Source organism: Mesorhizobium sp. YIM 152430, from assembly GCF_029210365.1.
In the GTDB taxonomy this organism is placed as follows: domain Bacteria; phylum Pseudomonadota; class Alphaproteobacteria; order Rhizobiales; family Rhizobiaceae; genus Aliihoeflea.
On sequence record NZ_JARGES010000015.1, the window covers coordinates 223976 to 279555 of the forward strand.

Annotated in this window: 60 protein-coding genes (2 of these 60 running past the window's edge); 34 read left to right on the forward strand and 26 right to left on the reverse strand. The window is 64.2% G+C overall.

Going from position 1 to position 55580, the window contains the following annotated elements; translation table 11 throughout:
* A protein-coding gene (locus PZ895_RS01855) for a hemolysin family protein (RefSeq protein ID WP_275837325.1) crosses the window boundary here: on the forward strand, positions 1 to 482 show its 3' end. Its footprint begins 811 nt before the window's first position; only the last 482 of its 1293 coding nucleotides appear in the window; the start codon falls outside the window, past its left edge; it ends in the stop codon at positions 480 to 482.
* Here PZ895_RS01855 and PZ895_RS01860 read toward each other — a convergent pair.
* Entirely contained in the window at positions 479 to 1075 is a 597-nt protein-coding gene (locus PZ895_RS01860; RefSeq protein WP_275837326.1) for an NAD(P)H-dependent oxidoreductase, read from the reverse strand. The two genes, PZ895_RS01855 and PZ895_RS01860, sit on opposite strands and share 4 nt — an antisense overlap.
* A 90-nt stretch (positions 1076 to 1165) precedes the next feature.
* Between PZ895_RS01860 and PZ895_RS01865 the strand changes: the two genes are divergently transcribed.
* Positions 1166 to 1558 carry a helix-turn-helix domain-containing protein gene (locus PZ895_RS01865; protein ID WP_275837327.1) on the forward strand — a complete coding sequence of 131 codons (393 nt, stop codon included), beginning with the start codon at positions 1166 to 1168 and terminating at the stop codon, positions 1556 to 1558.
* A gap of 31 nt (positions 1559 to 1589) precedes the next feature.
* On the opposite strand, the gene PZ895_RS01870 is transcribed toward PZ895_RS01865, so the two are convergent.
* Entirely contained in the window at positions 1590 to 1979 is a 390-nt protein-coding gene (locus PZ895_RS01870) for an acyl-CoA thioesterase (protein WP_275837328.1), read from the reverse strand.
* Between the two features lie 158 nt (positions 1980 to 2137).
* Between PZ895_RS01870 and PZ895_RS01875 the strand changes: the two genes are divergently transcribed.
* From PZ895_RS01875 to PZ895_RS01885, 3 genes are all read left to right on the forward strand, one after another.
* Entirely contained in the window at positions 2138 to 3748 is a 1611-nt protein-coding gene (locus tag PZ895_RS01875) for a GMC family oxidoreductase N-terminal domain-containing protein (protein WP_275837453.1), read from the forward strand.
* 54 nt (positions 3749 to 3802) lie between these two features.
* Positions 3803 to 5020, forward strand: coding sequence for a mandelate racemase/muconate lactonizing enzyme family protein (locus PZ895_RS01880; RefSeq protein WP_275837329.1), 1218 nt, complete (start codon positions 3803 to 3805; stop codon positions 5018 to 5020).
* A gap of 297 nt (positions 5021 to 5317) precedes the next feature.
* Entirely contained in the window at positions 5318 to 5530 is a 213-nt protein-coding gene (locus tag PZ895_RS01885) for a hypothetical protein (RefSeq protein WP_275837330.1), read from the forward strand.
* Here PZ895_RS01885 and PZ895_RS01890 read toward each other — a convergent pair.
* The 5 genes from PZ895_RS01890 to PZ895_RS01910 all read right to left on the reverse strand — a co-directional run bounded on the left by PZ895_RS01890 (position 5527) and on the right by PZ895_RS01910 (position 10089).
* On the reverse strand, positions 5527 to 6102 hold the full coding sequence (locus PZ895_RS01890) for a transglycosylase SLT domain-containing protein (protein ID WP_275837331.1): 576 nt from the start codon (positions 6100 to 6102) through the stop codon (positions 5527 to 5529). The genes PZ895_RS01885 and PZ895_RS01890 overlap by 4 nt on opposite strands.
* Positions 6103 to 6265: 163 nt before the next feature.
* Positions 6266 to 6481: a hypothetical protein gene (locus PZ895_RS01895; protein WP_275837332.1), complete on the reverse strand. Its 216-nt coding sequence runs from the start codon at positions 6479 to 6481 to the stop codon at positions 6266 to 6268.
* 189 nt (positions 6482 to 6670) lie between these two features.
* Positions 6671 to 7582: a DMT family transporter gene (locus PZ895_RS01900; protein ID WP_275837333.1), complete on the reverse strand. Its 912-nt coding sequence runs from the start codon at positions 7580 to 7582 to the stop codon at positions 6671 to 6673.
* Complete coding sequence (locus PZ895_RS01905; RefSeq protein ID WP_275837334.1) at positions 7579 to 8010, reverse strand: hypothetical protein; 432 nt, start codon at positions 8008 to 8010, stop codon at positions 7579 to 7581. Before PZ895_RS01905 ends, PZ895_RS01900 begins: the two co-directional genes overlap by 4 nt.
* A 408-nt stretch (positions 8011 to 8418) precedes the next feature.
* Positions 8419 to 10089 (reverse strand): site-specific DNA-methyltransferase, encoded by a 1671-nt coding sequence (locus PZ895_RS01910; RefSeq protein WP_275837335.1) that lies wholly within the window; start codon positions 10087 to 10089, stop codon positions 8419 to 8421.
* 87 nt (positions 10090 to 10176) lie between these two features.
* Between PZ895_RS01910 and PZ895_RS01915 the strand changes: the two genes are divergently transcribed.
* The 3 genes from PZ895_RS01915 to PZ895_RS01925 all read left to right on the forward strand — a co-directional run bounded on the left by PZ895_RS01915 (position 10177) and on the right by PZ895_RS01925 (position 12470).
* Positions 10177 to 10395: a hypothetical protein gene (locus tag PZ895_RS01915; protein ID WP_275837336.1), complete on the forward strand. Its 219-nt coding sequence runs from the start codon at positions 10177 to 10179 to the stop codon at positions 10393 to 10395.
* 546 nt (positions 10396 to 10941) lie between these two features.
* Positions 10942 to 11409 (forward strand): preQ(1) synthase, encoded by a 468-nt coding sequence (queF, locus tag PZ895_RS01920; RefSeq protein WP_275837454.1) that lies wholly within the window; start codon positions 10942 to 10944, stop codon positions 11407 to 11409.
* 95 nt (positions 11410 to 11504) lie between these two features.
* Complete coding sequence (locus PZ895_RS01925; RefSeq protein ID WP_275837337.1) at positions 11505 to 12470, forward strand: threonine/serine dehydratase; 966 nt, start codon at positions 11505 to 11507, stop codon at positions 12468 to 12470.
* Between the two features lie 24 nt (positions 12471 to 12494).
* Here the strand turns inward: PZ895_RS01925 and uvrB are convergent, their stop codons facing one another.
* Positions 12495 to 15329 carry an excinuclease ABC subunit UvrB gene (gene uvrB / locus PZ895_RS01930; protein ID WP_275837338.1) on the reverse strand — a complete coding sequence of 945 codons (2835 nt, stop codon included), beginning with the start codon at positions 15327 to 15329 and terminating at the stop codon, positions 12495 to 12497.
* 91 nt (positions 15330 to 15420) lie between these two features.
* The gene (locus PZ895_RS01935) at positions 15421 to 16218 is read right to left on the reverse strand and encodes a DUF2189 domain-containing protein (RefSeq protein WP_275837339.1); all 798 of its coding nucleotides are present in this window, start codon (positions 16216 to 16218) and stop codon (positions 15421 to 15423) included.
* A 179-nt stretch (positions 16219 to 16397) separates the two neighbouring features.
* Between PZ895_RS01935 and PZ895_RS01940 the strand changes: the two genes are divergently transcribed.
* Entirely contained in the window at positions 16398 to 16616 is a 219-nt protein-coding gene (locus PZ895_RS01940; protein WP_275837340.1) for a DUF2945 domain-containing protein, read from the forward strand.
* Positions 16617 to 16816: 200 nt separating this feature from the next.
* Here PZ895_RS01940 and PZ895_RS01945 read toward each other — a convergent pair whose 3' ends face one another.
* The 3 genes from PZ895_RS01945 to PZ895_RS01955 all read right to left on the reverse strand — a co-directional run bounded on the left by PZ895_RS01945 (position 16817) and on the right by PZ895_RS01955 (position 19760).
* A complete protein-coding gene (locus PZ895_RS01945; protein WP_275837341.1) occupies positions 16817 to 17842 on the reverse strand; it encodes a fatty acid desaturase in 1026 nt (341 codons plus the stop codon).
* A gap of 188 nt (positions 17843 to 18030) precedes the next feature.
* Complete coding sequence (locus tag PZ895_RS01950) at positions 18031 to 19041, reverse strand: serine hydrolase (protein WP_275837342.1); 1011 nt, start codon at positions 19039 to 19041, stop codon at positions 18031 to 18033.
* Between the two features lie 59 nt (positions 19042 to 19100).
* Positions 19101 to 19760: a lytic transglycosylase domain-containing protein gene (locus PZ895_RS01955; protein ID WP_275837343.1), complete on the reverse strand. Its 660-nt coding sequence runs from the start codon at positions 19758 to 19760 to the stop codon at positions 19101 to 19103.
* A gap of 351 nt (positions 19761 to 20111) precedes the next feature.
* On the opposite strand from PZ895_RS01955, the gene PZ895_RS01960 reads away from it, so the two are divergent.
* Positions 20112 to 20351 carry a hypothetical protein gene (locus tag PZ895_RS01960; protein WP_275837344.1) on the forward strand — a complete coding sequence of 80 codons (240 nt, stop codon included), beginning with the start codon at positions 20112 to 20114 and terminating at the stop codon, positions 20349 to 20351.
* Positions 20352 to 20389: 38 nt separating this feature from the next.
* Here the strand turns inward: PZ895_RS01960 and PZ895_RS01965 are convergent, their stop codons facing one another.
* From PZ895_RS01965 to PZ895_RS01995, 7 genes are all read right to left on the reverse strand, one after another.
* Positions 20390 to 21478 carry a sn-glycerol-3-phosphate import ATP-binding protein UgpC gene (locus PZ895_RS01965; protein ID WP_275837345.1) on the reverse strand — a complete coding sequence of 363 codons (1089 nt, stop codon included), beginning with the start codon at positions 21476 to 21478 and terminating at the stop codon, positions 20390 to 20392.
* A gap of 13 nt (positions 21479 to 21491) precedes the next feature.
* A complete protein-coding gene (ugpE, locus tag PZ895_RS01970) occupies positions 21492 to 22340 on the reverse strand; it encodes a sn-glycerol-3-phosphate ABC transporter permease UgpE (protein ID WP_275837455.1) in 849 nt (282 codons plus the stop codon).
* A gap of 58 nt (positions 22341 to 22398) precedes the next feature.
* Positions 22399 to 23283 carry a sn-glycerol-3-phosphate ABC transporter permease UgpA gene (gene ugpA / locus PZ895_RS01975; protein WP_275837346.1) on the reverse strand — a complete coding sequence of 295 codons (885 nt, stop codon included), beginning with the start codon at positions 23281 to 23283 and terminating at the stop codon, positions 22399 to 22401.
* Positions 23284 to 23382: 99 nt separating this feature from the next.
* On the reverse strand, positions 23383 to 24693 hold the full coding sequence (ugpB, locus tag PZ895_RS01980; protein WP_275837347.1) for a sn-glycerol-3-phosphate ABC transporter substrate-binding protein UgpB: 1311 nt from the start codon (positions 24691 to 24693) through the stop codon (positions 23383 to 23385).
* Positions 24694 to 24864: 171 nt separating this feature from the next.
* Positions 24865 to 25479 carry a glutathione S-transferase family protein gene (locus PZ895_RS01985; protein ID WP_275837348.1) on the reverse strand — a complete coding sequence of 205 codons (615 nt, stop codon included), beginning with the start codon at positions 25477 to 25479 and terminating at the stop codon, positions 24865 to 24867.
* 99 nt (positions 25480 to 25578) lie between these two features.
* Positions 25579 to 26427 (reverse strand): EAL domain-containing protein, encoded by an 849-nt coding sequence (locus tag PZ895_RS01990; RefSeq protein ID WP_275837349.1) that lies wholly within the window; start codon positions 26425 to 26427, stop codon positions 25579 to 25581.
* Positions 26424 to 27341: an EAL domain-containing protein gene (locus tag PZ895_RS01995; RefSeq protein WP_275837350.1), complete on the reverse strand. Its 918-nt coding sequence runs from the start codon at positions 27339 to 27341 to the stop codon at positions 26424 to 26426. The genes PZ895_RS01990 and PZ895_RS01995 overlap by 4 nt, the downstream gene beginning before the upstream one ends.
* A gap of 175 nt (positions 27342 to 27516) precedes the next feature.
* Between PZ895_RS01995 and PZ895_RS02000 the strand changes: the two genes are divergently transcribed.
* The 5 genes from PZ895_RS02000 to PZ895_RS02020 all read left to right on the forward strand — a co-directional run bounded on the left by PZ895_RS02000 (position 27517) and on the right by PZ895_RS02020 (position 32093).
* Positions 27517 to 28719 (forward strand): pyridoxal phosphate-dependent aminotransferase, encoded by a 1203-nt coding sequence (locus tag PZ895_RS02000; RefSeq protein ID WP_275837351.1) that lies wholly within the window; start codon positions 27517 to 27519, stop codon positions 28717 to 28719.
* A gap of 164 nt (positions 28720 to 28883) precedes the next feature.
* Complete coding sequence (locus tag PZ895_RS02005; RefSeq protein WP_275837352.1) at positions 28884 to 30509, forward strand: BCCT family transporter; 1626 nt, start codon at positions 28884 to 28886, stop codon at positions 30507 to 30509.
* 183 nt (positions 30510 to 30692) lie between these two features.
* On the forward strand, positions 30693 to 30908 hold the full coding sequence (locus PZ895_RS02010; protein WP_024588910.1) for a cold-shock protein: 216 nt from the start codon (positions 30693 to 30695) through the stop codon (positions 30906 to 30908).
* 385 nt (positions 30909 to 31293) lie between these two features.
* Entirely contained in the window at positions 31294 to 31506 is a 213-nt protein-coding gene (locus PZ895_RS02015; RefSeq protein WP_275837353.1) for a cold-shock protein, read from the forward strand.
* Positions 31507 to 31673: 167 nt separating this feature from the next.
* Positions 31674 to 32093, forward strand: coding sequence for a BA14K family protein (locus PZ895_RS02020; protein WP_275837354.1), 420 nt, complete (start codon positions 31674 to 31676; stop codon positions 32091 to 32093).
* 259 nt (positions 32094 to 32352) lie between these two features.
* On the opposite strand, the gene PZ895_RS02025 is transcribed toward PZ895_RS02020, so the two are convergent.
* Together PZ895_RS02025 and PZ895_RS02030 are read right to left on the reverse strand one after the other, a co-directional pair.
* A complete protein-coding gene (locus PZ895_RS02025) occupies positions 32353 to 32991 on the reverse strand; it encodes an MBL fold metallo-hydrolase (RefSeq protein WP_275837355.1) in 639 nt (212 codons plus the stop codon).
* An 82-nt stretch (positions 32992 to 33073) separates the two neighbouring features.
* Positions 33074 to 33967 (reverse strand): branched-chain amino acid aminotransferase, encoded by an 894-nt coding sequence (locus tag PZ895_RS02030; protein ID WP_275837356.1) that lies wholly within the window; start codon positions 33965 to 33967, stop codon positions 33074 to 33076.
* A gap of 228 nt (positions 33968 to 34195) precedes the next feature.
* Between PZ895_RS02030 and PZ895_RS02035 the strand changes: the two genes are divergently transcribed.
* The 4 genes from PZ895_RS02035 to PZ895_RS02050 all read left to right on the forward strand — a co-directional run bounded on the left by PZ895_RS02035 (position 34196) and on the right by PZ895_RS02050 (position 37538).
* Positions 34196 to 34750 (forward strand): MarR family transcriptional regulator, encoded by a 555-nt coding sequence (locus PZ895_RS02035; RefSeq protein ID WP_275837456.1) that lies wholly within the window; start codon positions 34196 to 34198, stop codon positions 34748 to 34750.
* Positions 34751 to 34788: 38 nt separating this feature from the next.
* Entirely contained in the window at positions 34789 to 35493 is a 705-nt protein-coding gene (locus tag PZ895_RS02040) for a response regulator transcription factor (RefSeq protein ID WP_275837357.1), read from the forward strand.
* A 73-nt stretch (positions 35494 to 35566) separates the two neighbouring features.
* Positions 35567 to 36976 carry an ATP-binding protein gene (locus PZ895_RS02045; protein WP_275837358.1) on the forward strand — a complete coding sequence of 470 codons (1410 nt, stop codon included), beginning with the start codon at positions 35567 to 35569 and terminating at the stop codon, positions 36974 to 36976.
* A gap of 145 nt (positions 36977 to 37121) precedes the next feature.
* Complete coding sequence (locus PZ895_RS02050; protein ID WP_275837359.1) at positions 37122 to 37538, forward strand: DUF983 domain-containing protein; 417 nt, start codon at positions 37122 to 37124, stop codon at positions 37536 to 37538.
* On the opposite strand, the gene PZ895_RS02055 is transcribed toward PZ895_RS02050, so the two are convergent.
* From PZ895_RS02055 to PZ895_RS02065, 3 genes are all read right to left on the reverse strand, one after another.
* A complete protein-coding gene (locus PZ895_RS02055; protein ID WP_275837360.1) occupies positions 37535 to 37891 on the reverse strand; it encodes a tRNA-binding protein in 357 nt (118 codons plus the stop codon). The two genes, PZ895_RS02050 and PZ895_RS02055, sit on opposite strands and share 4 nt — an antisense overlap.
* A gap of 143 nt (positions 37892 to 38034) precedes the next feature.
* Positions 38035 to 38535 carry a YbjN domain-containing protein gene (locus tag PZ895_RS02060; RefSeq protein WP_024588921.1) on the reverse strand — a complete coding sequence of 167 codons (501 nt, stop codon included), beginning with the start codon at positions 38533 to 38535 and terminating at the stop codon, positions 38035 to 38037.
* Between the two features lie 359 nt (positions 38536 to 38894).
* On the reverse strand, positions 38895 to 39167 hold the full coding sequence (locus PZ895_RS02065) for an accessory factor UbiK family protein (protein WP_275837361.1): 273 nt from the start codon (positions 39165 to 39167) through the stop codon (positions 38895 to 38897).
* A gap of 139 nt (positions 39168 to 39306) precedes the next feature.
* Here PZ895_RS02065 and lgt point away from each other — a divergent pair, with 139 nt between their 5' ends.
* The 8 genes from lgt to PZ895_RS02105 all read left to right on the forward strand — a co-directional run bounded on the left by lgt (position 39307) and on the right by PZ895_RS02105 (position 45578).
* The gene (gene lgt, locus PZ895_RS02070) at positions 39307 to 40143 is read left to right on the forward strand and encodes a prolipoprotein diacylglyceryl transferase (RefSeq protein WP_275837362.1); all 837 of its coding nucleotides are present in this window, start codon (positions 39307 to 39309) and stop codon (positions 40141 to 40143) included.
* Positions 40140 to 41186 (forward strand): class I SAM-dependent methyltransferase, encoded by a 1047-nt coding sequence (locus PZ895_RS02075; protein ID WP_275837363.1) that lies wholly within the window; start codon positions 40140 to 40142, stop codon positions 41184 to 41186. The genes lgt and PZ895_RS02075 overlap by 4 nt, the downstream gene beginning before the upstream one ends.
* Before the next feature lie 85 nt (positions 41187 to 41271).
* Positions 41272 to 42066, forward strand: a complete 795-nt coding sequence (pgeF, locus tag PZ895_RS02080) for a peptidoglycan editing factor PgeF (protein ID WP_275837364.1) — start codon at positions 41272 to 41274, stop codon at positions 42064 to 42066.
* Between the two features lie 3 nt (positions 42067 to 42069).
* Positions 42070 to 43221, forward strand: coding sequence for a Xaa-Pro peptidase family protein (locus PZ895_RS02085; RefSeq protein ID WP_275837365.1), 1152 nt, complete (start codon positions 42070 to 42072; stop codon positions 43219 to 43221).
* 17 nt (positions 43222 to 43238) lie between these two features.
* The gene (locus PZ895_RS02090; RefSeq protein ID WP_275837366.1) at positions 43239 to 43781 is read left to right on the forward strand and encodes a hypothetical protein; all 543 of its coding nucleotides are present in this window, start codon (positions 43239 to 43241) and stop codon (positions 43779 to 43781) included.
* Positions 43782 to 43900: 119 nt separating this feature from the next.
* Positions 43901 to 44833 carry a ribose-phosphate pyrophosphokinase gene (locus PZ895_RS02095; RefSeq protein WP_275837367.1) on the forward strand — a complete coding sequence of 311 codons (933 nt, stop codon included), beginning with the start codon at positions 43901 to 43903 and terminating at the stop codon, positions 44831 to 44833.
* 62 nt (positions 44834 to 44895) lie between these two features.
* Entirely contained in the window at positions 44896 to 45168 is a 273-nt protein-coding gene (vapB, locus tag PZ895_RS02100; RefSeq protein WP_275837368.1) for a type II toxin-antitoxin system VapB family antitoxin, read from the forward strand.
* Positions 45165 to 45578, forward strand: coding sequence for a type II toxin-antitoxin system VapC family toxin (locus PZ895_RS02105; protein WP_275837369.1), 414 nt, complete (start codon positions 45165 to 45167; stop codon positions 45576 to 45578). Before vapB ends, PZ895_RS02105 begins: the two co-directional genes overlap by 4 nt.
* Here PZ895_RS02105 and chrA read toward each other — a convergent pair.
* Entirely contained in the window at positions 45575 to 46900 is a 1326-nt protein-coding gene (chrA, locus tag PZ895_RS02110) for a chromate efflux transporter (RefSeq protein ID WP_275837370.1), read from the reverse strand. The genes PZ895_RS02105 and chrA overlap by 4 nt on opposite strands.
* Positions 46901 to 47147: 247 nt before the next feature.
* Between chrA and PZ895_RS02115 the strand changes: the two genes are divergently transcribed.
* Complete coding sequence (locus tag PZ895_RS02115) at positions 47148 to 48509, forward strand: dienelactone hydrolase (protein WP_275837371.1); 1362 nt, start codon at positions 47148 to 47150, stop codon at positions 48507 to 48509.
* Here the strand turns inward: PZ895_RS02115 and PZ895_RS02120 are convergent, their stop codons facing one another.
* Positions 48510 to 49625: a helix-turn-helix transcriptional regulator gene (locus PZ895_RS02120; RefSeq protein WP_275837372.1), complete on the reverse strand. Its 1116-nt coding sequence runs from the start codon at positions 49623 to 49625 to the stop codon at positions 48510 to 48512. It lies immediately after the preceding gene.
* A gap of 174 nt (positions 49626 to 49799) precedes the next feature.
* On the opposite strand from PZ895_RS02120, the gene PZ895_RS02125 reads away from it, so the two are divergent.
* The 6 genes from PZ895_RS02125 to ychF form a co-directional block, all read left to right on the forward strand.
* The gene (locus PZ895_RS02125; RefSeq protein WP_275837373.1) at positions 49800 to 51002 is read left to right on the forward strand and encodes an MFS transporter; all 1203 of its coding nucleotides are present in this window, start codon (positions 49800 to 49802) and stop codon (positions 51000 to 51002) included.
* A 10-nt stretch (positions 51003 to 51012) separates the two neighbouring features.
* Positions 51013 to 52236, forward strand: coding sequence for a hypothetical protein (locus PZ895_RS02130; protein ID WP_275837374.1), 1224 nt, complete (start codon positions 51013 to 51015; stop codon positions 52234 to 52236).
* A gap of 121 nt (positions 52237 to 52357) precedes the next feature.
* Entirely contained in the window at positions 52358 to 53050 is a 693-nt protein-coding gene (locus tag PZ895_RS02135; RefSeq protein ID WP_275837375.1) for a 50S ribosomal protein L25/general stress protein Ctc, read from the forward strand.
* A 30-nt stretch (positions 53051 to 53080) separates the two neighbouring features.
* Positions 53081 to 53779 (forward strand): aminoacyl-tRNA hydrolase, encoded by a 699-nt coding sequence (gene pth / locus PZ895_RS02140; protein WP_275837376.1) that lies wholly within the window; start codon positions 53081 to 53083, stop codon positions 53777 to 53779.
* Positions 53780 to 53876: 97 nt separating this feature from the next.
* Complete coding sequence (locus PZ895_RS02145; RefSeq protein ID WP_275837377.1) at positions 53877 to 54464, forward strand: exopolysaccharide biosynthesis protein; 588 nt, start codon at positions 53877 to 53879, stop codon at positions 54462 to 54464.
* A gap of 71 nt (positions 54465 to 54535) precedes the next feature.
* Positions 54536 to 55580, forward strand: the 5' portion of a protein-coding gene (gene ychF, locus PZ895_RS02150) for a redox-regulated ATPase YchF (protein WP_275837378.1). Its footprint extends 59 nt past the window's final position; 1045 of the gene's 1104 nt are visible here — the first part of the coding sequence; the start codon lies at positions 54536 to 54538; the stop codon falls past the right edge of the window.

A 55580-nucleotide genomic window follows, 5' to 3' on the forward strand; every position in this document is an offset into this window, starting at 1 on the left:
TGCTGTCGGGCAGGGAAATCGACCTGCGCGCGGTCGTCAAGGACGTGCCCATCGTCCACGACTATACCGACGCGCTCGATGTGCTCGCTACATTGCGCATGGCGGACATCCCGATGGCGCTGGTCCATGACGAGTATGGAAACTTCGAGGGCCTGGTCACGCCGACCGATATTCTGGAGGCGATCGCGGGCGTTTTCCGCTTCGATTCGGCTGAGGACGAGCCCATGTCCGTCGCCCGCGATGACGGATCATGGCTTTTGTCGGGCTGGATGCCGGCAGACGACATGGCCGAGACACTGGGCTTGAAACTGCCCAATCGCCGCTCCTACGAGACGGTGGCCGGCTTCGTTCTGTCACATCTCAACCGACTGCCCGAAACCGGCGAGAAGGTCGAAGCGCTCGGCTGGCGCTTCGAGGTGGTCGACATGGACGGGCGACGAATCGACAAGGTCATCGCCGCCCGCATCCTGTCGGAGCCTTAAGCCGCCTTCGCCTGCCTTTCGTCGGCGTCACGCGCGGCCTTAAGCGCGCTGGCCAGCCAGGCGAGTTGGTCGAACATGCCCTTGGCTCCGTCATTTAGGAAGCCGAACTCCGCAAGGCTCTTGCCTTCCTTGGCCTCGACCATCACCGGCCACATGATGTGAACGGCGGTCTTGACCGGCACGAGCTGGAGTTCCACCGCGATCAGGCGAAGCTGTTCCACCGCACGCGCGCCGCCGACGCCGCCATAGCCGACGAAGGCCGCAGGCTTGTTGGTCCATCCTGCCGCGGCATAGTCGAGCGCGTTCTTCAGGACGGCGGTCGGCCCGTGATTGTATTCGGCGGCGGTGAAGATGAAGCCGTCGAATTCGGCGATCTTATCCTGCCACTTGCGCGCGACCTCGTTCTTCGAGGGTGCCCAGGCGGGCGAGACTTCCTCGTCGAAGAGCGGCATCGGATAGTCGCGCAGATCGACCACCTCGAAGGTCATGTCCGGGCGCGCATCGCCCAGTTCCTTGATCCATGCGGCCGGTTTGTCGGCAAACCGGCCGGGCCGGGTCGATCCGATGACGATTGCAATCTTGGGGTTGGCCATGAGAAACTCCTGTTTTAAGGAAACTTGGTATCCTTTTGATACTGACACTACATAAGTGACCGATCCTGAGTTTCACAAGGAGGCACTTCATTGACACTCAGTCACCTGCACGAGACCGATACGTGCCGCGCCGTCAGCGGCATCCTGTCGCGCGTCGGCGACAAGTGGACGGTGCTCGTGATCGAAACGCTGGGCGACGGCCCGCACCGCTTTTCCGAACTGCGGCGGACGCTCGGCTCGATTTCGCAGAAGATGCTGACGACCACGTTGCGCGGGCTGGAGCGCGACGGTTTCGTCACCCGCACCATCTACCCGACCATTCCGCCGCGCGTGGATTACGAATTGACGCCGCTTGGCCGCGACCTGCTCGTGCCGGTCCGCGCACTCGGCGAATGGGCGCGCGACAATCGCGGCAAGGTGGAGGCGGCGCGTTCGGCCTTCGATGCCGCCAATCCGGAAATCAGGCGGATTTCAGCGGCTTGAGCCGTTTCGCGGAATCAGCCTGCGAAGAACTTCACTCGGCCGGAACGGCTTTCGGTTTGCCGTCGGTGTCGAGCGCCACCATGACGAAATCGGCATGGGTGACCCGCTCCATCAGATCCGACAGATAGCGCTGCGCCCAGGCTTCGACGCGCAAGGTCATCGACGAGCGGCCGACCTTGGTGATGTCGATATAGATGCACAGCGTATCGCCCACCTTCATCGGCTTGGCGAAGGACATCTCCTTGACCGCCGCCGTGACAACGCGGCCCTTGGCGCGTTCGGCGGCGCGAATGCCGCAGGCCAGATCCATCTGCGCCATCACCCAGCCGCCGAAGATGTCGCCGGCGGCGTTCGCATCGGCGGGCATGGCGAGCGTTCGCAGCGTGAGTTCTCCGACCGGGTTGACGTCGCTGCGATTCATGTCGGCTTCCCCTGCAATCCGAAACTGATGTCGTATTCCCGTAACCCCCGGTCGGAAAATCCACAAGCCATGCCGGATGGGGTTGCGCCCGCCCCGCCCGCTCCGGCTAAGCTTCGGGCTTCATCCGGCGAGGCTCACACATTCCCTCCTCCGCGCACATCTGTGATTTCGTCATCGTCGGCTCCGGCTCGGCCGGTTCGGTCGTCGCCGAGCGCCTGTCCGCTTCCGGCCGGCATTCGGTTCTGGTGCTGGAGGCCGGCGGATCGGACCGGCGCTTCTTCGTCCAGATGCCGCTCGGCTACGGCAAGACCTTCTTCGACCCGCGCGTCAACTGGAACTATCGCGCCGAGCCCGATCCCGGCCTCGCCGGCAATGCCGACCACTGGCCGCGCGGCAGGATTCTCGGCGGATCGAGTTCGATCAACGCCATGGTCTGGATCAGGGGCCATTCGTCCGATTTCGATGAATGGCGCGACGCGGGCAATGCCGGCTGGGGCTATGACGACGTCCTGCCGATCTTCAAAAAGATCGAGGACAACGAGGCGGGCGAGGACGCCTTTCGCGGCCGCGGCGGCCCGATCCACGTCACCGACCTCACCCGTCATGTCCACCCTTTGACCAGAAGCTACCTGGCCGCCGGCCGGGAACTCGGTCTTCCCATCAACCCGGATTTCAACGGCGAGGCCCAGGAAGGCATCGGCATCTACCAGATCACCACGCGCGACGGGCGCCGCATGTCCGCCGCGCGCGCCTTCCTGCGCCCCGCCATGAAGCGCCCGAACCTGCGCGTCGAGACGAACGCGCTCGCGACCCGCATCCTCTTCGAAGGCTCCCGCGCGATCGGCGTCGAATATCTCAAGAACGGCCGCAGGCAGGAGGTCCGCGCCGGTCGCGAGGTCATCGTCGCCGGCGGTTCGGTCAACTCGCCGCAACTGCTGCAACTCTCCGGGATCGGCCCCGCCGATCACCTCCACGCGCTCGGCATCGAAGTAAGGCAGGACTCCCGCCATGTCGGCCGCAACCTTCAGGACCATCAGGGCATCAACTACACGTTCAAGGCACGCGAAAAGACGCTCAACCAGTTGCTGCGGCCATGGTGGGGCAAGATGCTCGCCGGCTCGCGCTATCTGCTGATGCGCGACGGACCGCTGGCGATGTCGATGAACCAGGGCGGCGGCTTCTTCCGCACGCGCCCGGACCTCGACCGGCCGAACATGCAGCTCTATTTCCAGGCGTTCTCCACCGTCCTGCCGCGCCCCGGCGAACGCCCGATCCTTTCGCCCGATCCATGGCCCGGCTTTTCCATCGGCCTGTCCAACTGCCGCCCGACCAGCCGCGGCGAAATCATGATCCGCTCCGCCGACCCGACAGAGCATCCGAAGATCGTCGTCAATGCCTTCTCGACCGACCACGACGTCGAGGAGATGCTGGAAGCGGTCAAATTCCTGCGCCGCCTCGCCGGAACCGAGGCGATGCGCGGGCTGATCGCGGAAGAAGTCCTTCCCGGACCCTTTGTCCGGGACGACGATGCGCTCATCGAGGACTTCCGTCGCCGCTCCGGCACGGTCTATCATCCCGTCTCGACCTGTCGCATGGGCCCCGACCCTTCCACCTCCGTCGTCTCCCCGCGTCTCAAGGTCCACGGCATCGAAGCCCTGCGCGTCATCGACGCCTCGATTTTTCCGAGCGTCGTCGGAGGCAATACGAATGCGGCGGCGATCATGACGGGCTGGAAAGGCGCGGAGATGGTGCTGGAGGGTTTGGGATGACGTCGAGGCTTACCCCACTCCGTCGCCACCGCCTTACCGATCAAAGGACCGACCATGAAAATCACCGACGTCAAGACCTGGGTCGTAGGCAACCCGCCGCCTCACATCGGCGGCCGCTACTTCATCTTCGTCCGCCTCACGACCGATAGCGGCGTCAAGGGCTATGGCGAGGCATACAACGCCACCTTCGGCCCGCACCTCACCGCGAAGATGATCGAGGATGTCGCCGCGCGCTACCTCATCGGCACCGACCCGCACGACATCGAGAATTTCTTCCGCCGCGCCTATTCGTCCGGTTTTTCGCAGCGTCCCGACATTTCGATGATGGGCTGCGTGTCGGCGCTTGAAATGGCCTGCTGGGACATCGTCGGCAAGGAAGCCGGCAAGCCGGTCTACAAGCTCCTCGGCGGGCAGGTCCACGAGCGCCTGCGCTCCTACACCTATCTTTATCCCCAGACCGGCAGCGTCTATCCGAACGAAGCCGACAACGCCGACCGCAACGTCTACAACGACCCCGACCTCGCCGCCGAATGCGCGCTTCAATATGTCAGCCAGGGCTTCAACGCCGTAAAGCTCGACCCCGCCGGCCCCTACACTGCCTTCGACGGCCACCAGCCGCGCCTCGTCGACATCGACCTGTCCGCGCGCATGATGAAGGCGATCCGCGAGGCGGTCGGCACGCGCGCCGACATATTGTTCGGCACGCACGGCCAGTTCACCGCCTCCGGCGCGCGCCGCATGGCCCGCGCGATCGAGCCCTATGATCCGCTCTGGTTCGAGGAGCCAGTCCCGCCCGACATGCCGGAAGTCATGGCCGAGGTCGCGCGCTCGACCTCTATCCCGATCGCGACCGGCGAGCGGCTGACGACCAAGTGGGAGTTCGCGCGCGTCATCGAGCAGCGCGCCGCCTCGATCCTCCAGCCCGACCTCGGCCGCTCCGGCGGCATTCTGGAGACGAAGAAGATCGCGGCGATGGCCGAGGCGTATCACATCCAGATCGCCCCGCACTGCTATTGCGGCCCGATCGTCGGCGCCGCCAACATCCAGCTTGCCGCGACCCTGCCGAATTTCCTGATCCTGGAGTCCATCCGAACCTGGGACGGCTTTCATGCCGAGCTTCTGACGAAGAAGATCGACTGGGAGGACGGATGGGTCATCCCATCCAGAGAGCCAGGGCTTGGGGTCGAAGTGAACGAGGCCATGGCGGATGCGCATCCGTGGAACGGGGCGTCTCTCCATCTTGCCATGGAGCCGCATCCGCTCTTCCCCTGACGCCCGATTTTTCAATCACCTGAGAGCCTTGTTGGAATCACTGCGGCAGAACCCCGGCCGATCACGTCAGGCTCACAGAAAAATGTGATTCGCCAAAATATGGGCGCCGTGCAAATTTCCCCAAGGTCAAGGGAAATCGGTCGAAAGCTCGCGCAATCATTTCATCGCGGCAACAAGAGTGATGGCCGGCGCCTCTTTATTTTCGAATGCCTGCACTACCATAATTTATGGCCAGCGCCAGATCTGGCCCGAGTTCAGGATGCGTGGCTGCGTCCTGACGAGACACGGGAGGCCACGATGACTGTCAGTGCTTTGCGGGCCCGTTCCGGGCAAACGGATTTGCAGGACGACAACCGGTTGCGCGACGCGATCGATGCGGTATTCGAGGAACTTGGGCTTTCCGACGAGAAAGCCCCTCGCCGTGCCACCATCGAGGCCCGGATGCGCGACGCATACCGGCGCGGCCCGCGTCACAACCTCAACCTCGTCGACGCCGGTCTGCGGGCCTAGCATCCGCGCAGTTGGGCGGCGTAGTTGTTCGCCATGGTCGTCGCGCGCTGGGCCGCGCGCTGGACGCCGGCATTTCCGCGCCATGACCCGCGGGCATAGCCCGCATGTCCCGAGTAATAGGCAAGATAGAGATTGTAGGCGTCGGTCTTGGCGATGCCGTTCGTGCGACTGCTGGTGTCGTGATACCAGCCGACGAAGTGGATGGCGTCGCCGAAATTGGTCCGCCGCGCCGCAAAACGCCCCGTCTCCCGCTGGTAGCGCTCCCACGTCCCGTCCAGCGCCTGCGAATAGCCATAGGCGGTCGAGGGCCGCTTCCACGGAATGACGCCGAAAAGCCTCGTGCGCGGCGGGCGGGCGCGCGGTTCGAAATTCGATTCCGTATAGATCGTCGCCATCAGGATCGGCACCGGCACGCCATATTCGCGCTCCACGCGCTGCGCGTCACGCCGCCAGTTTTCGAAGAACCCGCTTCGCTGCGCGAAGATCGAGCATGAATTGGTGGTGTTCTTGGGAGCCGAGGCGCAGGCAGACAAGCTCAGCGCCACGAGAACGGCGACCAACACGATACGCATCGCAAATCCTCTCGTCTTGAGAAGATTGCTAAACAGTAAACCTTAACAGACGGTTTTGATTCAGCTTTTAGCTGATGCCCGGATATGTTTCGCCCTTCAAAGACGCGCCAGATGTGCCGCGTTGGAGGCCGCCATGTCCAGTCGCTCCGCGCCGGATGTTTCCTCAACTCCGTCCGATCGCGTCCATGCACCGCCGCATCGAGAACCCTTCCACCTTGCGCGTATTGCCGAGCAGGACCGTCAGCCGCTCATAGCCCTGGCATCGTGCCGTGATATCCCCGGCGCGCGCCTGATCGATGGGACGCATGACGACCAGGGCGACGATGAAGGCGGCCAAGGTGGAAACGAAAAGGGCGGAGAGAATCGAGCGGAACTTCATCAAATCGGTCGTCCATGTTCGGGCAATCTGTCTCGGCGGCAAAACGGTCCGTTTCATGGACGGTTCGATCACATCCTCATATCCGGCCATCATGGTTAATCGCTCTCTCGCCGCATCGATGTCGCGGATGCCTGATCAGCTTTCTCCTGGGCATGATGTTGTCCGAAAACCGGTTCCCACTTTTCGGCATCATGCCTCCGATGGCCGCGGCTGCGCCAGGCTGCGCTCGCGAAACAGGATGTAGAGCCCGGCGGCCATGGTGATGGCGATACCGATGGCGGCGAGGCCGTTGGGCAGGTCGGCGAAGATCAGCCAGCCGATGAAGGTGGCGAAGGGGATTTCCAGATATTGCACCGGCGCGACGGTGGCGGACGGCGCAAAGCGCAGCGACCACGTCATCAGGAGATGGCCGCAGGTGCCCAGCACGCCGATGGCGATGAGCAGCCAGGTCTCGGTCGCATTCGGCGTGACGATGCCGAAAAACGTGTCCGTCCGTCCCCATGACAGCGCGAGGATCAGCACCAGCACCGGCGTGCCGATGAAGCCGGAAATGGTCTGCAAGGCGAGCGGATCGCATTCCTTGGCGATCTGCCGCGAGACGAGCATGTAGAAGGCGAAGGTGAAGGCGACGACGATCGGCAGGAAGGCCGGCCAGCCGACTTCGGCAAAGCTCGGCTGCACGACGAGGAGCGTGCCGATGAAACCGACCGCGCAGGCGGCGATGCGGCGCGGGCCGACCTCTTCGCCGAGGATCGTGGCGCCGAGCACCAGCATGATGAACGGCATGACGAAGGCGATGGCGACGGCATCGGCCAGGGGCAGATAGCGCAGCGAGGTGAACATCGCGCCGATGCCGACGATGTGGAGCGCGGTGCGCAGGAAGGTCATGCGCAGCACATAGGGGCTCATGCGCAGCGAAATGCCGGTGGCGAAGATGATCGGCAATAGGATGACGGCCTGGATGGCGAAGCGCACGGCCAGAAGCTGCACCAGCGGGATCGTGTCGCCGAGGATCTTCGCCGTCGCATCGCCGAGCGGCGCGATGGCGCAAAAGCCGATCATCAGGAGGATGCCGAGCATCGGCCGGTCGTGGTGGGTCATCCCTTCCGCTTAGCCGCCCGCCTTCCCCGCGACAATGGCGCAGCGTTCGTTTCGGCACCGGACCAGCGGGCAAGCGCCGCCGCCTCGCGCGCGGCGCGGGCGCATTGCGCGCGCCAGGCGATCAGGATGCCGAGCACCATGGCCTGGAAGTCGCGCTCGGTTTCCGCGCAGAACTGCGCCCCGCAGGCCGCGCCCGCCTCGATGTCGCTCGCGCGGCAGGAGTTCGCGCGCCGACAAGCGGCGCGCGGGCAAAAATGCGGCAGACCGGCCATGCCGGATTTGAGCCGGAACGCGGTGAGGATTTCGGCCTCGGGATAGGGCGGCGCAGCGACGAGCGCGCCGATCCCCTCGCACAACACGCCGACATGACGGGCAATGCGCACCTCGCGCGGCTCCCAGCTATTCGAGTCGTAAGGCTCTTCCTGCATTTCTCTCTCCTCGGCTGGATTTTGGGCGTGCGAAGGCGGCCGCGCCCTTTAGCCGGGAGCGGGATGGGTCGGGAAACGGGCGGCCGTCCGGTTCGCCAGTTCTTTTTGTTGTATTGCGACCCGAACGGCCGTCCGTCGGTGGCTGTCACGCTCTCGGCCGGTCACAGACGATCCCTTTAGGGACGCCCGCGGCTTTTCCCGCATGGCTCGGATTGCGCTTGACGCGCGCGCCTCACCACGCCGGCCTGTTCCGTGCCTTCACGAGCCTTCGGCGAACCACGCCTCCGGGGGAAGTCACCGCCGCCCTCCCAAAACCCGGTTCCGGCTCCGGTTCCCGCAAGGGCGATGGGAGGGAGAATACGGGAGGTGGCGGGGGTGGGGATAAGTTTTTTTGTTGAGGCGAGAAAATCAGAAAACAAAACCCGCTTGCTTGTCCGACTTTTCCGCCGGTGCCTTTCTGAACGCGGTGGAATCAATAATCGGCAAGCGGGGGAATTCCCGAAAGCTCAAGAGCCCTTCGATCGTTAGAATTTGGATGCGCGGGAAGCGCTGCGTGCCAGTTCCCATGTCGATCTCGACAAAGCCCGCGGATGCGGCTTCCGCTACCATCTGCCGTGTGGGCGGATTGAGCGTTACGAAGAGGCCAATCAGAGCTTTCTCACGTCCGATCACGCTCTTGAGCTTATGAACCTGATCGACCGAAATCCCGCCACCCTTGACCTCCACGATGGCGCGATCGGTCTTGTTCTTGCCGGTACGCAGGAAAACAACGCCATCGATCCCGGTATCAGCACCCTTGCGTCCGCCTCGGAAGGGCTGAGCGTCGGGAACAAGTGCGATTGCCCATTTTTCGAACTCGTGCTTGTCGCGCGTTGCGAGATCGCGGGCGGCCTCGATGTCTTTTGGGACACCGATTGTAACGAACTCGGCACCACGCCCAAACGCATCGCGCAGCCTTCGTTCAATGAGAGAAATCGCGAGATGAGTGACGTCGATGCCGATCCACTGACGGTCCAGTTTCTGCGCCGCATGAACGGTTGTGCCACAGCCGCAGAACGGATCGAGCACGATATCGCCGGGATTGGACGAAGCGGATATAATGCGTTCGAGAAGGGCGACGGGCTTTTGCGTGGGATAGCCGAGGCGTTCCTTCGCCATAGAATTTACGGGCGGGATGTCATCGATGACACTCTGAATTTGCTGTCCATCTTGGATGTAGCGCTTGAGCTGTGGAAATCCCGGACTTCCTGGTCGTCCAGGCGTCCAATAGATAAAGTTCGCCTCATCGAGTGCGTCGAGTTTAGCGCCCGTTCCAGATAGATCATCAGCTCCTATCTCGATGAGAATAGCTTTTGGTATACCCCAATGGCGGCCAATCGGAGTGGGATCAAAGCCTCTCCATGGCTTTCCTGATTCGCCATTTCGCGTGCCCGAAGCGGTCAAATCAGACAGGCGGTAAGTTCCCCGCTCATCGCTAAATCTGTACTTCGTGCCTACGTAAGATTGATCGTAGGACTGCAATGTACGGTTCCAGTTAAATGCATCCGATTTCGAGGAAAAAAGAACCACGTCGTGAACAGGCCCCCACCGGCGCGGATTGTTTGCTGAGCTTGTTCGCTTCCAAACAATCTCGTTGCGGAAGTTCCTCGCACCGAAAACAGCGTCAATAAGGATTTTCAGATAGTGGCTCGCGGTCGGATCGCAGTGAAGATAAAGGGAACCGGTGGGCTTTAGAACGCGATGAAGTTCAATCAATCGGATGGACATCATGGCGAGATAGGCCATCATGTCGTTCTCGCCCAAAAAGCCACGCATCGCCTCTAGCATCCTCGCGGCGTCGGTATTTGTCCCCTTGAGCACCTGCCAATAGGAGTCTTCCGCCGCCTCCGACCAATGCCACGTATCGTCGAACGCTTCGATCTGCGCTTGGCTTTGAACGCCGTTCGGTGCTTTGAACAGTACGTTGTAACTGGCATTCGAATTAAAGGGAGGATCCAAGTAAATGAGATCAACGCTCTCATCGGCAATATGCTCGCGCAGCACGCCCAGATTATCCCCGTAGTAAAGCTTGTTCGTCATTTCACTCTCGCCTTGACCAAAAGGAACGTTTCGTGAACGATTGTATCGTTCAAACCCTGATTCGCATCATGGCGAAAGGAACATCGCATGGCAAAGAGCAGTTCAGGCAGCGGTAAGAACTACCGAAGCGCAGGCAGCGGACAGTTTGTCACCAAAGCCCAAGCCGTCCGGCATCCCAGCACGACGATTGGCGAGGCGCGGGGCGGCGGTTCGACCAACGGCGCCCATCGCAGCGCAATAACCGGAAAGTTCGTGGGACCGGCAGCAGCGGCGCGCTGGCCGAATAAGACGATCAAGGATAGTTAAAAGCTATTAACGAATCCCGGCCGGACAACAGCGGAAGCGGCGAGGCATGGATCTTCGGGTCGAGCCCGAAGAGGTGGAGGGGGAGCGGCGAGGCGAGTGGCGTTTGCGCTGTACCCCTCATCCGCCCCTTCGGGGCACCTTCTCCCACAAGGGGAGAAGGGAACATCGCGCCCCTTCGTCATCCTCGGGCGGAGCAGGCGCGGAGCGGCTGCGCAGACCCGGGGATCCATGCCTCTGCGTTTGTGATGGGCGGGCGGGTGACGAAATGGCCTGCGCCGGAGTGCCGGCGGTGATGGCGAGGCATGGACCCCTGTGACGGGCACAGGGGTGACGGTGGATAGGTGGCGCGATCACGTTTGCCCCGAGCGCAGGAGGTTGCGGCGAGGCATGGATCCTCGGGTCAAGCCCGAGGATGACGAGGTGGTGGGGGAAGTGCCCGTAGTCCCGGCACCGCCGCCCGCCTTTACCTCGCCGCCCTTCCCTGCTATCCGCGCGCCTTTCGCAATTCCGGTCGCAGCCTACCCGGTCAAAACAAGGACGAAGCGCTTGGCGCATGACACGATCTATTCGAAGCTGACGCAGCTCGGCGCGGATGCCGCCATACCGGCCCGGCCGGAGGATGCCGTGCTGGAGCGCGTGGCGAACCCGCAAGCCGGCACGCGCTATACGGTGCGCTTCACCGCGCCCGAATTCACCTCGCTCTGTCCTATGACCGGCCAACCGGATTTCGCGCATCTGGTGATCGACTATATTCCCGGCGACTGGCTGGTGGAGAGCAAGTCGCTGAAGCTGTTCCTGTTTTCCTTCCGCAACCACGGCGCCTTCCACGAGGACTGCACGGTGACGATCGGCAAGCGGCTGGTCGAGCTTCTGGAACCGCAATGGCTGCGGATCGGCGGCTACTGGTATCCGCGCGGGGGCATTCCGATCGACGTCTTCTACCAGACCGGCGCGGCGCCGGCCGATGTGTGGGTGCCCGAACAGGGGGTGCCGACCTACAGGGGAAGGGGTTAAAGTGAGGCATCGAATGGGTCCGAAAACCGGTTCCCACTTTTCGGTTCGATGCCTGGGGACTGGCGGCGCGCGTCGCGGCTTGGCATAAGGCGGCCATGACCGATATTTCCCGCATCCGCGCCGCAGCTTCGCGCCTGGAGGGCAAGGCCCGCCGGACGCCGCTTTTGAACTCGCAATTCCTCGACGAGATCGCCGGGCGGCGCGTCTTCGTGAAGCCGGAATGCCTGCAGCATACGGGCTCGTTCAAGTTTCGCGGCGGCTGGTCGGCGCTTTCAGCGCTCGAGCCGGATGTGTGCGCGCGCGGCGTGATCGCGTTTTCCTCCGGCAACCACGCGCAAGGCGTGGCGCTGGCGGCCAAGATGCACGGCGTGCCGGCCGTGATCATCATGCCATCCGACGCGCCGAAGATGAAGATCGACAACACCCGCGCCTATGGCGCCGAGGTGGTGCTCTACGACCGCGTGGGCGAGGACCGCGACGCGATCGGCGAGCGGCTGGCGGGCGAGCGGGGGCTGACGCTGATCCGCCCCTTCGACGAACCGGAGGTGATCGCCGGACAGGGCACGGTGGGGCTGGAGATCGCCGCCCAAGTGGCCGAACTGGGCGTTGCGCCCGGCGAGGTTCTGGTGCCCTGCGGCGGCGGCGGGCTGACCTCGGGCATCGCGCTGGCGCTGGCCGCCGAGGCGCCGGGCTTCACCGTGCGCACCTGCGAGCCGGAAGGGTTCGACGATGCGGCGCGTTCGCTCGCGGCGGGCGAGATCCGGGCCAACCAGCCGGGCGCAAGCTCGATCTGCGACGCGATCGTCACGCCGCAGCCGGGCCGGCTGACCTTTCCGGTGATGAAGGAATTGTGCGGCGCGGGCATCGCGGTGGCCGAATCCGACGTGCGCCGCGCCATGGCGCTCGCCTTCACGCGGCTGAAGATCGTGGTGGAACCGGGCGGCGCGGTGGCGCTGGCGGCGGCGCTCTTCCATGGCGACAGGGTTTCGGGCGGCGATGTGGTGGTGGTCGCCTCGGGCGGCAATGTCGACCCGGAACTGTTCGCGTCGGTCCTCGCCTGACCGGGCGCAAGCGAACGCCTGGGGCTACCGCCCCGGCCGGCCGGTCTTGCCCGGTCTCCGCTTCTGCTTGCGCTGGTCGGCGGGGTCTTCATAAGAGCCGATGCCGGCGCGCTCGCGCTTCGGCACCGGGCCGTCGGTGGGTTTTTCCGTGCGGCGTACGGTCATCTCGTCGAGCGAATTCTTGCGGAACAGGGTGGAGCCGGCGGGCGTCGCGTGGTCGCCGGAGGTGCCCATCTCGTCGAGGTCGGGCTTGCGGAAAAGGCTCTGGCCGTCCTCGCCCACCGTGCGGTGGCGGGCGCGGCCCTTGTTGTGCTTGCCCTTCTCGCGGCCCGAGACCGGGCTTTCCATCTCGACGTCGCGCGCAAGCGGATCGTCGGAGATGGCGAGTTCCATCTCGCGCAGGCGCTTGATCTCGTCGCGCAGGCGCGCCGCGCGCTCGAAGTCGAGATCGGCAGCCGCATCGCGCATCTCCTTTTGCAGATGTTCCAGATGCGCCTTCATGTTGGCGCCGACCATCTGCCCGTCCCTGGTGACGGACGAGATGTCGGGGCGGACGTGGTCGCGCTCATAGACCGAGGACAGGATGTCGCCGATGTTCTTCTTCACGCTTTCCGGCGTGATGCCGTTTGCTTCGTTGTAGGCAAGCTGCTTTTCGCGGCGCCGGTTGGTCTCCGCCATCGCCCGTTCCATCGAGCCGGTGACGTGGTCGGCATAGAGCACGACCTTGCCGTCGACATTGCGCGCCGCGCGGCCGATCGTCTGGATCAGCGAGGTCTCGGAGCGCAGGAAGCCTTCCTTGTCGGCATCGAGAATGGCGACGAAGCCGCATTCGGGAATGTCGAGCCCCTCGCGCAGGAGGTTGATGCCGACCAGCACGTCGAACGCGCCGAGGCGCAGATCGCGCAGGATTTCGATGCGTTCCAGCGTGTCGATGTCGGAGTGCATGTAGCGCACGCGGATGCCCTGCTCGTGCAGATACTCGGTCAGGTCTTCAGCCATGCGCTTGGTCAGCACGGTGCAGAGCGTGCGATAGCCTTTGGCGGTGGTGTCGCGGATTTCGCCGAGCACGTCGTCGACCTGGCTCTTGGCCGGGCGCACCTCGACGGGCGGGTCGATCAGCCCGGTCGGGCGGATGACCTGCTCGGCGAAGACGCCGCCGGACTGGTCCATCTCCCAGCCGCCGGGCGTGGCCGACACCGCGACGGTCAGCGGACGCATCGCATCCCATTCCTCGAAGCGCAGCGGCCGGTTGTCCATGCAGGACGGCAGGCGGAAGCCGTATTCGGCCAAGGTCGCCTTTCGCCGGAAGTCGCCGCGATACATCGCTCCGATCTGCGGCACGGTGACGTGGCTCTCGTCGATGAAGACGAGCGCATTGTCGGGAATGTATTCGAACAGGGTCGGCGGCGGCTCGCCCGGCGCGCGGCCGGTCAGATAGCGCGAATAGTTCTCGATGCCGGCGCAGGAGCCGGTAGCTTCCAGCATTTCGAGGTCGAAGCGCGTACGCTGTTCGAGCCGCTGCGCTTCGAGCAGGCGCCCTGCCTGTTCCAGTTCGACCAGGCGGTGCTTCAGTTCCTCCTTGATCGACTTGACCGCCTGATTGAGCGTCGGACGCGGCGTGACGTAGTGCGAATTGGCGTAGATCTTGACCGATTTCAGATCGCCGGTCTTCTGCCCGGTCAACGGGTCGAACTCGGTGATGGTCTCGATCTCGTCGCCGAACATGGAGATGCGCCAGGCGCGGTCTTCCAGGTGGGCCGGGAAGATTTCGATCGTGTCGCCGCGCACGCGGAACGAGCCGCGCACGAAATTGATGTCCTGCCGCTTGTATTGCTGCGCGACGAGGTCGGCGAGAAGCTGGCGCTGGTCGAGCCGGTCGCCCACCTGCATCTGGAACGTCATTGCCGTATAGGTCTCGACCGAGCCGATACCGTAGATGCACGAGACCGACGCGACGATGATGACGTCGTCGCGTTCAAGCAAAGAGCGGGTGGCCGAGTGGCGCATCCGGTCGATCTGCTCGTTGATCGACGATTCCTTCTCGATGAAGGTGTCGGTGCGCGGCACGTAGGCTTCGGGCTGGTAGTAGTCGTAATAGGAGACGAAATACTCGACGGCATTGTTCGGGAAAAACGACTTGAACTCGCCGTAAAGCTGCGCAGCCAGCGTCTTGTTCGGTGCGAGGATCAATGCCGGGCGCTGTGTTTCCTCGATCACCTTCGCCATGGTGAAGGTCTTGCCCGAGCCGGTGACGCCGAGCAGGACCTGCGTGCGGTCATGCTCGCGCACACCGGAGACGAGGTCGCGGATCGCGGTCGGCTGGTCGCCCGACGGCTTGAAATCGGTCTCCATCGAAATGGAGATGCCGCCTTCGGACTTGTCGGGCCGCGCCGGCCGGTGCGGCACCCACAATTCCCCGTTCTTGTGCAGCGGGTTGCCGCTCTCGATCAGGGCGGAGAGCGCCGCGACCGTCGCGGTCACGCCGGACGAGGACAGGGATGCCGCGTCTTCCAGGCTGACATCCATGCCGGCGACGGGATTGAGGCCGGCGGCCGCGCGCTCCCTGGGCGAGGCCGCCCCGCCCATCGACGTGCCGCGACCCGAGCGGGTGGGGGCGGACGAACGCTCGGGGATTTTCCTGGGTGACTTCGCCGGCTTCGCCGCATCGGCCGTTTTCCTCGGCGGCGCAGTCTTCTCCGCCTCTTCCGAAATCTGCTTCGCCCAGTCAGCGACGCCGCCGGTCAGCGGCGCGCCCTCGAATTCGGCCTGCGGCGCTTCGCCGAAGCCATGCAGCGGCTCCGACGCGTCCATGAAATCGGTAATCGGGCTGCGCCGCGCGGTCTTGGGAGATTTGGCCATGGCCGGAATATGGAGAGAGTCCGGGTCGAAGAAAAGGGTGGCGCCGGCTCTGGCGCATCGTCCTGACAGGAGGCTGTCAGGAGCCCTGCCCTCAGCCCATGCCGACGACGCTGCGATAGAGATGCCAGGTCGCGTGGCCGAGGATCGGGAGTATGACGATCAGTCCGACGAGCAAGGTCGCCATGCCCAGCGCGAGTCCCGCGGCGACGATCATGCCCCAGACGAGGATCGGCAGCGGGTTCTTCAGGAAGGCGCGGACCGAAGTTTCCATCGCCGAATAGGCGCCGACATCGCGGTCCAGCAACATCGGGAAGGCGACGACCGTCGTCGCCAGCACGACCAGCGCGAAAGCGAGACCGATGAGGTTGCCGGCGACGATCAGGGTCCAACCCGCTTCGGTGCCGACGATTTCCTGCCAGAATGCCGCGAGCGAGGACGGAGCCGCGGTGCCGATCAGCCCGATATAGAGCTGACGCGCCACCAGCAGCCAGGCGAGGAACACCGCGAACAGGAAGACCCCGACCCCGGCGATCGACGGAAGGGCCGGCGAATGGCGCAGGGCGAGCACGTCCCTCCAGTGCGTGTCCAGCCCCTGCTCCTTGCGCCGGCTGATCTCGTAGATGCCGAGCGCGGCGAAGGGGCCGAGAAGCGCGAAGCCGGAAATGAGGGGGTAGACCAGCGGCAATGCATCGGCGCCCGCCGCCCAGGTCAGAAGCACGATGCCGATGATCGGATAGATCATCAAGAGGAAGACATAATGCGACGGCCGGTCGCGGAAGTCCGCGATGCCGGCGCCAAGACAGCCGAAGACCTCGCCGATATCAATCCGCCGGATGCGCGGCCGCACGATGCCGCCCTGCGCGCCCGCAACGACATGAAAGTTTGCCATGCTTCGTTCCTCCGCTTGCTGGTGCGGGAGATGAAGCCGGCGGCCGAGTCATGTCCAGGCTGGACCGGCCGTACCGACCCCAGCTCTCGAATGACTGATCATACACGATCGACGCCGCCTGCGCATTTGGAACCGCGATGCCGGACCGGTCATTTCCCCGCGAGCGAAGGAGCGACGACATGGCGAAATTCCGCAAAGGCACGAGGGTCGAGTGGAAGTGGGGCAGCGGCAAGGCGACGGGCAAGGTGGCCGAGAGCTTCACCGAGGAAGTGGAGCGCACGATCAAGGGCGAAAAGATCAAGCGCAAGGCGACGGAGGAAGAGCCCGCCTATCTGGTGGAGCAGGAAGATGGCGGGCGGGCGCTGAAGAGCCATTCGGAATTGAAGAGGGTCTCTTAGGGATTCCCTCGAAGGAGACCCCCGCCCCTTACCCCTCCCCACAAGGAGGAGGGGGACATGCGCGCCGCGCTCGTTCTTTCGTTCGTGATGCCAAGCCCGACACAAGAGCGGGATGCTGACGGCCTCCCTCCCCCTTGTGGGGAGGGATAAAGGGTGGGGGTCCGCTTAGCAAAAATGTCCGCGCCGCGGCGCGGACCGTATCACGCCATCGCCATCCGCACGTCGCGGAACGACACCAGCCGCCGCTGCTGCTCGTCCCACAGCACCAGTTTCACGCAGCGCAGGCTTTCCATGAAGGTGATGCGGCCCATGTCGCGCAGTTCGGGGTGGTGCTCGAGGACTTCGGGAAGTCGGTAGAATGGGACTTTCGACGACAGATGGTGGACGTGGTGGATGCCGATATTGCCGGTGAACCAGCGCAGAACGGCCGGCAGGTCGTAATGCGAGGAACCGTGCAGCGCGGCCTCCTGGAAATTCCAGTCCTGCTGCTCGCTCCAGTGCGTTTCTTCGAACTGGTGCTGGACGTAGAACAGCCAGACGCCCGCCGTCGCGGCCATCAGCGTGATCGGAAGCTGCACCATCAAGAACGGGCCGATGCCCATCAGCCAGATCAGGAGCGCGGCGGGAGCGGCGATGCCCAGATTGGTGGCGAGAGTCGAGGTCCAGGGCGTCATGCCGGCGCGCATCATGCCAAACGGCAGGCGGTACTGGCAAATGAACAGCCATGCCGGGCCGATGCCGAACATGACGAGCGGGTGGCGGTAGAGCCAGTATTTCGTCCGCCCCCAACGCGACAGCGCGCGATATTCGGCGACCGTCAGCGTGTCGATGTCGCCGATGCCGCGCTGGCCGAGATTGCCGGTCGTGGCATGGTGGACGGCGTGCGTGCGCCGCCAGTAGTCATACGGCGTGAAGGTGAGGACGCCGATGACCCGACCGGTCCAGTCATTGAGATCGCGGCGCGCGAACAGCGATCCATGGCCGCAATCATGTTGCAGCATGAAGAGGCGGACGAGGAAGCCGGCAGCGGGAATCGTCAGCACCAGCGCCCAGTAATGGCCGTTGACGACGGCGAGCGCGGTGACGGTCCACAGGACGACGAACGGAACGATTGTCACGACGAGTTCGAAGACGCTGCGCGCCGTGCTCGGCTCGCGATAACGGGCGAGAATTTTGGTCCAAGCGCGAGCCGCCTGCACGGCGTCTGGGGTCGCGGAATGGGTCATCGGTTTCCAGGCTGCAAGAGGAACGTCGACCTGCCGGAACATGTGACGCGCGAATTGTTCGGAAGGGGATGGACCCCGATCGCGGCCGAAGCGGCGCGGCGCGGTTTCAACTCCCCCGCCCTGCCTAGTCGCTCGCGGCAGGCGGCGCAAGCACGCCCTTCGTCGCGTCCCCGCAAATCGTCCGAACGTCAGCTCTCGGCCCGGCGCGCGGCCTCGATGATCTCGCCGAGCAGGCCGTGCAGATCGTTGCGATGACCGCTGCGCGCCGAGGGACTGGCCTCGTCCGAGGTCATCACGACGGTCAGGTCGAGTTCGGGCACGACATAGAGCATCTGCCCGCCATAGCCCCAGCCATAGACGACCTTTGCGCCGGCGATCTCGCGCAGGAACCAGCCATAGCCGTAGCCGTCGCCGTTGAAGCGCGAATTGGTGCGCGGCCGCCAGGAGGTCTCGATCCATTCGGCCGAGACGAGCCGTTCGCCGTCCGGCGTCTCGCCGCCATTGCGGTAGAGTTCGCCGAAGGCGGCGAGCGAACGCGGCGTCATCGCCATCTGGTTGCCGCCGAGATAAATGCCCTGCGGATCGCGCTCCCACGAGCCGATGCTAAAACCGTCGAGCGGGCCGAGCCAGTCCCGGGCGAGTTCCAGCGTCGAGCGGCCGGTCTGCCTGGTCAGGATGGCGGAGAGCAGATGCGTCGAGCCGGTCGAATAGAGCATCCGCCCGCCCGGCTCGTCGTCGAACGGCATGGCGAGCGCGGCGCGCACCCAGTTGCGGCTCGACACCCAGCGCCCGTAATTTCCCCCGGAAGTGCGCCCGAGCCCTGCCTGCATCGAGAGAAGATGGCCGATGGTGATGTCGTGGACACGCGGATCGGCATCGTCGGGAAGATCGTCCGCCAGCAGCGGCGCGATCTTCTGGTCGGGACCTTCCAGCACGCCCTTGTCGATGGCGATGCCGACGAGCGCCGAGACGATCGATTTCGACGCCGACTTGATGTTGGTGGGATCCGTGACGGAATTGCCGCGATAGCCGCGCTCGGCGACGATCTCGCCATAGCGGGAGACGATCACCGTTTCGAGCGGCGCGAGGGATTCGGCTTCGTCGAGAAGGGTATCGAAGGTCGCGGGGTTTTCCTGCGCGGCGGCAGGGATGGCGAGGGTGGAGACGAGGGCGAAGGCGAGAAGGGCGCGTCTGTTCATCGAAGCGAGTTAGGCGGAGCGCGCGGCGAAACCATGGGCGTCACGGCAATGTGAGCGGCCTACGACCGCAGCCCCGTCTCGCGCAGGATGCCCTTGCGCTTGGCGTCGTAGTAATAGCCGCGCGCATAAAACCGCACGGCGCGGTCCTGGTTGCCGTCGGCGGTGAGGTAGGCGCCGCGCAGATATTTGACGGCGTATTTCAGATTGGTTTCGGCATCGAGCAGCCCTTCCGCCGAGCCGCGATAGCCCATGGTGCGGGCGGTGTCGTGCCGGATCTGCATCAGGCCCCAGTAGATGCGGTTGCGAGCGCCGGGATTGAAATTGCTCTCGCGCTTGACGACGCGGCGCACCAGTTCGACCGGCAGTTCGTAATGGGCGGCATATTTGGCGATGAGCTGGTCGAGCTCGGGGCTGCGCGGCGCGACCGACTTGATGCCAGACGGCACGATCGCGGCCTGCAATGCCGAGGACGGCGTGGCGCCGGCAAAAGCGGAGGCGACGACGGCCGGCTCGCCGGATGCGGGGTCGACGGCGACGTCCGCCTCGGTGAACTTGGCCGAGGGGCGAATTTCGACCGTTTCGGGAAGCGCGACCTCGGCTTCGGCCGCAGCCTGAAGATTGGTGGCCAGGTCGCCGGTGGAGGTGCAACCGGACAGAACCGTCAATGACAACAATGAAGCGGCGATCCAACCTGCCGCAACCGTCTTCTCAAAAGCCAAGATCGTCTCTTTCGAGTTCGTTCGAATTGTCGTCCCGCCCGGACATTCCTTACGCGAGCGGACGGCGTTCGGCAATCGCGAAACGGGAGCGCTGCAAAGCGCCGATTGCGCGCGCCTGCACCGGATCGCTCGCGGGTTGCAAGAAACTATGATGTCATCTTCACAACTTTCTTACTTATCCACGGTTTTATTGCGCCTGCGACCCCACGCGCCATACTGCGGGCCAACGATTCGCGTCATGACCTACATGCGCGCTGACGACCGGCGCAGTTGTTTCACCGAACATCGGCCACAAGGGAAGACCGCAACATCTTTCCGGCCCGATGTTCCAGGCAGTGCGGGGGAATTCGAATGGCCAGGACCGTCGACGATTGCGCCAAGCGCCGTCTCGTCGAGCGTGACGAGATCGAATTCGCCATCCGTTTCATGACGAGCCGCGGCGTCAAGCATGACGACGTGCCGGTCCAGCTTGCCCGCTACTATTATGTCGACATGGACGAGGTGAACGCGATCCTGGCCGAGATTGCCGGCAGGCCCGCAACGGCCGACAAGCCGAAACCGGCGACCTCCAGGCTGCGCAACGTCGCCTGAAAAAAGGCGCGGCCACGCGAGCCTCGCCCTCACGAAAATCAGATGCGCCTGCCTGTCCTGGCGTCGAACAGATGCGCCATGCCCGGATTGATCGCCATCGGCAACACGTCGCCGGCTTCGACCCGCGTGCCGCCCGGCAGTCGCGCGATGAGTTCGCCGCCCGACTGGGTTGCATCGGCGGGCTGGCCGTGCGCCAGCGTGTCGGCACCGAGGATTTCTACGGCGGTGACCTTCAGTGTCAGATCGGCCGTACTGCGGTTCGACGTGACCGTCATATGTTCCGGCCGCACGCCGAGCAGGATTTCGCGGCCGACCTCGGGCAACACCGTGTCGCGCGGCTTGACCGAACCGCCGCCGGCCAGCGTCAGCCCCTGCCCGTCCTCGGCCACGCGCGCCGTCATCAAATTCATCGCCGGCGACCCGATGAAGCCGGCGACGAAGGTCGAGGCCGGCTTCTCGTAGATCGCCATCGGCGTGTCGATCTGCTCGGCCAGGCCGCCATTCATGACGACGAGCGTATCTGCGAGCGTCATCGCCTCGACCTGGTCGTGGGTGACATAGACCGAGGTGACGCCGAGGCGACGCTGAAGGCTCTTGATCTCCACGCGCATCTGCCCGCGCAGCTTGGCGTCGAGATTGGACAGCGGCTCGTCGAACAGGAACGCCTTGGGGCTGCGCACGATGGCGCGGCCCATGGCGACGCGCTGGCGCTGGCCGCCGGAAAGCTCGCGCGGACGGCGTTGCAGGAATTCGGCAAGGCCGAGCGTGTCGGCGGCCTCGCGCACGCGCCGGTCGATCTCGTCCTTGGCCATGCCGCGGTTGCGCAGGCCGTAGGCCATGTTGTCGTAGACCGACATGTGCGGATAGAGGGCGTAGTTCTGGAACACCATGGCGATGTCGCGCTCGACCGGCCCGAGATCGTTGACCACCTTGTCGCCGATCGAAACCGTGCCATCGGTGATCGTCTCCAGCCCCGCGATCATGCGCAGCAGCGTGGACTTGCCGCAGCCCGAGGGGCCGACCAGTACGCACATCTGGCCGTCGGGGATGGAGATGGAGACACCCTTCACGGCCTCGACCTTGCCACCATAGACCTTGCGCACGTTCTTCAGTTCGACATTTGCCATTGATGCGGCCTTCTTATTTTTCGGTTTCGACGAGGCCCTTGACGAACCATCGCTGCATGAAGACCACGACGGCAACGGGCGGCAGCATGGCCAGGATCGCCGTGACCATGACGATGTGCCACTGCGTTTCGGCGTCGGCGAAGGAGATCATCCGGCGCAGTGCGATCACGATGGTGTTCATGTCGTTGGACGTGGTGATCAGGAGCGGCCAAAGATATTGCGTCCACCCGTAGATGAACATGATGACGAAAAGCGCGGCGAGGTTGGTCTTGGACAATGGGAGAAGGATGTCCTTGAAGAAGCGCCAGGGCCCTGCTCCGTCGACCCGCGCCGCCTCGACCAGTTCGCCCGGAATGGTCAGGAAGAACGTGCGGAAGAGCAGGGTCGCCGTCGCCGACGCGATCAGCGGGATGATGAGGCCGGCATAGGTGTTGATCAGGCCGAGATCGACCATGACCTTGTAGGTCGGCAGGATGCGCACCTCGACCGGCAGCATCAGGGTGATGAAGATCAGCCAGAAGAAGAGCATCCGGCCGGGAAACCGGAAGAAGACGATCGCATAGGCCGAGAGCAGCGATATGGCGATCTTTCCCACCGCGATGCCCAGCGCCATGACGGTGGTGTTGAAAAGCAGAAGATCAGCACCGACGCCGCCGGTCTGGCGCACGCCGCCGAAGAGCGCCTGATAATAGTTCTCGAAGAACCGGTCGCCCGGCAGAAGCGGCAGCGGCGGACGCAGGATCGTCTGCAACGAATGGGTCGAGGCGACGAAGGTGTAATAGATCGGGAAGGCGACGATCAGCACGCCCAGGATCAGGACCGCATGGGCGATGTAGCGCGACGTCTTCGAGACGCCGAGCATCGCGCCATCTTCCTTGCGGCCCAGTTTGGCGGCGGTGCTGGCGCCGTTGATGGTCGTCTCAGCCATAGTGAACCTTCTTTTCCACATAGCGGAACTGGATGGCGGTGAGCGCGATGACGATGACCATGAGGATGACCGACTGCGCGGCCGAGTCGCCGAGAATGAGGTTCACGAAGCCGTCGTGATAGACCTTGTAGACGAGCGTCTCGGTCGCCCTGCCCGGCCCGCCGCCGGTCACGGCATGGATGATGCCGAACGTGTCGAAGAAGGCGTAGGTGGTGTTGATGACGAGCAGGAAGAACGTGGTCGGCGCCAGAAGCGGGAAGACGATCGTCCAGAACCGCTTGGTCTCGCCCGCGCCGTCGATGGCGGCCGCCTCGATCAGCGTCTTGGGGATCGCCTGGAGACCCGCGACGAAGAACAGGAAATTGTAGGAAATCTGCTTCCACGCGGCGGCGGCGATGACGAGGATCATCGCCTGGTCGCCCTTGAGAAGCGGGTCCCAGGCATAGCCCGAGGAGCGCAGCATGTAGGCGAAGGTGCCCATGGCGGGGTTGAACATGAACAGCCACACCATGCCCGCGATCGCCGGTGCGATGGCGTAGGGCCAGATCAGCATGGTGCGGTAAAAGCCTTTCCCCTTGATGATCTTGTCGGCCATCACCGCCAGAAGCAGGGCGATCGACATGGCGAGGAATGCGACGGCCACCGAAAAGATGGCGGTGTTCTCGACCGCGTTCAGATAATTCGGGTCCGACAGCACGCGCTGGAAATTGCGCAGGCCCACGAAGGTCGTGCGCAGGCCGAACGGGTCCTCGCGCAGCACCGACTGGTAGAGCGCCTGGCTCGCGGGCCAATAAAAGAAGATGGCCACGATGACGAGCTGCGGAGCAAGCAGCGCATAGGGCAGGATCTTGTTGGGGAAGACGACGCGCGGAGACAAGGACGTTCCTCTCGGTCAGTACGCGGGGCGGTTCCCCGTCTTAAACGACCGCCCGCGTGTTGGCCACGCGGGCGGCATTTTCTGGCGCAAGAGCCTCGGCTAGTTGCCGATGGCTTCCTGGATCGCGGCGTTGGCGCGCTCGACGGCGTTGTTCAGCGCCGTCTGGGCATCCTGCTCGCCGGCCAGCATCTTCTCGAACTCTTCGTTCTGGATGTCGCGGACCTGCGGCAGGTTGACGAGGCGCACGCCGCGCGAATTCTCGGTCGGCTCCTTGCCCATCATCTGCGTGATCGGGATTTCGCGGCCCGGATTCTCGTCGTAGAAGCCGGATTCCTTGGTCGCCTCATAGGCGGCCATCGTCACCGGCAGATAGCCGGAGACCTGGTGCAGGCGAGCCTGGATTTCGGTCTGCGACAGGAATTCGAAGAACGCGGCGACGCCGGCATATTCCTCGTCGGACTTGCCTTCGAACACCCAGAGGCTCGCGCCGCCGGGAATGGTGTTCTGCGGTGCGCCCTCGGCTTCCGGATAATAGGGAAGCTGGCCGAGGCCGTAATTCATGCCCGAGTTGAGAACGTCGCCGAGACCGCCTGAGGATTCGGTCATGATGGCGCATTCGCCCGAAAGGAACAGCTGCTTGGCTTCCGAGGTGCGCCCGCCATAACGGAACGTGTCGTCGGCGGCGAGGTCGGCGATATTCTGGAAGTGGGTGACGAACTGGCCTTCATTGATCTTCAGCTCGACATCCGTGCCGGCCAGGCCGTTTTCGTTGGTGCCGTATTGGAGGTTGTTCCACGCGGCGAAGTTCTCGAGGCCGATCCAGGTCAGCCAGGTCGAGGTCAGGCCGCAGGGTGCTGCGCCCGATTCCTTGATGGTGCGGGCGGCCTCGAAGACTTCCGGCCAGGTCGCCGGCGGGGTTTCGGGATCGAGGCCCGCTTCCTCGAAAATGTCCTTGTTGTAGTAAAGGATCGGCGAGGAGGAATTGTAGGGGAAGGACAGCATGGTACCGTCGGGACGCGAATAATAGGCGGCGATGCCGGCCAGGTATTGCGACTTGTCGAACTCGGTTCCACCCATCGAAAGGATTTCGGCGACCGGCTTCACCGCGCCTTCGGCGGCCATCATGACGCCCGTGCCGACGTCGAAGACCTGGATGATGTGCGGTGCCTGGTTGGCGCGGAAGGCGGCGATGCCGGCGTTCAGCGTTTCCGGATAGGTTCCGCGGAAGACCGGAACGACGCGATACTCATCCTGGCTCTCGTTGAACTCCTCGGAGAGTTGCTCGACGACGTCGTTGTTGGCGCCGGACATGGCGTGCCACCAGTCGATCTGCGTCTGGGCCAGCGCGGTCGACGCGGACAAAAGGGTGAAGGTGGCGGCCAGACCCGCCGCATAGGCTTTCATGGACATGTTTCGCTCCCATTTGTTGGCGAAAGGTTACTTCCGCGAACCGCACTATCGGCGGTTTGTGACAACCGGACAACAGTTTTGCTGCGATCCGGTGAAACTGGAAAACGAAATTTCCCGAAATCGGCTAAGAGTCAACAGGAAAGGCACGAAATTGCGCAGATTGCTTGGATTTCAGGCAGGTTTCCAACCGATTTCGACATGACTTTCGTCAGAGGCGACGCGCGAGAGCCACGCCGAAACGAAAGGAAATCGCGCCAATTCGAAACCGGCGGTTGCGGCGTCGTGGGTGTAGGCATAGAGCGCGACATCGGCGACCGAGAGCGTTTCGCCGGCGAAGAAGGGCGCGGCGCCAAGCCGTTGTTCCATCACGGCGAGCGCCCTGTTTCCGCCGTCCAGAAGCGCCGCCATCCGCTCCTCGGTCGCGAATGCGGCAAGGTGCGGATATTTGACCAGCGAGCGGCGCACGGCGATCTGCGGCTCGTGGCTGTATTGTTCGAAGAACAGCCACTGATAGGCGAGCGCGCGCTGATAGGCATCGGCCGGCAGGAACCGCGTGCCCTCGGCGAGATGCAGCAGGATGGCATTGCTTTCCGCCAGCGTGCGCCCGTCCTCGAATTCGAGCAGCGGCACCTTGCCGTTCGGGTTCTTCGCCAGATAGTCCGCGCTGCGCGTGCCGCCATCGAGGGTCGAAACCTCGACATGGCGGAAAGGCCGGCCCAATTTGGCCAGAAGCAAACGCGGCTTGTAGCAATTGCCGCTGTCGGTCATTCCGTAGAGGGTCAGCATGTCGGTCTCCGCTGATATCGCCCGCGAGTTTGCCAAGCCTTGCCAGTGCAAGCGAGCGGGCGCGGGCGATGGATCGATGATTTCGATTGATGGGAACGGTCAGGCCGGCCGGCGCAGCGGAATGATCTTGGCGTGCGGGCGCAGCAGTTCCGGCAGGCGCAGGGGGCGCTGCGTGAAGGCGGAACCGGCGAGGAAGGGCGGCGCGAGCAGGAAGCCCTGGAACATGTCCGCGCCGACATCGAGCGCCGCCTCGAATTGCGCCGTCGTCTCGATGCCGTCCGCAAGGACCTCGATGCCCTGGCCGTGCAGCAGCGTCGTCAGCCGTGCGAGCAGAATGCGCGCCTCCGGCGCGCGCGCGACCGTGCGGAACCACGCCCCGTCGAGGCGGACGTAATCGGGCGTCGCCACCATCGCGGCCGAAATGCCGGCCGGCTCGGGCCCGAAATCGCAAAGCGCGACGCGAAAACCGTGCGCGCGCGCCGCGCCGGCCTGCTCCGCCGCCATGCCGGTCGCGGGAAGTTCGCACCAGATCCGCGGCGGGTCGTAGCCTTCCTCCTCAAGTTCGTCGGTCGCCCGGCGCAGCAGCGCCAGCGCGGCGTCGAGCATGGTGCGCGGCATCGGGCCGAGCCGCAGCGCAAGGGTTGCGGTGTCGAGATCGACATAAGGAAGATTGGCGATGTGCAGCGCCTGGCACAGGCATTCGAATGTCAGCCTGTCGCCGCCGCGCAGCCTTTCGAAGAATCGCGACGGCAGGGCCGGACGCCCGTCGCGGCTCGGCCGCACCAAAGCCCGCGCGCCGACGACCGCCAGCCGCCCGTTTTGCAGGCGATAGACCGGCTGGTAGGCCGAGCGCAGGACATGGCCGTCGAACTGACCGATCGCCAGCCCGATCTCGTCATGCCGGATCGACGAGGCGACGTCCCGTTGCAGCGTCTCGACGGACGTCATGTCAGACCCCGCCGGCCGAAGACGCGCGCCTGGGCCCGGCGCGGGGCGAGCGGACGTTCCTCGACCGCAGCCGCGAATGTTTGCGGATTCGCCGGAGCCTGCGATCCGGCCGGCTCCGGCGGCACGGCAAGATCGGGACGAAAGCGCGTCGGCGCGAGTTCGGGACGCGCGAGGACGAAACCCTGCACCATCGCCGCGCCGACTTCATGCGCAACGTCGAGCTGCCAGTTTTCTTCGATGCCTTCGAAGACGGTCACGATGCCCCGCTGCCGAAATTCCCCGACCATGACCTTAAGCAGCGCGACGCCCGGCTGGGAGTCCATCAGACGAGCTACCCATTTGGCGTCGAACTTGACGATGTCGGGCCGCAACTGCTTGACGCGCTCCATGTCGGAACTGTCGGCGCCGTAATCGTCAACGGCGACGCGGTAGCCCTGGCCGCGCAGCGCGGCGACGAAATCCTGCAACGCCGCGGCCGAGCCGGACGGCTGCTCGGTCACTTCGCAAACAACGTTGGCGAAAGGAATCCCGGCCTCGCCGAGCACGATGCGCATCTCATGCAGGGCGGTATCGACCACCGGCTTTTCGCAAAAGAGCGACGGGTCGAAATTGATGAAGAGCGTGACTTCGGGACCGAATGCCGTTCCCGCGTTGAGGATGTGGAGATCGCGCGCCAGCGCCTCGACGCGCAGCCGGTCGATGGTCGGAATGGCGGCGAAGAACTGGCCCGGCGACGCCGCCTCGCCATCGCGAAACGGCCGGATCAGGCCCTCATAGGCACGCTGCTTCAGCCCGGCCGGCTCGAAGGTGAAGATCGGCTGGAAGGCGGATTTCAGGACATAGGGACCCCAGTGGCCGACGGCGGTGCCGTCGGCTTCGCGCATGATGTGCGGCAGGCCGAGACTGCGGGCCAACGGAACGGCCCTCCCTGGACGACAAACTGGATGCCAAGCCTAGGCCCACAAGGCTAAGCAGGCGTTAATACCCGGCCATTGGCCCAACCCTCGAGCCTTGCGATTCGGCGCACAATCATTCATGAAGCCGGCGGCCGCAAGTGGCGGCCGAGACCCGACCCGGAGACGAACGAACATGGCCTTTCTTGCCGATGCCCTTTCCCGCGTGAAGCCGTCCGCCACCATCGCGGTGACGCAAAAGGCGCGCGAACTGAAAGCGCAGGGGCGAGACGTGATCGGCCTTGGCGCGGGCGAACCCGATTTCGACACGCCGGACAACATCAAGGACGCCGCCGTCGACGCGATCCGCCGCGGCGAGACGAAGTATCCGCCGGTCTCCGGCATTCCCGAACTGCGCAAGGCGATCGCCGCCAAGTTCAAGCGCGAGAACAATCTCGACTACGCGCCCGAGCAGACCATCGTCGGCACCGGCGGCAAGCAGATCCTGTTCAACGCCTTCATGGCGACGCTGAACCCCGGCGACGAGGTCGTCATCCCCCGCCCCTACTGGGTCTCCTACCCGGAAATGGTGGCGATCTGCGGCGGCACGCCGGTCTTCGCCGAAACCTCGATCGACAACGGCTTCAAGCTGACTGCCGACGCGCTGGAAAAGGTCATCACGCCGAAGACCAAGTGGCTCCTGATGAACTCGCCGTCCAACCCGTCCGGCGCGGCGTATACGCAGGCCGAACTGCGCGCGCTCGCCGACGTGCTCCTGAAGCACCCGCATGTCTGGACGCTGACCGACGACATGTACGAGCACCTGACCTATGGCGATTTCGTCTTCAGGACGATCGCCGAGGTCGAGCCGAAGCTCTACGAGCGCACGCTGACCATGAACGGCGTCTCGAAAGCCTATGCCATGACCGGCTGGCGCATCGGCTATGCGGCCGGCCCCCTCCCGCTCATCAAGGCGATGGACATGATCCAGGGCCAGCAGACCTCGGGCGCCTGCACCATCGCCCAATGGGCGGCGGTCGAGGCGCTCAACGGGCCGCAGGATTTCGTGGCCAGGAACAAGGACATCTTCCAGGGCCGCCGCGACCTCGTCGTCTCGATGCTGAACCAGGCCAAGGGCATCTCCTGCCCGGTGCCGGAAGGTGCCTTCTACGTCTACCCGTCCTGCGAAGGCACGATCGGCAAGAAGACGCAGAGCGGCAAGGTGATCGAGACCGACGAGGATTTCGTCTCGGCGCTTCTCGAACAGGAAGGCGTCGCGGTGGTCCATGGCTCGGCCTTCGGCCTCGGCCCGAATTTCCGCATTTCCTACGCCACTTCCGAAGACCTCCTGGAGGAGGCGTGCAGCCGAATCCAGCGCTTCACGGCTTCGCTGGTCTGAGTTGCACGCCCACGCAGTGGGCGCATTGAGGTTGAAATATGGCGGGATCGCGTTAGCCTTGTGGCTCGCGATCCCGCATTCTTTTTCGGCGCCCATGATGCGCCGGCGGGCAATCCGGCCGCCTCTTTCGATGGCGGCCGCAAGAAAATATCGAGGAATCAAGAATGAACGAAGACTCCAAAAGCACGGTCACCGTGGACGACATCGACTATGAAGTCGGGCAGGACAATGTTCAGATTTTCGGCCTCGACATCCACAATCCCGTGTTTGCGATCTCGGGAGGCGTGATCATCGTCTTCGTGGTGCTGTCGCTTCTGTTCCCGACGGTGACGGAAGAGTTCTTCGGCTGGTTGCGGCCGTGGCTGACGGACAATTTCGACTGGTTCCTGATGATCGCCGGCAATCTCTTCGTGCTGTTCAGCCTGGCCCTGATCGTGACGCCGCTCGGCTCGATCCGGCTTGGCGGTGAGGATGCAAGGCCCGACTATGGCTATCTCGGCTGGTTCGCCATGCTCTTTGCAGCCGGCATGGGCATCGGCCTGATGTATTTCGGCGTCTCCGAACCGCTGAGCCACTATGAATCCTCGCTCGCCGGCGTGGCCAGCGAAGGCGGCGTGCGAACCGACTGGGCGCCGCTCGGCGGCGCGGAAGGCGACCCGGCCGCCGCGCAGGCGCTGGCGATGGCGGCCACGATCTATCATTGGGGCCTGCACCCCTGGGCGATCTATGCGGTGGTCGGCCTGTCGCTGGCCTTCTTCGCCTATAATCGCGGCCTGCCGCTGACGCTGCGCTCGGTCTTCTACCCGCTTCTGGGCGAGCGCGTCTGGGGATGGCCCGGCCACGTAATCGACATCCTTGCGGTGTTCGCGACCCTGTTCGGCCTTGCTACCTCGCTTGGCCTGGGCGCGGAACAGGCGATGGGCGGCATCGAATTCCTGTTCGGCATTCCCGCGACCGACGGCACCAAGGTGGTACTGATCCTGCTCATTACGGCGGTGGCTTTGGTATCGGTCGTCGCCGGTCTCGACGCCGGCGTGAAGCGCCTGTCGGAAATCAACATGGTGCTGGCGCTCTTCCTGCTGGCATTCATCTTCCTGGCCGGACCAACACTGCTCATCGCCACCGGCTTCGTGCAGAACTCCATCGCCTACGTCACCTATTTCCTGCCGCTGGCCAATCCCTTCGGCCGCGAGGACGTCAACTTCCTGCATGGCTGGACGACGTTCTACTGGGCCTGGTGGATTTCCTGGTCGCCCTTCGTCGGGATGTTTATCGCGCGCGTCTCGCGCGGGCGCACCGTTCGCGAATTCGTCACCTGCGTTCTGGTCGTCCCGACCTTGCTGTCGATCGTCTGGATGTCGACCTTCGGCGGCGCGGCGATCGATCAGGTCGCCAATCTCGGCAATTCGCTGGTGTCGGAGGCATCGGACGAACTGAAGCTCTTCATCATGGCGAACGCATTCCCGCTGACGCAGATCATCTCCTTCATCGGCATCGTGCTGGTGATCGTCTTCTTCGTCACTTCGTCGGATTCCGGCTCGCTGGTGATCGACACCATCACGGCCGGCGGCAAGCTCGATGCGCCCGTCACCCAGCGCGTCTTCTGGGCCAGCTTCGAGGGGCTGGTCGCGATCGCCCTGCTTCTGGGCGGCGGATTGGCCTCGCTGCAATCGGCGGCCGTCGCCACCGGCCTTCCCTTCGCGTTCCTGCTCGTGGTGATGATGTTCAGCACCTGGCAGGGCTTGAGGGGCGAGCGCTATGTGACGACGCCCGCCACCTCCGCCGGTTGAACCGGCGGAGGTCCCGACCTTGCCAGAATGCAATTTCCGTGTCATGCAATAGGCGTTCGGGTATTTGACGGCCCGGAGACTGGAACGTTTTGGACGACCTTTCCCCGATTTCGTGAACTCTCGACGATCGCGACCGCAACCGAACGGCGGCGCACACCACAATCAGGGCAATAGGAGTCCCACATGAGCAGCCAGAGCGGCACCGTAAAGTTCTTCAACACCACCAAGGGCTTCGGCTTCATCACGCCGGACGATGGCGCAAAGGACGTTTTCGTCCACATCTCGGCCGTCGAGAAGTCCGGCCTGCGCACCCTCGTCGACGGCCAGAAGGTCACCTTCGACGTCGAGCCGGACCGCATGGGCAAGGGCCCGAAGGCCGTCAACCTTCAGGAAGCCTGATCCTTTCGCAGCCACGCTGCATGACGAATCCCGAAGCGCCGCCCTCCGCGGCGCTTTTTCTTTGCCCGGCGCGTCCCTTCACGCATGAAGGAAACTTTTTCTTGCCCAGCCTGTCAAAATGCGGGACAGTTCTGACGTTCGGGCAATTGCCGGCCCGGAGACTGGAATAGAATGACCGGATCGACAGACCAGACGACCATGATCGCTTGCACCGTCCATCCGGCTCGACCGCGACAAAAGAGGGTGATTTCGACCCCGCGCGCTGCCCTGTTTCCTTCTCCCTCAACAAGAGCACTGCCCAATCCTGCGCCGGCCATCGGCGCACCCTTATGTCATGGGGCCGAACACCCCTGACGCAATCCCACGGGAGATGAGGAACCTTCCCATGCCGCAGAGTGGAACAGTCAAATTCTTCAATCACGCCAAAGGCTTCGGCTTCATCACGCCGGATGACGGGCAAAAGGACGTGTTCGTCCACATCTCGGCCGTCCAAGCGTCCGGCCTGCCGGGTCTCGAGGACGGCCAGAAGGTGAGCTTCGATACCGAGCCCGACAAGCGTGGCAAGGGTCCGAAGGCGGTCAATCTCACCATCGGCTGATCCCGGCGGAAGGGTCGTTGAAATCCCCGCGAACGCAGGCGTCGCGGGGGTTTTTCGTTCGCTGCCATCCGTGATCGGCGCGTTCAGCATCCGTTCATCGAATGAGACTTAAATCTTCATGCAATGCCGGCGATGGATGTGTTTGGGCCGGCCAGGAGTGAAGATCGATGAACCGCATTGTGAAGACTGCTGCCGCTTCGGCCCTGATCGCAGCCACCACGCTGGCCGCCATTGCGCCCGCCAGCGCCCATGACCACCGCCGCTACCGCGCCAATACCGGCGACGTCGTCGCCGCAGGCGTGCTCGGCCTTGCCGCCGGCGCGCTGATCGCCGGCTCTGCCAACCGCCAGGCCGACGTGATCTACCGCTATGACGAGCCGCGCTATGTGCGCCCGCGCCCGGTCTATGAGCGCCCCGTCCGCGTCTACGAGCGGCCGCGCACCGTCTATGTCGAGCGCTATTCCTCGTTCGAGCCGTGGACCCGCGACTGGTATCGCTGGTGCTCGGACCGCTACCGCTCGTTCAACCCGGACACCGGCACCTATGTCGGCTATGACGGCGTGCGGCGCTTCTGCGAAGCGAACTGACGTTTCACGAACTGACGAAAAAGCCCGCCGTTTGGTGGGCTTTTTTGTTGGGTGGCGGTGGACCGAACCGAGAATTTTGCCAATTGACCCCCACCCTCTATCCCTCCCCACAAGGGGGAGGGAGCCCGTGAATGCCGTGCCAATCCCGTCGACGCGCCCTTCCCCGGTTTGAAGGATAGAGCGCAGCGCCGGCGCCCTCCCTTCCCCTTGTGGAAAGGGATAGAGGGTGGGGGTTCCCTTCAGAAAGACTCCCCGAACCTCAAACCAGAAACGGGTTGTTCCGCCGCTCTTCCCCGAACCTTCCCCCCGGCCCGTGGCCGCAGATGAAGCCGATCTCGTCGCCGAGCGGCAGCAGCTTTTCCTTGATCGAGCGGATCAGCGTCGCGTGGTCGCCGCCCGGCAGGTCGGTGCGGCCGATGAAACCGGAAAAGAGCACGTCGCCGACATGGGCGAAGCTGGCGGCGCGATTGTAGAAGACGACATGGCCGGGCGCGTGGCCGGGGCAGTGCAGAACTTCAAATTCGTGATCGCCGAACGAGACTTTCTCGCCTTCGGTCAGGTAACGGTCCGGCGTGCAGTTCGCGAGGCCGGAAATGCCGTAAGTCCGCGCCTGGTCGGCGATGCGTGACAGCAGCGGCTCGTCGGCCGCGTGCGGGCCGACGATGTCGACGTCGAGCGCATCCTTCAGTTCCATCGCCCCGCCGGCATGGTCGAGATGGCCGTGCGTCAGCCAGATACCCTCGATCGTCAGCCCGTTCTCCGAAATGACCTGGCGGATCGTCTCGACGTCGCCGCCCGGATCGACGACCACGCCACGCCTGGTCGCCTCGTCGAACAGGATCGTGCAATTCTGCTGGAACGGCGTGACGGGAACGATCCCGGCTCTCAGTTCACCCATGAAAATCTCCTCTCTGTCGGGTTCTACCTGAGGAGAATGCGGACGGATTGCAAGGGTGAAGGCGTTTGCTCGACTTGCCGCCTTACTCCGCCGCGATGGCGTGCTTGGGTTGCACTTCGGCCGAATAATCGTTCATCAGGTTGCGCGAGATCTCGCCGGGCGTGAAGCGGTAGGGGCCGACTTCGGAGACCGGGGTGACTTCGGCGGCGGTGCCGGTCAGGAAGCACTCCGTAAAGCCTTCCATCTCCTCCGGCATGATCGCGCGCTGGACGACTTCGATGCCGCGCCGCCTGGCGAGGTCGATGACCGTGCGGCGCGTGATCCCGTCGAGGAAGCAGTCCGGGTCCGGCGTGTGGAGCTTGCCGTCCTGGACGAAAAAGACGTTGGCGCCCGTCGCCTCGGCGACGCGGCCGCGCCAGTCGAGCATCAGGGCATCGGCATAGCCCTTGGCTTCCGCCGCGTGCTTGGAAAGCGTGCAGATCATGTAGAGGCCGGCGGCCTTCGACTTCGACGGCGCGGTGCGCGGGTCGGGGCGGCGGTATTCGGCCAGATCGAGGCGGATGCCCTTCAGCTTCTGCTCGGGGTCGAAATAGCTCGGCCACTGCCAGATCGCGATGGCGCAGTTGATCCGGTTGTTCTGCGCCGAAACGCCCATCATCTCCGAGCCGCGCCAGGCGATCGGGCGGACATAGGCGTCCTGAAAGCCCTGCTTCTTCAGGAGTTCGCGGCAGGCTTCGTCGATCTCGCCGACCGAATAGGGAATCTTGAAGCCGAGGAGACGCGCGGATTCGTGCAGGCGCTCGGTGTGCTCGGTCAGCTTGAAGATTTCGCCGCCATAGGCCCGCTCGCCCTCGAACACCGAACTGGCATAATGGAGACCGTGGGTCAGGACATGGACCTTGGCGTCCGCCCATCTGACGAATTCGCCGTTCATCCAGATATGGCCGTCGAGTTGGTCGAAGGGAACGGATGCCATGAAAACCTCCCGCGGGCTGATGCCCCTGATCGTTGAGCGCTGACTTTGCTGCGTCTCGCGCAACTGCCCCGAACGCATGGCAAATTGAAGGAAATTCCAGGAAAATCCGCTTCAACTTGCCTTTTCGTTCGTCAATTGGCGAAAAGATTGGCAAAAATTACAAGCCCGTGCAATTTATGTCAACAAGGCTGACATAAATTTCGAATCTGCTAGGCTGACGATACGATGATGGCGAAGAAACCGGCCGAACTGGCCAAGGCAATCCGCACCCCGCTGACGGTCGACGACGGCATCGATTTTCCGATGATCGAGCTGTTCTTCTTCGCCTATCGCGATTTCACCTCCGATCCCGACCAGTTGCTGGCGGCCTATGGCTTCGGCCGCGCCCATCACCGCGTCGTCCACTTCGTCAACCGCATTCCCGGTCTCACCGTCGCCGAGCTGCTTGACGTCCTGAAGATCACAAAGCAGAGCCTCGCGCGGGTGCTCAAGCAACTCATCGAGACCGGCTACGTCGTCCAGATCCAGGGCCTGCGCGACCGGCGCCAGCGCGAGCTCTATCCGACGGACAAGGGCCGCGACCTCGCCCTCGCGCTCGCCGCGCCACAGTCCCGCCGTATCGCCAATGCACTGACGCGTCTGGACACGCAGGATCGCGAAACGGTCGAGACTTTCCTCAGATCGATGGTCGATCCCGATTTGCGCGTCCAGATCGAACAGCTTCCCGGCGGCGCCGGAAACGTGCAGGATAGAGCGATCGCCGAACCGGAAGCCACGCGATAGAACGAGAACGGCCGGGCGGGGTATCGAAGGGAGCATTCATGACCGAGACCACTTCCATTCTGGATGACGATGCCCCGCATCTGCTCATCGTCGACGACGATACGCGCATCCGCAGCCTGTTGCAGCAATATCTCGGCGAGAACGGCTTTCGCGTGACGATCGCCGGCGATGCGGACGAGGCGCGGCGCAAGCTGGCCGGGCTCGACTTCGACCTGATCGTGCTCGACGTGATGATGCCGGGCGAGAGCGGCGTCGAACTGACGAAGTCGCTGCGCGCGGAAAAGGACGTCCCGATCCTGATGCTGACCGCGCTTTCGGAAACCGACAGCCGGGTCGAGGGGCTGGAAGCCGGCGCCGACGATTACCTTCCCAAACCCTTCGACCCGCGCGAGCTTATCCTGCGCGTCAACGCGATCCTGCGCCGCGGCGGCCCGCAGACGACGCCGAAGGTCGAGCAGATCGTCTTCGGCCCCTACACGTTCCAGATCACGCGGCGCGAGTTGAAGCGCGGCGGCGAGATGCTGCGACTGACCGATCGCGAGCAGGAAATCCTGGCGATGTTCGCCGAGCGCGCCGGCGAGACGATCCCGCGCCACGAGCTCGTCGGCGACGGCTCGGAGGTCGGCGAACGCACCATCGACGTGCAGATCAACCGCCTGCGCCGCAAGATCGAAAAGGACCCGTCCAATCCGATCTGGCTCCAGACCGTGCGCGGCATCGGCTACAGGCTGAGCGTGGAATAGCCCGGCGCGGCTTTTCTTTGAGCTTCGCCGCGCCGTGCCTTACACTCCATCTTCGACAGGGTTCGGGACAGGCATGGCGAGTTCGGACATCACGGAACGGGAAGGCGAGAGCCGCGAGACGGCGCCCAGCTTCGGCGAAAGCATGTTCGCGCTCTGGCAGCGCACGGCGCGCCGCGTGGCGCGCTACATGCCCAAGCGCCTTTATGCGCGCTCGCTGATCATCGTCATCGCGCCGATGATCCTGTTCCAGTCCATCGTCGCCTTCGTGTTCATGGAGCGTCACTGGCAGACGGTGACGATGCGCCTTTCGGCCGGCGTCACGCGCGACATCGCCGCCATCATCGACATGGTCGAGACCTATCCGCCCGGCGACAACTACGCCAATGCGATCCGCATCGCGCAGGAACGGCTGGGGCTCAAGGTCGATCTTCTGCCGCCCGATCCCCTGCCCGCGCCGGGGCCGAAGCCCTTCTTCTCGATTCTCGATCATTTCCTCAGCCAGGAGATCAATCGCCAGATCAACCGGCCGTTCTGGCTTGACACGGTCGGCAATTCCAACGTCGTCGAAATCCGCGTCCAGCTTCAGGACAAGGTTCTGCGCGTCTTCGCCCGCCGTTCGCAGACCTATGCGTCGAACACGCATATCTTCCTGTTGTGGATGGGCGGCACGTCGCTGGTGCTGCTGGCCATCGCCATCGCCTTCCTGCGCAACCAGATCCGCCCGATCCTGCAACTGGCGGAAGCTGCCGAAAGCTTTGGCAAAGGCCGCCCGATGCCGTCCGATTTCAGGCCGCGCGGGGCGGACGAGGTGCGCCGCGCCGGCAAGGCCTTCATCCAGATGCGCGAGCGCATCGAGCGCCAGATCGAGCAGCGCACCGCGATGCTGACCGGCGTCAGCCACGATCTGCGCACCATCCTGACCCGCTTCAAGCTGCAACTTGCACTCGCCGGCACCAAGATGGATACGAAGCCGATGGAACAGGACATCGACGACATGCAGTCGATGCTGGAAGGCTATCTCGCCTTCGCCAAGGGCGACGCCTCGGAGGATACCGGCTTCTTCGATCTCGAAGAATTCCTTGGCAAGCTGGAGGTGGAGGCGAAGCTGAGAAAACGCAAGCTGACGACCAGGCTTTCCGGCCGGCCCGAGATCACGGTGCGGCCGATCGCCTTCTCGCGGCTCTTGTCGAACATCGTCGGCAACGCCTTCCGCTATGCCAAGAAGGTCGAGGTCACGGCCGTTCATTCGTCCGGATCGCTGACCGTGACGGTGGACGACAACGGACCGGGAATTCCGGCGGAACGACGCGAGGACGTGTTCAAGCCCTTCGTGCGGCTCGACGAGGCCCGCAATCAGGATGCGGGCGGCACCGGGCTCGGCCTGTCCATCGCCCGCGACATCGCCCGCGCCCATGGCGGCGACATCAAGCTCGACGGCAGCCCGCTCGGGGGCCTGCGCGCGGTGATCCGCGTTCCCGCGTGAGCGTGCGGGCTATCCCGATGGAGATCGGGCACTGCTGACGCATCAAAAATGCTAGAATGCCGCAGGGTGACTTGCCGCATTGTTGCGGCGAACGATGTCTGCCACGGATCGGCGAGCCGTCTCATGGCCAGCAAAGTGCAAGACGATGACCGAAACCACCTTCAACCCCACCGACAACCCGATGAAGACCGGCATTCTGGGCCGCTGCCCGCAGTGCCAGAAGGGGCACCTGTTCGACGGTTTCCTGTCGCTTGCCCCACGCTGCGAGGTGTGCGGCCTCGACTATTCCTTCGCCGATCCGGCCGACGGCCCCGCCTTCTTCGCCATGTCACTCGCCTGCGTGCCCGCACTCGCTTTCGCGGTGTGGATACAGGTCAATTTCGAACCGCCGCTCTGGGTGCATGTCGTCACCACCCTGCCGCTGATCGTCGCCTGCTGCGCGGCACTCCTGCGCCCGCTCAAGGGCTGGCTGGTCTGCTCGCAATATTTTCACAAGGCCGAGGAAGGCAGGATCGACCGCGACTGGCACGAAACGCGCTCTCGGAGCAAGGACGAACGTTAGAACAACCGTCCGCCATCCGGCACGCGCTTGTCGATTGCGCCTAGCACGACTTCGCCCTCTTCGTCGGGAAAGCCGAGCGTCAGGACTTCGGACATGAACTTGCCGATCTGGCGCGGCGGGAAATTCACCACGGCCATCACCTGTTTCCCGACGAGTTCGGCCGGCTCGTAGTGCTTCGTGATCTGCGCGGAGGATTTCTTGATGCCGAGGGGCAAGCCGAAATCAATCCTCAGCTTGATCGACGGCTTGCGCGCCTCGGGATAGGGCTCCGCCTCGACGATCGTGCCGGCGCGGATGTCGACCTTGTCGAAATCGGCGAAGCTGATCTCGGGTTTCAGATCGCTTGCGGACATGGATCGCTACCGTTGGTGATTGGCCAATTCGGGTCAGGGTGAGTCGAAAACGGTCGACTTCGAGAACCGGAGCGGAGCGTACATTGGTACGTGAGCACCGGAAGCGCAGAAAGCGGCCGTTTGCAGGCCACCCTCACCCGAATTTACGCATTGCCGCGGGTCTCGAAGAGCACGTTCGCCAGCGCATCCCTGGCGTTCGAGCCGGACCAGACGACGAACTGGAAGGCGGGGAAATAGCATTCGCACGCTTCGAGCGCGGAGTGCAGCAGCACTTCGACCTGCTGGCTGGTCGGCTCGGCGCCACCCGACAGGAGCAGCGACTGGCGGAACATGATCGCGCCTTCCTGCTCCCACAGGTCGAAATGGCCGAACAGCATCTGCTCGTTGATCAGCGAGAGCAGGCGCATGACTTCGAGCGCGCGGTTTTCCGGCACCTTGATGTCGAAGGCGCAGGCCAGGTGCAACGCCTCGAAATCCTCCATCCAGGAGAAGGAGACGTGATAGTCGGTCCAGCTTCCGGCCACCGAGATCGCGATCTCGTCGCTGCCTGTGCGCTCGAACGACCATTCGTTGGTGTTGGCGACATGCTCGATCACATCCACCGGGTGGAGATCGCGGGCGATATCGAGTTCAACAAGGCTCATCAAAATCTTTGCTTTCCCGTTCGTTCCCGGCGCGGCACGCGCGCCAATCAGGACCTGCCCCACACGGACTGAAACTCCCGGCCACAGCGGTATCGACACAGCCGCTTCGCCTTCTCGCGCAAGACCCGAGCGCTCCGATGCGCTTCGAATCATGCTGTAAATTCAGTCTATTGATGCCGAGTCCCGTGAACAGCCCCTTTTTCGGAGCGGGCCGGAGCAACATGTGGATAGTTGGCCGGCGGCAAAGATGAAGGAAGGCTTAAGCGATTCAGCGAAAAGGTCTTTTCGCGCCGAGCCCCTGTGGAGAACCGGCAGCCCGAAACTTGCGCAAAACTTGCACTGGCGGCGAAGCGGGCCATTCAGGCGGTCGGTTCGGTCGATTTCCCGGCAAGTTTGGCCTCCAGCGCCTCGATCCGCGCGGCCAGCTTCTCGTTTTCCGCGCGTGCCTTGAGCGCCATCTCGCGCACCGCTTCGAACTCCTCGCGCTGGACGAGGTCCATCGAATTCAGGATGCGCTCGGCCTGGCCGCGAAAGGCCGTCTCGAACTCGCGGCGCACGCCCTGGGCGGCACCGGCGGCATCCGTCATCAGCCTGGCGAACTCGTCCAGAATGCGGTTGGGGCCGGTCGACATCTTCACACCTCGCGTCAGGAACACCGTTTCTGTTGAGGTAGTCGCGGCCCCTCCCGATTGCAAGAAAAAGCGGGCTGCTTGACCCGGCAAAGCCGCCCGCGCCATATGAGGCCCGCGCCATTCGCCTTCGGAGCCTTCCTTGCCCGACTATCTCGCCCTTCCCCTGACGGCTCTCGCCTTCCCGAACATCGATCCGGTCGCCCTGCAACTCGGTCCGCTCGCGATCCACTGGTACGGGCTCGGCTATGTCGTCGGCATATTGTTCGCCTGGTGGTATGCGAAGAAGCTGATCGCCACGCCGCATCTGTGGCCGAACGACACCGCGCCGATCAAGCCGGCCGACATCGACGACTTCCTCGTCTGGGCGGCGGTCGGCGTCGTTCTGGGCGGGCGCATCGGCTACATGCTGTTCTACGATTTCGCGCGCTATGCGCAAAACCCGCTCGACGCGCTGGCGATCTGGCGCGGCGGCATGTCCTTCCATGGCGGGCTTGCCGGCGTCACCATCGCAATGATCCTGTTCGCCCGCCGGCGCGGCTTTTCGCCCTGGAGCCTGTTCGACACCATCGCGGTCGGCGCGCCCGTCGGGCTCGGGCTGGTGCGGGTGACGAATTTCATCAATTCCGAACTCTGGGGTCGGCCGACCGACGTGCCCTGGGCGGTCGTCTTCCCCAATGGCGGCCCCTTCGCGCGCCATCCGAGCCAGCTTTATGAGGCGATCCTCGAAGGCCTTGTGCTCTTCCTCGTCCTGTTCGTGCTGACCCACAAGGGGCTGAAGCTGAAGCAGCCGGGCTTTCTCGCGGGTGTCTTCATCGCCGGCTACGGGGCCTCGCGCATCGTGGTCGAGTTCTTTCGCGAACCGGACGCGCATATCGGCTATCTGGCCGGCAACTGGCTGACCATGGGCATGATCCTCTCGGTGCCGCTGGTGCTGCTCGGCCTCTGGGCGATGGTTCGGGCGCGTCGGGCGGCGTGAGCCTGAAGCGGCGCATCACGGAACTCATCGCCGAGGCGGGGCCGATTCCCGTCTCGCAATATATGGCGCTGTGCCTGTTCGACCCCGCGGACGGCTACTACACGACGCGCGAACCTTTCGGCGCCAGGGGTGATTTCACCACCGCGCCGGAAGTCAGCCAGATGTTCGGTGAACTCGCCGCCGTCTGGCTCGCCTCGGCCTGGCAGGCGGCAGGCCAGCCGCAGGACGCGATCCTCGCCGAGATCGGGCCGGGGCGCGGGACGCTGATGCGGGACATGCTGCGGACATTGTCGCGCATCGCGCCGGATTTGACGCGGCGCGTCGCGATGATCGAGACCAGCCCGCGCCTCGTCGACGTGCAGAAGCGAACGCTGGGCGAGACGACCGCGGCGTGGCACCGCGACGTCGCCGAACTGCCCGATGCGCCGCTCTTCATCGTCGGCAACGAACTCTTCGACGCGATCCCGATCCGGCAATTCGTGAAGACGCCGCATGACTGGCGCGAGCGCTGCGTCGGGCTCGACGCCGATGGCGAATTGGCCTTCGTCGCCGGCCCCGGCACGACCGACGCGACCCCGCCCGATGCACCGTCCGGAGCGATCTTCGAGATCGCCCCCGCCCGCAACGCCCTCATGCAACAGATTGCGGAACGGATCGCGCGGCACGGCGGCGCGGGGATGTTCATCGATTACGGACATCTGACGACCGGCACCGGCGACACGCTTCAGGCGATGCGTGCCCATGGATATGTCGACGCGCTGGCTGCGCCCGGAGAAGCGGACCTGACCAGCCATGTGGATTTTGCGAGCCTCGCAGGCGTCGCGTCGTCCGTTGGTCTTGAGGCGCGGACGATGACGCAAGGCGAATTCCTCCTTGGAATGGGACTGCTCGAACGCGCCGGACAGCTTGGCGCGGGCGGCGATGCGAGATTGCGGGAGCGCTTGCAAGGCGAGGTCGAGCGGCTGGCAGCGCCCGACCAGATGGGGGAGTTGTTCAAGGTTTTGATGGTGGGACAGGACTTGGCTGGTCTACCGCCGCGCTGACTCCAATTGACACCACCCCTCCCCTCCACCACCATCGCGCCCGGCCCGACCCGGCCATGCACCGCGGCAGACGAAAAGGCACTCCATGCTCGATGCGACGCGACCGGACCCGGTGCGGTCCGATCTTCTCGATGCCCTTGCGCATAAGGGCATACGCCACGGTTTCTTCACGCGGGCCGGCGGCGTCTCGGACGGCATCTATCGCGGGCTGAATGTCGGCCTCGGCTCTGGCGATTCGCGCGAGGCAGTGATCGAGAACCGCCGCCGCGCGGCCAGGTGGCTCGGCGTGCCCGAGACGCATCTGGCCACCGTCCATCAGGTTCATTCGCCCCACGTCGAGATCGTGACCGCGCCGATCTCCTATGACCAGCGCCCCGAGGCGGACGCATTGGTGACCGCGACGCCGGGCATCGCGCTCGGCATATTGACCGCCGATTGCGGGCCGATCCTCTTCGCCGATGCCGATGCCCGCGTCGTCGGCGCCGCCCATGCCGGCTGGAAGGGCGCGGTTTACGGGATCGTCGAGAACACGCTGGCGGCGATGGAAAACCTCGGCGCGGACCGCGCGAACATCCGCGCCGTGCTCGGCCCGGCAATCAGCGCGGCGAATTACGAAGTCGGACCGGAACGCGTCGCCGATCTGATCGCGGCGGATCGCGCGATCGAAGCCTGTCTCACGCCTTCGGCGAGGCCCGGCCATGCGATGTTCGACCTGAACCGCTACACGCTCGACCGGCTGAAGCGGGCCGGCGTGACGGTTGACCAGGTCGCGCGCTGCACCTATGCGGAAGACCACGACTTCTTTTCCTACAGGCGGACGACGCACAGGCAGGAGCCCGATTACGGCCGCCAGCTCTCCGCAATCGTCCTGGAGACCTGATTGATGGCGCTGCATTTCGACAGAACCGAATTCGATTCCCGCCGCGACCGGCTGCTCATCGAGATGGCCGATCGCAAGCTCGACGCGATCCTGCTTTTCGCGCAGGAGAGCATGTACTGGCTGACCGGCTACGACACGTTCGGCTTCTGCTTCTTCCAGTCGCTGGTCGTGAAATCCGACGGTTCGATGGTTCTTCTGACCCGCTCGGCCGACATGCGCCAGGCCAAGCACACCTCGACGATCGAGAACGTGGTCCTGTGGACCGACCGCGACAAGGCCGACCCGGCCGCCGATCTGCGCAACCTTTTGAACGACCTCGACCTGCTCGGCTGCCGCATCGGCGTCGAATACGACACGCACGGCCTGACCGGCCACAATGCGCGCCTGCTCGACGAGCAGTTGAAGACATTCGGCAAGATCGAGGACGCCTCCGACCTCGTCTCACGCCTGCGCCTTTTCAAGAGCCCGGCCGAGATCAGGAAGGCCGAGCGCGCCGCCGCGCTCTCCGACGACGCGCTCGACGCCGCGCTGCCTTTGATCAAGCAGGGCGGCGACGAGGGCGCGATCCTGGCCGCCATGCAGGGCGCGATCTTCGAGGGTGGCGGCGACTATCCGGCCAACGAGTTCATCATCGGCTCGGGCGCGGACGCGCTTTTGTGCCGCTACAAGTCCGGCCGGCGCAAGCTGACCAAGACCGACCAGTTGACGCTCGAATGGTCGGGCGCCTTCGCGCATTACCACGCGCCGATGATGCGCACGATCCTGATCGGCAAGGCGACCAAGCGCCACCAGGAACTCTACGAAGCCGCCCATGATGCGCTGCTCGCCGTCGAAAAGGCGATGGTGCCGGGCAACAGTTTCGGCGACGTCTTCGACGCCCATGCCAGGGTGATGGAGGCGCGCGGCCTGACCCGCCATCGGCTCAACGCCTGCGGCTATTCGGTCGGCGCGCGTTTCACCCCGTCCTGGATGGACAAGCAGATGTTCTTTTCGGGCAATCCCGAGCCGATCGCGCCCGACATGACGCTCTTTGCCCACATGATCATCATGGATTCGGACTCCGAGACGGCGATGACGCTCGGCCGCACCTACCTCACGACCGATGCCGCGCCCCGCGCCCTGTCGCGGCATGGCCTCGACTTGATCGTGCAATGACGGCATAGTTTCAAACCATGACCGCCTCGACGACCCTTTCGCGTGGATTCGCGCTGCTGACGGTGCTGGCTCTTGCCGGCTGCGCCGGTTCGAACGCGCTTCAGCCCAATGCGCTGACCAGCACGCAGGAGGAGGCGATCGCGGCCGCCTCGCCGAACCCGGCCGGCCGGCAGACGGCCTCGCTTGCCGCCGCGGCCAATCCGCAGCTTGCGATCCCGCCGGCGATCGGTGCGCCCGAAACCGCCATCGCGCCGCTCAACGCACGGCTCGTCGCACGGGCGCAGGAACTGGGCATTCCGCTCGGCGCTGCCGCCAGCGCGGACGGACTGACGATGAAGGGCTATTTCTCGGCCATCACCGAGGGGCAGCAGACGACCGTCATCTATGTCTGGGACGTGATCGACGGCCAGGGCAATCGCCTGACCCGCATTCAGGGCCAGGAACGCGGCCCGCGCACGGCCGGCGAAGGCTGGACCAGCGTCGGGCCGGACATGATGCAGCGCATCGCCGACCAGACGATCGACGCCTACGCATCCTGGCTTCTTGCCCGCGCCGGTTGAATCGGTCGCAAAGGACGGGACAGCCCAATTTGAATCGGGCTTGAATCGGGAGCAAGGGTTGCAATCGCAGCGCTTGCCGGTAAAAGGCCGGTCAAATCCTTTGCCGGGGACCTCACTACATGAAGCTTTTCGCGGGAAATTCGAACCGGGTGCTGGCCGAAGCCGTCGCCCGATACCTGAACATTCCGCTTGGCAAGGCATCGGTCCGCCGTTTCGCCGATCAGGAAATCTTCGTCGAGATCCAGGAGAACGTGCGCGGCGAGGATGTCTTCATCCTTCAGTCGACCTCCTATCCCGCCAATGACCATCTGATGGAAATGCTCATCATGATCGATGCTTTCCGCCGGTCCTCGGCGCGGCGCATCACGGCGGTCATTCCCTATTTCGGCTATGCGCGGCAGGACCGCCGCGCCTCGGGCCGCACGCCGATCTCGGCCAAGCTCGTCGCCAACATGATCACCCGCGCCGGCGTCGACCGCATCCTGACGCTCGACCTTCACGCCGGCCAGATCCAGGGCTTCTTCGACATCCCAACCGACAATCTCTTCGCCGTTCCGGTGCTCGCGCGCGACGTGAAGGCGAACTATTCGCTGCCCAACACGATGGTCGTCTCGCCCGATGTCGGCGGCGTGGTGCGCGCCCGCGCGCTCGCCAAGCGCATCGATTCCATGCTCGCCATCGTCGACAAGCGCCGCGACCGGCCGGGCGAATCCGAGGTGATGAACATCATCGGCCAGGTCGAGGGCAAGGACTGCCTCCTGATCGACGACATCGTCGATTCGGGCGGCACGCTGTGCAATGCGGCCGACGCGCTCCTGGCCAACGGCGCGACCAGCGTCACCGCCTACATCACCCATGGCGTGCTTTCGGGTGGCGCGGTCGCACGCATCACCGGCTCGAAGCTGAAGGAACTGGTGACCACCGATTCCATCCAGCCGACCTCGGCGGTGGAAGCCGCGCACAACATCCGCATCGTCACCATCGCCGATTTGATCGGCGAGGCGATCTCGCGCACGGCATCCGAAGAGTCGGTCTCCAGCCTGTTCGACTGAGATTTGTCGATACCGAGCAAATAATATATACTTAGGCATAGACTCCAATGGAGGTATGCCGAATGTCGCGAATTCATACCGCAAAGCTTTTCAAGAACGGCGCAAGCCAAGCCGTTCGTCTGCCTGCCGAATTCCGCTTCGATGGCGACGAGGTCTTCGTCTCGCGCGACGAGCGCACGGGAGATGTCACCTTGTCGAAGCGCCCATTGATGAAAAGCTGGGACGACTTTTTCGAACTTCTCGCAACCGTCGACGTGCCGACCGATTTTATGGCCGAGCGGCCATTGAATGTGGTGACGCCCGAGCGCGATCTGTTTGGCGAGGATGATCGGTGAGTGGCCTGCATATGCTGGACACGGATACCGCAAGCTATCTTTTGAAAGGCCGTTCGCAAATTGCCGCCAGTCGGCTTGCCGAAGTTCCCCCATCGTCCGTCTGCATTTCGGCGGTAACGCAAGCAGAGCTGCTTTATGGCTTGAAGCAATTGCCCGCCGACCATCGCCTGCATCAGGCGGTGCAGCAGTTTCTCCAGATTCTCCAAGTCCTGGCATGGGACGGCATTGCAGCCAGATGGTATGCCGACATCCGCTACCGCTTGAAGACGACGGGCCAGCCGATCGGTGAAATGGACACCATGATCGCGGCCCACGCACTCGCAACGGGTGCCGCACTCATCACGAACAACACGCGACATTTCGGACGCATCGAAGCACCGCTGACGCTCGTCAATTGGACTATCGATTAGCCGCCGGCTAACACCCAGCCCATTCCCGCCAGTGCGGCCACCGCCAGAACCACGATCAGGTTGACGTGGAAGCGCAGGAGCGCGACCGCCGCTGCGATCGCGATCAGCGCTGCCGCCGCATCGAACGTCGCAAGTTCCGGCAACAGGATGCGGAACGGCCCGGCCTGCACTTCTGAAAGCGCGCCGAACAGCACATGCAGGCCGAACCAGACGGCGAGATTTGCGATGACGCCGACCACCGCCGCCGTCACCGCCGAAAGGGCGTTTGCCAGCCAGCGGACGTTGCGCACCGTCTCGACATAGGGCGCGCCGGCGAAAATCCACAGGAAGCAGGGCACGAAGGTGAACCAGAGCGTCACGACCGCGCCGGCAATGCCGCCCGTCAGCGGCTCGAACCCGGACAGCCGCGCGCCACCCAGGAAGCCGACGAAGACAAGCACCAGGATGAGCGGCCCCGGCGTGGTCTCGGCCAGCCCCAGCCCGGTCAGCATCTCGTCAGGACGCAGCCAGCCATAGATCTCGACCGCCTGCTGCGCGACATAGGCGAGCACCGCATAGGCCCCGCCGAAGGTGACTGCGGCCATGATGGAAAAGAATCCGGCCTGCTGGGCATAGACGTTCTGCGCGCCGGCGACGAGATGGAGCAGGACCAGCGGCAAGAGCCAGATCGAAAGCCAGATCGCCGTCGTGCGCAGGAAGCGCGGCCAACTCGGCCGGGCCCAGTCGGGCAGATCGCGCACCGGCGCGGCGCCGCCTCCCGCCTTGCCGTTGCTCGTGACGCCAAGCGCGCCGAGTGCGGCGGCGGCGAGAATGACGATGGGAAACGGAATCTGCAACAGCGCGATGGCGACGAAGGCGAGCATCGCGATCGCCACCATCGCCGGCCCCTTGAGCGCCCGCTTCGAGACCTTGATCAAGGCTTCAAGCACGATGGCGAGAACGGCGGCCTTGAGCCCGAAGAGAAGCCCCTGGACGATCGTGACCTCGCCGGCAACGATGTAGATGGCCGACAGGACGGTGATGAGGATCGCGCCGGGCAGGACGAAGAGCAGGCCGGCGATCAGCCCGCCGACCGTGCCCTTGAGCAGCCAGCCGGCATAGGTCGCAAGCTGCATCGCCTCGGGGCCTGGCAGCATCATGCAATAGTTGAGCGCGTGCAGGAAACGCGGCTCGTCGAGCCAGTCACGCTCCTCGACGAGTTCCCGATGCATCAGCGCGATCTGTCCCGCTGGCCCGCCGAAGGAGAGGAAGCCGATCTTCGCGAAGACGCGCGTGACCTCGCCGAGACTGGGATTGGAGGAATCGTGCACGTCGCCCGCCATGACCGTTTCGCGCGAAACTAGATCGCGCGCTCTGTCAGCTCAATGGCATATCCGATTCATTTCCAAGGGAAGTTTGTCGGCCGATGGCGACCCCGGAGCACCATTGCGAAGATTTGTTCAACCCGCGCTTGCGTCGATGCGGCTGGCGGCGGAAGATCGCCCGGACCGTCACGCGGCTGTCAGCCTGCCCGGCTAGAAGGCAGGTCATCGCGGCAGCGTCACTCGAAACCTCTAGGGATGGATTCTCATGAAGATCGTATATGCGGCGGCTCTGGCAGCCGGACTCTCCACCGCGCTGACGCCTGCGCTGGCTCAGGACGCGACGACGCCCGCGAACGAAACGCAGCAGGCCGCTCCGCAAAACCGGATCGACATCATCCGTCCCGACGCGCCGGAATTGGCCGAGCATGGCGATTTGCCGATCGGCGTGCGCACGGTCGAGGTGACGAACGCCGACCAGATCGACATCGCCAACACGACCGCCACTGGCGAACCCCCGCGCTACGAGCGCACGCTGACGCTCGAAATCTGGTATCCGGCCGCCGAAGGCACCGGCAATGAAGGAACCTACGAGACGGTCCTGCGCGACGGCGAGACCGAGGTCACGCTGACCGGGCGCGGCGTGCGCGACGCGGAGCCCGCGATCGAGGGCGGTCCCTATCCGCTCGTCATCATCTCGCACGGCTATCCGGGAAATCGATTCCTGATGAGCCACCTGGCCGAGAACCTTGCCACCAAGGGTTATGTCGTCGCCTCGATCGATCATCTGGAATCGACCTATAGCGACCAGGGCGCGTTCGGCTCGACACTGGTCAACCGCTCGCTCGACCAGATCTTCGTCCTCGACGAGATCGAGCGCATGAGCGGCGAGGATGGCGAATTTCTTTCCGGCCTCGTCGACACGGAAAATACCGGCCTGATCGGCTATTCGATGGGCGGTTACGGCGCGGTCATCACCGCCGGCGGCGGCGTCACCGGGACGTCCGTCGGCTACGAATGGGGCGCGCCGGCCGGCACGCTCGCGATCCACCAGGCAGGTTCCCCCGAACATGGCGAGCGCGCGGAAGATCGCATCAAGGCGGTCGTCGCCTTCGCGCCCTGGGGCCGTCAGCGCGGTTTCTGGGATGCCGAGGGGCTGAAGGGCATCGAGACGCCAATCTTCTATGTTTCCGGGTCCGTCGACGATGTTTCGGGCTACGAGGACGGCGTGAAGATGCTCTATGAAGAGACGGTCAATGCCGAGCGCTATCTCCTGACCTTCGAGAACGCCAATCACAACGCGGCCGCCCCGATGCCGGCGCCCGCCGAAAGCTGGACGGTCTCGGAAAAGCTCGGCTACGCGCCCTTCGACCATTATGCCGACCCGGTCTGGGACACGGTGCGGATGAACAACATCGCGCAGCATTTCGTCACCGCCTTCCTCGGCAAGGAACTGAAGGGCGAGGAAGAAATGGGCGACTATCTCGACCTGATCGAGAACGCCGCCGACGGCGTCACCGCGCTCGACGACGAGGGCGAGCCGACCGACGCGCACACCTACTGGAAGGGCTTTGCCGACCGCACCGCCATGGGCCTGTCGCTGATGCACGCCATGCCGGCGGGCGAATGATCAGCGCATGACATTGCGCAGCAGGGCGACCAGTTCGCCCTGCCTGTGCGTCTCGGTCTTGGCGAAGATCGACTTCAGCCGGTGGCGCGCCGTCTCGCGGGCGATGCCGAGAAACTCTGCCGCCCTATCGATGCTGTCGCCATTGGCAAGCAGGATCGCGAAGCGCGCCTCGGATTCGGTCAAGCCGAAGATCGACTGCAACGTCTCGGCACCCGTGCGCGGCCCCGCATCGGGGTCCCGCAAAAGGACGATGACGCGGGCCTCGCTGTGCAGCCGCGTGACGAAGGCCGGCAGGTCGACGATTTCCGCGACCAGCGGCCGCCGGCCCGGCCGAAGGATCGGGATCGGCACCGCGCGCGCCGCATCGGCATAGCCGGCCCGCATTCGCACCGCCTGTCCGATGAGCGTGTGCAGCGCGCGGTTGCTGTCGGCATGGATGGCGGTCAGCCGACCGCCGACGAGCCGGATCGCGCGCGGATTGCGGTCGAGCAGCGCACGCGCGGGCGCGTTCATCTCGATGACGGTCCTGTCGCCTGCTATCAGGACGGCGGCTTCCGAAAGCGAGTCGAGGATTTCGAGCCCGGTAATGCCGCGCGTGTTGTTGAAGAAGCCCGACAGCTTGACCATCCTGCGCAGATGCGGAGCCAGTCGCTCCATCGACTTCGCCTCCTCCCGGGTGAAGAAGCCCTGATCGGTGCGCCGCAGCATCGGAACGCACCAGGGCTGCCCGTCGACCTTGAAGCCGATCGCCGCAAATCCCGAATAGCCCCATTTGAGATAGAGCTCGTTATAGGTGGCGAGCGTCTTTCGTTCCTCGTCGCTCGCCAGATCGTGCTCGATGACGACTGTCTGGCCGGATGTGAGCAGCGGCCAGCCGCGATCCGCCCGGTAGTGGTCGACATACCACTCCCCGGTCACGTAATCCTCCAGGAACTCGGTATAGGTCGCGGTCGCCGGCATCGCGACCGCCGCCGCTTCCACATCCTTGGGATAGAACATCGCGTCGGCCGCGCCGAAGACGCCCACGAGGTTGCGCAACGCCGTCGGCCAGTATTCCGGCGCGATGGTGGCTGCATAGCACTCGTCGAGCGCGCGATCGTAGATCGTCTCCGCCATGATCCCCTCCGCAAGGTCGCTTCTGTTCAAGCTTTGGCCCAGCGCAGCCGCCGTGGCGAAAGTCTAACCCGGAATTGACGCTACGGCAAAAACGGTGGCCCAAGAAAATCTCGCCCTGACGCAAGGCAAAGCGCATGGCTTGCGCTATAGGCAGCCAGGACCGGAGCCTGCCCCTTGACCGATACGACCGCCCAGCCTGCCAGACTTCCCGCCGAGACGACGGCCTTTGCCGTCATCTTCGCGATTTCCTTCTGCCACATGCTCAACGACGTGATGCAGTCTTTGCTGGCTGCGCTCTATCCGATGCTGAAGGAGGATTACGGCCTCGCCTTCTGGCAGATCGGTCTTCTGACGATGGCGTTCCAGGTCACGGCCTCGCTGTTGCAGCCGGTCGTCGGGCTTTATACCGACCGCAAGCCGAAGCCCTATTCGCTCGCCTTCGGCATGGCGTCGACCCTGTGCGGACTGCTGCTGCTCGCTTTTGCGCATTCCTACGGGTTCCTGCTTCTCGGCGCGTCGCTGATCGGCATCGGCTCGGCGATCTTCCATCCCGAAGCCTCGCGCGTGGCGCGCATGGCGTCGGGCGGGCGCTACGGGCTGGCGCAGTCGCTGTTCCAGGTCGGCGGCAATTTCGGCACGGCCATCGGCCCGCTTCTGGCCGCCTTCATCGTGGTGCCGCGCGGTCAGGAAAGCGTCGCCTGGTTCTGCGCCGCCGCGCTCGCCGGCATGATCATCCTCTACCAGATCGGCAACTGGTATCAGCGCTACACCGCCGCGCGGAAGGCGAAGCCCGCCGCTAACGCGGTGTCGCTGCCGCGCAACAAGGTGGTGGTCGCGCTCGTCGTGCTGGCGCTTCTGGTCTTCACCAAGAACATCTACATGGCGTCCTTCACCAGCTACTACACCTTCTACGCCATCGAGCGTTTCGGCGTGACGGTGCCGCAATCGCAGATCATGCTGTTCCTGTTCCTCGGTGCGGTCGCGCTGGGCACGGTGCTCGGCGGCCCGTTCGGCGACCGCTACGGCTCCAAGACGGTCATCTGGCTGTCGATCCTCGGCATCCTTCCCTTCACCATGGCGCTGCCTTACGTGGGCTTCGAGGCGACTTTGGTGCTGACCTTCATCATCGGCGTGATGATCGCCTCGGCCTTTCCGGCCATCGTCGTCTTCGCGCAGGAACTGGTGCCCGGGCGCGTCGGCATGATCGCCGGCATCTTCTTCGGCTTCGCCTTCGGCATGGGCGGCATCGCGGCTGCCGTGCTCGGCGTGGTGGCCGACGCGCGCGGCATCGAATTCGTCTACGCGATCTGCGCCTTCCTTCCATTTCTGGGGCTATTGACTATCTTCCTGCCGAACATGCGCGAGGCGGCAGCGTAAGCGGGAGACCGTGGAAGGCGGCGCCTTTTTTCAAGGCAAGGAGCCAGGTCCGATCTCCGATCCCGTCAGCCACTACGCCCCCAAGCTCAACCTGCTCGAGCGCCGCGCCCGCGATTTCCTTCAGGCGCGTGACCATGGCGGGCCCAGGACGCCCCTGACGCAAGCCGATCTCGCCGCCCTTCGCGCGATCCGCAATCGCGCCGTCATGCTGGCCGCGCTGTCGGGTACGATTTCGGGCATATTGATCGGCGGAACGGAAGTCTATCTGCGGCTGGTGGTGCTGAACGGCGACGAGTCCCGCTCCCTCATCGACGATCCGTGGCTGTGGGCGGCATTTTATGCCGGTGTCGGCGTCCTGACCGTGATCGAGATCGCCTTTCTCTACTGGAATGCGCTGCGGGCGATCACGCGCATCGGCGGGGTCGTCGGCGTGTCGATGAAATCGGGCAGCGGCAGCAATCTACTGGCGACCGGTCTTGCCCGCAGCGCGCTCGAAATGCCCAATCCGCAGACCGAGATATACGGCATCGATCCATATGCGCTGATGCCACGCTGGCGCCTCCTGATCCAGAACCTGCTCTACAAGGCGAAGGTCGGCGCGACAAGCTTCGTCCTGCGCATCCTCTTGCGCCGCATCTTCGCCCGGGCGGTTCTGCGCGGCTATATCCCGCTTCTGGCCATACCGCTCTACGCGATCTGGAATGCCGTCATCACCTGGCGCGTCATGCGCGAGGCGCGGCTGCGCGCGCTTGCCCCCTTCGCGGTCGACCAGATTGTCCGCCGCATCGAAACGGCACTCCCCGATCCTTCGCAGAATGTGCGCTGCACATTGCTTCATGGCGCAGGCGAGATCGTGCGTCGCGGCAGCGATGCGCATCCAAGCTATGTTCTCCTCCTGTCGCATCTGCTGGACGTCCTGGGCTTTAAGGAAGAGGAGATCGACGTCGACTGGGAGCGCACGAGAAGGGAATTCCAGGCATTGCCGCAGGATGCGCGCCGCCAGATCGCAAGGATACTGGCCATGTGCGCGCTCGTTGCCGGCCGCCCACGCTCGGCACAGCGCGAGCTCGTCGCGGAACTCCATGAGATGGCAAATCTGGAACTGCCCGCAAAGGCTCTGGCGCAGATGCACGGCCGGATGATCGACGGCCAGCCCTTCGCGCCCGGCGATGACGACGACCCCGCGCGGTTGCACGGTTCGGGAACTTCCGTTATAGACCCGCCACCCGCGTAGACACCCTTGGAGGCAACGCGGGCGATCGCCGTTGGGATTTCCGGTTCCGGCGGCTTTCGACGTTTGCGGCACCAAGGCTTCGAGCCGTCGCAGGCGCTCCAGAAACCTGAAAGGAACTGCCATGAGCCACGAGAGCTACACGCTCGAGGCCGAAGCGCGCGAAACGGTCGGTAAGGGGTCCGCCCGTGCATTGCGCCGCGAAGGTCGCGTCCCCGCCGTCATCTACGGCGACAAGAAGGAACCCGTTTCGATTTCGCTCCCCTACAAGGAGCTGTTCATGAAGATCCACGGCGGTGGCTTCATGACGACGATCGCCACCATCAAGGTGGGCGGCAAGTCGTATCAGGTCCTGCCGAAGGATTACCAGCTCGACCCGGTCAAGGATTTCCCGATGCATGTGGATTTCCTGCGCGTGTCTAAGAAGACCGTCGTCACGGTCGAAATTCCGGTTCACTTCCTCAACGAGGAAAAGTCGCCCGGCATCAAGCGCGGCGGCGTGCTCAACATCGTCCGCCACGCGGTCGAGGTTCACTGCCCGGCCGACTCGATCCCCGATGCGCTGGAATTCGACCTGACCGGTCTCGACATCGGCGATTCGATCCACATCTCGGCGATCGAACTGCCGAAGGGCGTCGAGCCGACCATCACCGACCGCGACTTCACCGTCGCCACCATCGCCGCCCCGGCCGTCCTGACGGCTGAGGAAGAGGCCGGCACGACCGAGGAAGCCGATGCCGAGGCCGTCGAGGTCGAAGGCGAGGAAGAAGCGGCCGAAGGCGAAGAGGCCGAAGCCAAGGAAGAAAAGGGCGAGTAATCGTCCGGAACGGTCCGGGAGCGTTTGGACATGCGCATCATTGCAGGTCTCGGCAATCCCGGATCGAAATACGAGAACAACCGGCACAATGTCGGCTTCATGGCGGCGGACGCGATTGCCCGCCGCCATTCCTTTTCGCCCTGGTCGAAGAAGTTCCAGGCGCTGATCGCATCGGGCACGATCGGCACCGAAAAGGTGCTCCTCATCAAGCCGCAGACCTTCATGAACCTTTCGGGCCAGGCGGTCGGGGAAGCCATGCGCTTCCACAAGGCCGACATCTCAGACCTGATCGTGCTCTATGACGAACTCGACCTCGATCCGGGCAAGGTGCGCATCAAGACCGGCGGCGGCCATGGCGGCCATAACGGCATCAAGTCGATCGACGCCCATTGCGGCAAGGATTACCGCCGCGTGCGCATCGGCATCGGCCATCCGGGTATCAAGGAAATGGTGACCCACCATGTCCTCGGCGACTTCGCCAAGTCCGACAATGACTGGCTCGACCCGCTGCTGGACGCCTTCGCCGACCATGCCGAATTGCTGGCCAAAGGCGACGATGCCGGCTTCATGAACAAGACCGCGCTGGCCGTGCAGGGCACGAAGGCGACGCCCAAGCCTGCCCCTAAGGCGCAAAGCCACATTCGCCAGGCCCGCCCGGCGCCACAGGTCAAGCTGCCGGAGACGGGGCCGATGGCTGCCATGCTGAAGAAGCTGTTGGGCCGGGAATAGGACATTCCCCTTCAAAATTCGTATCCCTTCGCGCCCCTTCCCTTTTCCCCGCATCGATCCGATATGTGGCGGCAACGCACCGCTCCTGGAACCGACCATGCCGGAAAACAACGATCTCGATACGATGGAAGGCGTCCTCGACACCATCGCGGACGCTGGCGACGGCGCGCGCGTTTCGGTCGGGAACATCGTCAACGAGATCGGCGACGACGCATTCGGACCGCTGATGCTGATCCCGGCCCTCGTCGCCGTGACGCCGGCAAGCGGCATTCCCGGCTTGACGGCGACGGCCGGGCTGATCATCGCGCTCGTCGCGTTCCAGATGGTCATCGGCCGCAAGGCGCTCTGGCTGCCCGGCTTCATCCTGCGCCGCACCATTTCCCGCTCGAAGCTCGACACCGCCCGCGACTGGCTGGCGAAGCCCGCCCGCATCATCGACCGGCTGACCGGCAAGCGCCTGTCCTTCCTCGTCAAGCCGCCCTTCTCGCTCGTCCCGGCCCTGATCTGCCTTTGCGCCGGGCTCATCATGCCATTTCTCGAATTCGTGCCCTTTTCAGGCTCGATCATGGCGGGCGCCGTGGCGCTCTTCGCGCTCTCCTTCGTCACCGAGGACGGCATCCTGTCGGTTCTCGCCACGTTGCTCGTCGCGGGCGTCGGCTATCTGGCCTGGACGGCGATGGTCTGACACTTGACCTTCGCGCCCCCATTCCCCATAGCCCCCTCAACGAAAATTTCTGCCACAGGACGGGCATTTCCATGGGTTTCAAATGCGGCATCGTCGGGCTTCCCAATGTGGGCAAGTCGACGCTCTTCAACGCACTGACCAAGACGGCCGCCGCGCAGGCCGCCAACTATCCCTTCTGCACCATCGAGCCGAATACCGGCGAGGTTGCGGTTCCCGATCCGCGCCTGAAGGCGATTGCCGGCATTGCGAAGTCGAAGGAGATCATCCCGACCCGCATCTCCTTCGTCGACATCGCCGGGCTGGTGCGCGGCGCCTCGAAGGGCGAAGGGCTGGGCAACCAGTTCCTCGCCAACATCCGCGAGGTCGACGCCATCGTCCACGTCCTGCGCTGCTTCGAGGATGACGACATCACCCATGTCGAGGGCAAGATCGACCCGGTCGCCGATGCCGAGACGGTCGAGACCGAACTGATGCTCTCCGACCTCGAAAGCCTCGAACGTCGTGCGCTCCAGTTCCGCAAGCGCGCCGCCTCGAAGGACAAGGAGGCCCTGACCGTGCTGCCGATGATGGAAGAGGCGCTGAAGCTTCTCCAGGACGGCAAGCCGGTGCGCATGTTGCTGAAGGGCATCGCCGCCGAGGATCTGCGCATCCTCGAGGGGCTCAACCTGCTGACCTCCAAGCCCGTCCTCTATGTCTGCAACGTCGCCGAGGCCGACGCTGCCAAGGGCAACGAACACACCGCCGCCGTCGAGAAGATGGCCGCAGCACAGGGCGCGAGCGCCGTCACCATCTCCGCCGCCATCGAGGCCGAGGTGGCGCAGCTTTCCGACGAGGAAGCCGCCGAGTTCCTGGGCGATCTCGGCCTCGATGAGCCGGGCCTGGATAGGCTCATCCGCGCCGGCTACGAACTTCTCGACCTGATCACCTATTTCACCGCAGGTCCGAAGGAAACCCGCGCCTGGACCGTCGGCAAGGGCTCGAAGGCCCCGCAGGCGGCCGGCGTGATCCACACCGATTTCGAGCGCGGCTTCATCCGCGCCCAGACCATCGCCTATGACGACTACGTGTCGCTCGGCGGCGAGACGGCGGCCAAGGATGCCGGCAAGGCGCGCGACG

Coding starts and splice junctions, on each gene's coding strand:
- PZ895_RS02020 (WP_275837354.1), top strand. CDS start 31,674: ATGAACCGCATTGTGAAGACTGCTGCCGCTTCGGCCCTGATCGCAGCC.
- PZ895_RS02000 (WP_275837351.1), top strand. CDS start 27,517: ATGGCCTTTCTTGCCGATGCCCTTTCCCGCGTGAAGCCGTCCGCCACC.
- PZ895_RS01985 (WP_275837348.1), bottom strand. CDS start 25,479: ATGCTGACCCTCTACGGAATGACCGACAGCGGCAATTGCTACAAGCCG.
- PZ895_RS02135 (WP_275837375.1), top strand. CDS start 52,358: ATGAGCCACGAGAGCTACACGCTCGAGGCCGAAGCGCGCGAAACGGTC.
- PZ895_RS02030 (WP_275837356.1), bottom strand. CDS start 33,967: ATGGCATCCGTTCCCTTCGACCAACTCGACGGCCATATCTGGATGAAC.
- PZ895_RS02005 (WP_275837352.1), top strand. CDS start 28,884: ATGAACGAAGACTCCAAAAGCACGGTCACCGTGGACGACATCGACTAT.
- PZ895_RS01895 (WP_275837332.1), bottom strand. CDS start 6,481: ATGAAGTTCCGCTCGATTCTCTCCGCCCTTTTCGTTTCCACCTTGGCC.
- PZ895_RS01990 (WP_275837349.1), bottom strand. CDS start 26,427: ATGACGTCCGTCGAGACGCTGCAACGGGACGTCGCCTCGTCGATCCGG.
- PZ895_RS02085 (WP_275837365.1), top strand. CDS start 42,070: ATGGCGCTGCATTTCGACAGAACCGAATTCGATTCCCGCCGCGACCGG.
- pgeF (WP_275837364.1), top strand. CDS start 41,272: ATGCTCGATGCGACGCGACCGGACCCGGTGCGGTCCGATCTTCTCGAT.
- PZ895_RS01945 (WP_275837341.1), bottom strand. CDS start 17,842: ATGACCCATTCCGCGACCCCAGACGCCGTGCAGGCGGCTCGCGCTTGG.
- PZ895_RS02095 (WP_275837367.1), top strand. CDS start 43,901: ATGAAGCTTTTCGCGGGAAATTCGAACCGGGTGCTGGCCGAAGCCGTC.
- PZ895_RS02015 (WP_275837353.1), top strand. CDS start 31,294: ATGCCGCAGAGTGGAACAGTCAAATTCTTCAATCACGCCAAAGGCTTC.
- PZ895_RS01885 (WP_275837330.1), top strand. CDS start 5,318: ATGACTGTCAGTGCTTTGCGGGCCCGTTCCGGGCAAACGGATTTGCAG.
- PZ895_RS01960 (WP_275837344.1), top strand. CDS start 20,112: ATGGCCAGGACCGTCGACGATTGCGCCAAGCGCCGTCTCGTCGAGCGT.
- PZ895_RS02055 (WP_275837360.1), bottom strand. CDS start 37,891: ATGTCCGCAAGCGATCTGAAACCCGAGATCAGCTTCGCCGATTTCGAC.
- PZ895_RS01870 (WP_275837328.1), bottom strand. CDS start 1,979: ATGAATCGCAGCGACGTCAACCCGGTCGGAGAACTCACGCTGCGAACG.
- uvrB (WP_275837338.1), bottom strand. CDS start 15,329: ATGGCCAAATCTCCCAAGACCGCGCGGCGCAGCCCGATTACCGATTTC.
- PZ895_RS02065 (WP_275837361.1), bottom strand. CDS start 39,167: ATGTCGACCGGCCCCAACCGCATTCTGGACGAGTTCGCCAGGCTGATG.
- PZ895_RS02145 (WP_275837377.1), top strand. CDS start 53,877: ATGCCGGAAAACAACGATCTCGATACGATGGAAGGCGTCCTCGACACC.
- ugpB (WP_275837347.1), bottom strand. CDS start 24,693: ATGTCCATGAAAGCCTATGCGGCGGGTCTGGCCGCCACCTTCACCCTT.
- PZ895_RS02115 (WP_275837371.1), top strand. CDS start 47,148: ATGAAGATCGTATATGCGGCGGCTCTGGCAGCCGGACTCTCCACCGCG.
- PZ895_RS01900 (WP_275837333.1), bottom strand. CDS start 7,582: ATGACCCACCACGACCGGCCGATGCTCGGCATCCTCCTGATGATCGGC.
- vapB (WP_275837368.1), top strand. CDS start 44,896: ATGTCGCGAATTCATACCGCAAAGCTTTTCAAGAACGGCGCAAGCCAA.
- PZ895_RS01860 (WP_275837326.1), bottom strand. CDS start 1,075: ATGGCCAACCCCAAGATTGCAATCGTCATCGGATCGACCCGGCCCGGC.
- PZ895_RS02040 (WP_275837357.1), top strand. CDS start 34,789: ATGACCGAGACCACTTCCATTCTGGATGACGATGCCCCGCATCTGCTC.
- PZ895_RS02010 (WP_024588910.1), top strand. CDS start 30,693: ATGAGCAGCCAGAGCGGCACCGTAAAGTTCTTCAACACCACCAAGGGC.
- ugpE (WP_275837455.1), bottom strand. CDS start 22,340: ATGCTCGGCGTCTCGAAGACGTCGCGCTACATCGCCCATGCGGTCCTG.
- PZ895_RS02035 (WP_275837456.1), top strand. CDS start 34,196: ATGGCGAAGAAACCGGCCGAACTGGCCAAGGCAATCCGCACCCCGCTG.
- chrA (WP_275837370.1), bottom strand. CDS start 46,900: ATGGCGGGCGACGTGCACGATTCCTCCAATCCCAGTCTCGGCGAGGTC.
- PZ895_RS01965 (WP_275837345.1), bottom strand. CDS start 21,478: ATGGCAAATGTCGAACTGAAGAACGTGCGCAAGGTCTATGGTGGCAAG.
- PZ895_RS01880 (WP_275837329.1), top strand. CDS start 3,803: ATGAAAATCACCGACGTCAAGACCTGGGTCGTAGGCAACCCGCCGCCT.
- PZ895_RS01890 (WP_275837331.1), bottom strand. CDS start 6,102: ATGCGTATCGTGTTGGTCGCCGTTCTCGTGGCGCTGAGCTTGTCTGCC.
- PZ895_RS02045 (WP_275837358.1), top strand. CDS start 35,567: ATGGCGAGTTCGGACATCACGGAACGGGAAGGCGAGAGCCGCGAGACG.
- PZ895_RS01925 (WP_275837337.1), top strand. CDS start 11,505: ATGACCGATATTTCCCGCATCCGCGCCGCAGCTTCGCGCCTGGAGGGC.
- PZ895_RS01940 (WP_275837340.1), top strand. CDS start 16,398: ATGGCGAAATTCCGCAAAGGCACGAGGGTCGAGTGGAAGTGGGGCAGC.
- PZ895_RS02090 (WP_275837366.1), top strand. CDS start 43,239: ATGACCGCCTCGACGACCCTTTCGCGTGGATTCGCGCTGCTGACGGTG.
- PZ895_RS02120 (WP_275837372.1), bottom strand. CDS start 49,625: ATGGCGGAGACGATCTACGATCGCGCGCTCGACGAGTGCTATGCAGCC.
- PZ895_RS01935 (WP_275837339.1), bottom strand. CDS start 16,218: ATGGCAAACTTTCATGTCGTTGCGGGCGCGCAGGGCGGCATCGTGCGG.
- PZ895_RS02050 (WP_275837359.1), top strand. CDS start 37,122: ATGACCGAAACCACCTTCAACCCCACCGACAACCCGATGAAGACCGGC.
- PZ895_RS01915 (WP_275837336.1), top strand. CDS start 10,177: ATGGCAAAGAGCAGTTCAGGCAGCGGTAAGAACTACCGAAGCGCAGGC.
- pth (WP_275837376.1), top strand. CDS start 53,081: ATGCGCATCATTGCAGGTCTCGGCAATCCCGGATCGAAATACGAGAAC.
- PZ895_RS02025 (WP_275837355.1), bottom strand. CDS start 32,991: ATGGGTGAACTGAGAGCCGGGATCGTTCCCGTCACGCCGTTCCAGCAG.
- PZ895_RS01905 (WP_275837334.1), bottom strand. CDS start 8,010: ATGCAGGAAGAGCCTTACGACTCGAATAGCTGGGAGCCGCGCGAGGTG.
- PZ895_RS01950 (WP_275837342.1), bottom strand. CDS start 19,041: ATGAACAGACGCGCCCTTCTCGCCTTCGCCCTCGTCTCCACCCTCGCC.
- PZ895_RS02060 (WP_024588921.1), bottom strand. CDS start 38,535: ATGAGCCTTGTTGAACTCGATATCGCCCGCGATCTCCACCCGGTGGAT.
- PZ895_RS01910 (WP_275837335.1), bottom strand. CDS start 10,089: ATGACGAACAAGCTTTACTACGGGGATAATCTGGGCGTGCTGCGCGAG.